Origin of the sequence: Cohnella thailandensis (assembly GCF_014212135.1) — a bacterium.
In the GTDB taxonomy this organism is placed as follows: domain Bacteria; phylum Bacillota; class Bacilli; order Paenibacillales; family Paenibacillaceae; genus Cohnella; species Cohnella thailandensis.
The window spans coordinates 228796-285252 of the sequence record NZ_JACJVQ010000003.1 but is presented as its reverse complement, the minus strand read 5'-3'; the positions used below and the strand labels follow the sequence as shown (position 1 = coordinate 285252).

Genomic DNA, 56457 nt, shown 5'->3' with positions numbered 1-56457 from the left:
TCATAGTTCTTCACCGGAGTCACGTCGTGCTTGGCCATAATGATCGACGGCGAAGCTATAGAGCACCTTAAGCATAAACAATAGACTGATAATCAGCATAAACGGCGGTATTCCCGGCAGCATAGGAATGAAGCCGAAGCCGACGGACAAGAGCAAACCCGCAACGAATGGCTGCGAATGCTTGCCGATAAGAGCATTTACGATAAATGCGCCAATTACCGTATAAGCCCAAACCCCCAACGAATTCCAAATGTCGCCGTGAAGAAGAATCGCAACAAGCACGATATGGAAATGTATCGCAATGAATACGATCCGGTTCGTTCTTCTAGCCGCATAAAAGTTGCTGGTTGAAGCCGTAAAATTCGCTATGCATCCGGAAAAAATATCGAATATCAACAATAACGCTGCGGCGCTTCGCCATACCGGCATCTGGCTCGTCATTTCGGGGAAAACCAAATATAGCGCGGAAGTCAGGATTCCGCCAAAAAGCAGGATCGCCAGAATAGACCCAGAGGTCTGTTTTTCACCAAAAACATCATGCAAAAAAGAAGGAATTCGTATTGGTTTCATCTCATTACCCTCCTCAAAAATTAACGTTTGCAATAGTCATGTAGTAAATATATAAAATTACTACAAAATTATTATAACTACATCATTTCGCAAATTCAATGTTTTATACTGATTTTATTGAAATACTCTACAACTTTGGTTACAGTACATATGAGGTGAAGAGGATGGACGGCTTCGAACGACGAAAACAGAAAAAAATAGAGCAAATACACAACGCGGCCTTTGAACTATTTTTCAAATATGGCCTTCAGAAGGTTAGCGTGAATGAGATCGCGCATAAAGCGAAGGTTTCCCCCGCTACCATATATAACTACTTTAAGACGAAAGAACAGCTCTATGCCGATACGCTAATGAACTGGATGGACAAGCGGTTGGCCGAGTGCGAGGACATACTTGATTCCGGGCTATCCTTTCCTGAGAAGACTAAGGAGATCATGCTCTTGGAGGCCAGAAACTTAAAAATGTTGGCGGATGAGTTTCAGAAAGCCCCATCCTCTGAGTTAAGTGGATTGATGCAAATGATGGAGGACTATAGCGAGCAAAAGGTCGAGCACTTTTTCAGAAGGTTTGTCGAGCTCGGGAAACAAGAGGATTATATTCGTAAAGATCAGACGGAAGAGTTGACGATGCGCTACTTCACGATGTTCAAAAATGAGCTGGGCCGGCAGTGGGAGGCTTCGAATCAAGAACGGACAACCCTAAGCATAGATCAAATGGTGGAGTTGTTCTTCTATGGGTTAGCAGGACGGGGGCAGTAGCAGGCATAGTCTTAGCCGGAGGGGCTGTAATAGGTTGCTGGCGAGCGACCTGTTCGGTCCTCTTTGGCGTGCTCGGGCAACGGGGAGCAAAGAAGAAGCCGAGCAAATTTTTTGAAGACCTCATTTCTTACCCGTATCTTTTGATGGATTTTTATCGTTAATAGGTTGAAAATCAGGTTAAGGAGAGTGTTGATCTACTATGGAAAAAATCGTCGCATTTGTATCCGCCATCTTCATTCCGGTAACCGACATTACACGTTCAGCGGAGTGGTATGTTCGAATGTTCGATCTGGAGACGATTGAGAAGACCGATTATCGGGTCGGACTCGCGTTCCCTAACGGTCAAACATTGGTCATATTATGGAAAGTGGAGAAGCCGCAGCCTGTCCAATTCGATACCGGCAAACACCCGATACCTTACTTCAATTTCACTTCGTACGATATTGACCATTCGTACAGACAGCTTAAGGCAAAGGGAGCGGAACTAAGCGAAATCCACGAAGAGGATGGGCACAGGTTTTTCCAAGCATTCGATCTGGATGGAAATCCCGTCGATATCGTGGAAGAGACGGGGCAGACGCCGTATTTTGCTCACAAGAATAAGATTCGGAAGCAACAATAGTGCCGCAAATGAAGGAGTCGATTATGAATGGCGATAACGGGTTGGGTAAATAAAATTACCGAAATTACTTTGTTTGTGGAAGACTTGCAACGGTCGAAGGCTTTCTACCAAGAGACTTTCAAACTTTCGATCCGATATGAAGACAGATCCTGCGCGGTGTTCGATTACGGTAATACATGCATTAATCTTTTAGATCTGTCGAATGCCCCGGAGCTAATTGAACCGGCGAAGGTTGGTCGAGTCGGAGATGGCGCACGTTTTCTGTTCACGATCCAAGTGCCGGACGCCGATCGGGTATGCGATGAATTGAAAGCGCGAGGCGTTAAGTTGCTGAATGGACCGATAACGCGTCCTTGGGGGCGGCGGACGGCTTGTTTTGCCGATCCGGACGGGTATTTGTGGGAGATAGCGCAGGTGATCGAGTGAAAAGGGGTTTGGTGGGGAGTGGATCGAAGTATTGAACGATTCTCACCGTCGGACGAGGGATACGAGACGTTCGCGGAGATGACGCTTCCGCTGCAGAGCGATCTGAGACGGTATTGTCTGGCTAGGACCGGCTCGGCTTGGGATGCGGACGATTTGCTGCAGGAAGCGCTTATTAAAGCCTATCGTTGGCATACCCGGTTCCCGAACAGGGAAATCACGAAGCCCTTTCTGTTTCGGATTGCCGCGAACGCTTGGGTAGATATATGCCGCAGCCGCCAACTGCAGCCGCAGGCAGGGCAGCTCGAAGAGCACCTGGTCGGTTCTTATGACGAATGGAGCAGGTGGGATGTGCGCGAGGCGCTCGAACTGTTGTCCGATCGGCTAGAACCCAAGCAAGTCGTTCTTATCTTGCTGATCGACGTCTTTCACTTTACCGCGAAGGAAACGGGAATGCTGTTCGGTCAATCCGAGGGCTCGGTGAAAGCGGCCCTGAAGCGGGCGAGGACAAGGCTGAAGACGGCGGTTGAGCGCCACCCTGAATGTTGGGACGATTCCGCGATTACAGCTCCAAGCCGCGGTCTTAGCATCGAGGTGTTCGAAGCGTTGGTCGATGGCTTTCGGCGAGCGGACCCCTATGCGATTTTCCGTTCGTATCAGACGATGATAGACGATGGTTCCGTGGTGGATCGGATCGAATTGCGCGGAAGCACGCTTTATTTTACCATCATCGACCCTGACGGCCATGTGTTGACGATAACGGAGAAGTTGAAACGGTCAGATGAACAGGAATATTCGACATTCGAGGAGTGATAACGTTGTTGGAAGTGCTGCGGCAACAATACGATTGGATCCGACTAGCTAGACAGAACATGTTCGCTTTCATGGAAGAGCTTCCTCCTCGGCTATTGCATCAAACGGTTCCCGGTTTTGGGCGCGGAACGATTATGCGAACCCAATGTCATGTCGTCGACAGTTATCGATTCTGGTTGGAATCTTATGCGTTTAAGAGGATAAACGAGCATTGGGATATTTCCGTACACGAGATCGAACGCGCCGACGTGAAGTACGCCCGCGCAAGATTCGCGGAAGCGGATGAGCTCGTACAACGGTTCTTGAACGAGTATCGAGATCGTTGGTCCGAACCTATCGAGCAAGACGAGAGCTGGCAAGGTTACCCGAAGTCGCCTACTCCTCTGCTGCTGTTTACCCATGTGGCGACGCATGAATTCCATCACAAAGGCCAAATCGTATCGATGGCGAGGCATCTGGGCTGCCCGCCTCCGGCCGACGATCGTTTAGGCGGACTGTTCACCTGATTCAACACGGCTTGACGGATTCGTTCTACTGGAATAGAATAAAAGCATCTCATTCTACTTCAATAGAACAGATGCGAGGTGCCTTCTATGAGTATTAAGCTGTTCGACAGCGAGCTTCACATTATGGAGATTTTATGGAAGGAAGGCGATACGACGGCTAAGAGGATTGCGGAGATCACGAAGGAGAAAATAGGGTGGAGCAAGACGACGACTTATACCGTCATCAAGAAGTGCCTCGATAAAGGAGCGATTGAGCGGAGAGAGCCGAACTTCGTTTGTTGCGCGCTTGTGACGCGAGAACAGGTGCAGGAGCACGAAACAACGGAATTGATCAATAAAATGTACAATGGCGCTCCCGACAGGCTGATCGCTTCTCTTCTAGGGCAGAAAAAGCTGACGTCTGAGGAGATTAGCCGCTTAAAACAATTGATCGAGAGATTGGAGTAAAGCGGGCATGTCGTTAATGGATATGAGCGTGTCGGCTTCTCTCTTCATCCTAGCGGTTGTCTGTTTTCGTTTCTTGTTATTGCATAAAGTTCCGAAAACGACCTTTATTATTCTCTGGGGAGTTGCGTTGCTGAGGCTGCTGGTCCCGATTCCCGTTCAATCGCCATTCAGCGTCTATACGGCAGTCAACGAATTAGGCAGGATGTTTACCGTACAAGAGAGCCTTCCCCTAGAGCAAAGCCCGCCCATATCAAATGGTCAAACGATTACCATGCCATTCATGACAGAATTTATGATCGAACCGGTCGTACCGCCGGAGCCGGCTTCATCCCTATCGCCCTGGGTGCTTATATGGCTTATTGGTTGCACGTTATGCGCTTTATCTTTTATAATCCCGCATTTAAGGTACCGAAACCGTTACAGCTGCTCGCTTCCGATGAATAATGAGTTCATCCGAGAGTGGCAGAAGTCGAACCCGTTAAGGCGAAAGGTACATATCCGGCAGTCGGATGCCATTTGGACTCCCCTCACCTATGGCGTTTGGCATCCCGTGGTCCTGTTGCCGAAGTATATCCACCATACCGATACCGAACAACTCGAGTTTATCCTTGCCCACGAGTACACGCACATCAAACGATTCGACACCCTCAAGAAGTGGCTGCTCGCTGCCTGCTTGTGTATCCATTGGTTCAACCCTGTCGTGTGGGTCATGTACATCCTTGCCAACCGCGACATCGAGCTCTCCTGCGATGAAACGGTCGTAAGGACATTTGGGGAGAAAAAGAAACCTGCCTATGCGATGGCGCTTGTCCGTATGGAAGAAAAGAAAAGCGGGCTGTCGGGATTGGCGAGTCATTTTGCTAAAAACCCGATCGAAGAAAGGATTGTATCGATCATGAAAACGAAAAAAATCACCATATCGACGATGCTTCTCGCTATGGCGATCGTGGCCGGAACCGTTACGGTTTTTGCTACCTCCGCCCGGGACCGAACAGAAGCGGCTCCCGAAGTCGAGAGGCCTGCGGCCGAAGCTGTACCTGCCTTGTATCAAGGCGAATCCACGACGGAATTAATGCCGATAGATTTATCCTTCAACCAATCGGACGTGCCGGAGTTGATGGATCGGCTGCGTGCTTCAGAGTATAAGGCCGTTTATACGGACAACGAGATGGCTCTGCGCATAACGCAGGACAACTCAATATGGATTCGGAAGAACAATGGGGCAGCTTGGAAAAAATACGATACAGATCGCGTTGATGCAACAGATTTTGCCGACTGGCTTCTAAGAAACGATCCGATTCCGGGCTACTCCATGAAAGAACTCCAGAGACGCTTGGCAGACGGAGCAGAAGTCAATCATATCGCACTTGGAGACGGCAAAGAAATGTATGTTATCATAGACGGCAGCGGTGTACAGATCGAGCTTGTTCAGCGAGAAAAAACAGCCTCCGTCCTGGTTGACGGACTAAGGATGATGATTACCTCCGAGAGTCACCCCTATCGTATATCGGAACAGCTGTTGCAGTCGTTTTATGACTTATTAGTCTCCAGCAATATACTGACCAAAACTCAAGCAGAACAAGATTATTCGGAGAGAATACAGTTTCTTAAAGACAACGATGATATCTTTACGTTGACGAGTTAAAGGGAACTCGCGGATTTTCGAATCGCAAAACCGTCAGCGTCCGAGAAATAAGTACTAGATGTTCCAAGAATCGAAACAGCAGCAGTCAAGGACAAGAAAATAAAGTCCTAAACTGCTGCTGTATCACTTCACTCTTTCGGAAATATTTTTACTTATTTCTTCAGGATTTTCAACACCAATGATCAACTTTGATATTTTGAACTTACCAACTTGAAAGCTATTCAAATCTAAATGAAGAGTTTCAAGCTCATTTTCAAAAAAGTGGAGTTGATAACCACCATTTGATCTAAATAACCCGCTTCTCATTCCTCCAAATGAAGCACCATATAGTTTAAAAGCATTTGGTATCGGTCTACCTGTTGTTATTCCCTTGATTGAAGAGTATGGAATTTGCAACCCTTTATCTAATTTTAAATAGGGGGTGTTTCCAAGGTCGATATTTACGTAGGTTTCCATTAGTTGAATTTTACGTTCCATATTTTAAATCCCCCATTTTCAAATAATCCAAAAACCTCTTTTATTCATAATAGTCTAAGCTCTGCCCGTTAGCATAATGAAGCATCGTCATGTCAATCCACTTTCGACAGCGCCTTGATGAACGCCTTCATCGCCGAGTATTCCGACTCCGCCGTCCAGTTCTCTATCTCCGTTTTTTCCCCGCCGAAGCAAACTCGCAGCGCCTCTTTCAGCTTCGAGAAGTAGGAATCGTCGTTCGAGTCCTGGCTTTCCTCCTTTAAACCTTGAACAAGATCGCTCCAATCCGGGTTGTTTTGGTCGTAATAGGACCGTTCCGGATACTGAAGCGCAAGCTCCTCGGCCGTATCCAAGGTGCCGGACAAATAAATGACGCTCGCGAGATAGGTGCCGATGAATCGATTCGAGGGATCGTTCTCTTGGGCTTGCCGAAGCTGCGCCGCGCCCTCTTGAACTCTCCCTTGCTTCAGCAGCAGCTTTCCGTAATAGGCTTGAGAGTAGCTTTCCACCCTTCCTTGCCGGGCTTCCTTTAGCATGCCGTAGTAATGGTCGACTTGGGACCAATCTTCGACGCTTCCATAGTATTCGATCAAGGGGAAAATGTCGTTGCCGGTATCGTCGACGCTTGCGAGCTTCTCAAGGTACGTTACGGAAGCCGCGTCAAGAGGCCGCTTAGCGTCCGTGGCGTTAATCCTCAGAAGTTTAACCATCATCCGAAGGCTATGCTCATCTTGCTCATCCCGCTCATAAGCTGCTTTGTACTCGACCAAGGCTTCGTCCATGCGACCCTCCAGAAGCAGCCGATCGGCGTCGGTAAGCGTGCGCTCCTTCAGATAGAAGAAAGGGAGGGGCCCCATGGTCTGCTCGTTCAAGTTCAAGCGGTACCCGTTGCTCCGCGTCAACAGCTTCCCGTCGGCATCGTAGGCTTCCACGTTCCAGGAGAACCGGCTGGACGGATCGGCGTACCCGAGAAGATTGGAGGGATCCGGAATGTCCTTGTCTCCGAATTTTTTATAAGAATAGCCGCTTTCAACGCTGTAGAGCGTTTCGAGGGGAATCTCGATGGAATTGCTCTCGATATGGTCCTTAATCCTGTTTCCTACCGTACCGTTTTCGATGGGAAAAGTCCCGTTCAGAGTGTAATAAGCAGCTCCTTCGACAGGCTCCCATTCGAATGTGACCGTCTTGCCGGTAATGATTTGCTGGTCCACCGGGGAGCGCAATTGTATCAGCCTTTGCAAGGTAATATCCCGGGTCAGATGTTCTCCTCCCCGAAGGTCGATCCACTCCTCGTCGTGGCTTACCGGTAGAGTCCAACCGTCGATTTGCTCGAAGCCCAGGCCGATGTAGATCACGTAACTGCCGGGGGCAACGCCTTTGAACGCAAAGTTGCCCTCCGCATCGGTCAAGGTCTGGTAAGGCTCGCTTTCGATCAGGCTATGGTAGACGTCCCTGCTGCTTCGCAAGTACACCCCGATGCCCGCCATCGGCTGGCCGTCGCTTCGTTTAATGGTTCCGGATACGCTTGATTTCGTATCGTCGCGCTGTTCCATGATCCGGGTTTGGAGCTTCGCGATATTGTCGTTAAGATACGTGCCCTTCTGGTTCGGCTTTTCGCTCAATTCGGTCAACAACCGCTCCGCCGTCTCGAATTGTTCGGCATCCGCATAAATCTTCGCCCGGGCGAATTTAAGCTCTCTTTTCTGATTATCGTAACCGCCCGTCAGCCTTTGTTCCGTCCGCTCCAGAGCCCGAATCGCGTCTTCGGTCCGGCTTAGAACGAGATATTCGAAGGCCAATTGCTTCGCCGCTCTAACCAAATAGCCATCGGCCGGACCGCCTTCGACATAGGCTTCCAAGTACTTGATTCTCTCCTCGCCCGTCCAGCGCGGCGCATCCGGATACGAGGTTGCCGTAGAAGAGTAGAACGTCCCGTCTCCCGCTATGACGTCGAATCTCGTTAGGCTCATGTCCGAGCCGTTCTCGATCATGTAACGTCGGATAAGCTCCCACTTGTCGCCCCCGGACGAGGCATCGATTACTCGAAGCAGGTCATTCTTTCCTCCGGATGTCCCTTGCTCGAAATGCTTTTTGGCCATCGCGACGTCGATCCTGGGCATCACGATCAGCTGAAGTAAGATAAACGAGGCGCATAAGGCGACGGCGAGCGCGAAGAGATGCTTAACTTTGATCTTTAATTTCAACGCCTTCCACCGCCCTCTCGTAATCGTCCTTCCAGTAGGTATTGCCTCCGGCTTCCACGAGCTGCCTTCCGGAGCGGGGCATATCCCCCGCCGTCTCCCCTTTACCAGTCTCCTCTTGCAACTGGGCAACGAGGAAAATCGCCAGCAGCACGGCGAAGCTAGCGCCTATCGGAATAAGCGGCAGTTCGAGTTCGTAATTCCACAAAGCCCGCAGCTTGGCCCGCCATGAACGGGGATGGGTGCGATCCAATACTTCCGCGCCTCTAAGAAAACGCAGGTCCCCCAGCTCTTCCTCCAACCTTCTCCTAATGAACTCTTGCTCTTGCTCCGGCTTCATTCCCATCCTCCTGTTCCTCCAGCATGAGCTTCAGCTTCGCCCTGCCTCTCGCAAGCCTGGCCTTCACCGTATTTTCGTTGCTGCCCGTTTGCTCCGCGATCTCGGCCACGGTTAATCCGTTGTAATAAAATAACGCGATAGCCTCGCGATATTTGTAATCCAGCTTAAGCAGCGCTTCGCTTAACTTCTCGTTGCGCCAGGCGTCGATCAAGAGCTCCTCCGGGCCCGGCTCTTCTTCCGCGATCATCTTTTCCACATGGGGAAGAGGCAATATTCGGGTCCAGCTCCAGGTGCGCATTTTCATCCGGCATCGGTTTACGGTAATTCGCAGGAGCCAGCCGTGAAGCCGGTCGGGATCTTGGAGCTGGTCGATCTTGCGGTAGGCCTGAATGAACGTATCCATGACCGCTTCTTCCGCGGCATGCTTGTCTTTGACCAATAAGTAGGCCGTACGCATCAGTTCGTTGCCGTACCGCTCCATTAACGCCCGAAGCGCGGCCTCGTCTTTATTCCTCAAGCCCAGAACGATATCCAGAGAGCATCCTCCTTCCCCTATGTAAGATGCTTCTCGAACGGCTTCGGTTGCGAAAATAAGGTAAATCATTAGGGCAGGTCGAAATAATAATGAAGAGAGGAGGGGAAAGGATGAGAGCAATCGTATATACCGAATACGGATCGCCCGATGTTCTTCATCTGCAAGAGGTGGAGAAACCCGTACCCAAGGACAATGAAGTGCTGGTGAGAATCTTCGCGACAACGGTAACGGCGGGGGACTGGCGCATGCGGAAGGCCGACCCGTTCCTAGCAAGATTATTCAACGGCCTCCTAAAGCCCAAAAAAGTAAAGATATTAGGCTTTGAGTTAGCCGGGGAAATCGAAGCCGTAGGCAAAGACGTAAGGAAATTTCGGATAGGCGATGAAGTTTTTGCTTTTTGCGGTTTCGGCTTCGGCGCATATGCCGAGTATAGATGTCTGCCGCAAGACGGAATAGTGGCGATCAAACCGACCAATTTGACCTATGAGGAGGCCGCCGCCGTTCCTATCGGGGGAATAACCGCGCTGAATTTGCTTAGAAAAGGTAATATCGCGAGCGGAATGAAGATTCTTGTTTACGGAGCATCCGGAAGCGTGGGGACTTATGCGGTACAGCTTGCCAAATCCTTGGGGGCCGATGTGACGGGGGTATGCAGCACCGCGAATCTTGAGATGGTGAGAGCTCTAGGAGCGGACAGGGTATTGGATTATACGAAAGAGGATTTTGCGGCGAGCGGAGCAAGGTACGATTTAATCCTGGATGCCGTCGGGAGAAAAATATCGAAAATCGCAAAGTCGGCATGCAAGATCGCGCTTCGTCCGAACGGAAAACACGTGAGCGTTGATATGTCGCAAAAACCACGCGTTGAGGATCTACTCTTCCTCAAGGAGCTTATCGAGACCGGCAAAATCAAACCGGTCATCGATAGACGATACTCGTTCGAACAGATTCCCGATGCCCATCGCTATGTCGAACAAAAGCATAAGAAAGGTAACGTAGTCGTGACGGTCAGGGAATGACGCGTGGGGCCGCAACAGGTTGGCGGTTGGCTGCCTGTTACGGCCCGTCTTGGTGTTCTAGTTCGCCGACTTGCTACTCTACTCAACGGCTTACTGCAGGTTGCCTTGAATTCTCTGCATGAACTCCTCCGCGGCGCTGTACCCAAGCTGCTTCAGATACCAATTGTTCGCCGCCGCTTCGATCAGTCCGGCGACGTCGCGCCCGGGCTGCAGGGGAATCTCGATATGCGGGATCTTCACGCCCAGGTATTCGGTGAATCGGGGCTCCAGCTCCAGCGCGTTGCTGAGTTCCCCCTCTCGCCAGGTCGTCAGCTCGATGTCGAGCACGATGCGCGTCTCGTCCTGGAACGCGCGGCGCCCGTACTGGCGCACGACGTTGATCAGGCCGACGCTTCGCAGCGCGAGGAATTCGCGGGTCGTCTCGTTGTGCGTCCCGAGCAGCAGCGCCGGGCCGAGCTTCTTCAGCACGACGATATCGTCCGCCACGAACCGGTGGCCGCGGCGAATGAGGGTGTGCGCCGTCTCGCTTTTGCCGATGCCGGACTTGCCCCGGAGCAGGACACCGATGCCCGATACGTTTACGCAGACGCCGTGAATCGACTGCTCCGGGGCCAGCGCCTTCACCAGGAATCCGTCCAGCTTCGCGATAAATTCCGTCGTCGATTCGTTCGTCCGCAGCAGCGGGATGCCTTCCTCGTCGCAGAATTTCTTCAGATAGGGCAGCTCCTGTTGGCCCGCCGTCACGATGAAGCAGGGCGGGTGGTACTTGACGATGTTGCCGATATGAAGAAGTCGCTCCTCGACGCTTTGCTGCAGCAGATACGTGATCTCCTTGCGGCCGAGCACCTGCACCCGTTCCATGGGGAAATATTCGAAGTAGCCGACGAATTCCAAGCCTGGGCGATGCGCGCGAGGGCGCGTGATCTTCCGGTCCAGGCGTCCGGCGCCGGCCAGCACCTCCAGCTTGAATTGATCCGCGAGACTCTGTACGGTGATGGACTTCACGCGGGCAACCTCCTTTGACGGCGTCATATCCGTTCCGTATTATTCTACTTACCCGATTTATTCTACGGCAAGAAGGCTTATTCCTGCGCAAGACCGCCGACGGGCAAATATGAAAAATACACCGTCCTATAACCCTAAGGCATAGGCGGTGTATTTGGGCGTCCAAAAGTCGACCCGGAGTCCGCATCAAGCTCAATCGATCCATCCGACCAACTGAAGCACCGTTATCGCAAGCTCGCTCACGATCAGAAGGACGATGACCCATTCGACGAACAAGCCGCGAGTCGAGTGGCTGATCGTCGAGAAACCGTCCATAATCCGGTAGAGCACCTCGGTCTTGCTCTTGATGATCGCGTACCGGTCGTTCATCTCGAAGAACTCCATCATGCGGTCGTAGAACTCGCCCGCGCTGCTGCTGGCCCACGTAATGTCCGGCTTATCGAGGATCATGATATAAGAGATCGTATTGTACTCATGCCGCATGATCGCGGCCGTCGTGCGCGCCAGTTCCTTCTTGCCGAGCCGCAGATTGCTCTTGTCAAGGCGGTCGATCATGTTCTCCAGCTTGTCGTGGATCTTGCCGAGCTGCTCCTCGATCTTCTCCAACGCGGCCGACTTCGCCAGCACCGTCGCGATCAGCTCCTGATGGAAGGGTTCGATCTCGTTGACGACGACGTATTCGTCGGTCAGCTCCGTTACGCCTCCGGCATCCACGCGAAGACGGTAATCGTCCGTATAGCGGTCCGCATCGCCCTCGTCGATGTTCGGCTCGATCGTCCGCAGATAACGAACGAAAGGCAGAAACCCTTCTTTAGCTTCGTCGTTCACGAAGACGACGCTGCCGAACGAGAAGACGAGTACCTGCTGCGATTCGTCGACTTTCCTCTGCAGGATTTTCTCCAGCGCCCCGCCCTGCAAGATGAGCGGCTCCTCCCACGTGAACTTCTTCGGGATTCCGCAATGAATGGCGATTTTATTCAGATCGATTTCGTTTGTGATGGCATAAGCCTTGAACGTAATGTCCTTCATTTTGTTCACTCTCTCCGATTCGTATGGATTATTTTAGCATACCATTTCCCTGCAAATGTATGATAATTGTTTACTTAACGTATTTTTACCCTCGCTTAACGCAATTCCACACGTCCGTTTACGATCAAGGCTGCTTGACTAATCCAAGTAGAAAGCTATTATAGTTAACTCTAACTATAGGAGGAAAAACAACATGTACACCATTAAAGAAGTTTCGGAGGATACCGGAATTAGCTCTTACACTCTCCGTTATTATGAACGGGAAGGAATCCTGCCGTACGTCAAGCGCGACTCGAGCGGCAATCGGTTGTATGACGAGGAGAGTATGGAGTGGTTAAATTTTATTTTGGCGCTGCGATCGACAGGCATGCCGCTTGCCGAGATCAAGCATTATGTAGATTTATACCAGGAAGGCGAAAGTACGCTCAATATGCGTAAACAAATGATGCTCAAGCATAAGGAAAAAATAGAGAAGAATCTCTCGGATACTTTGAAGTATTTGGAACAAATCAATTACAAGCTGGCGATTTACGATATGCAAGAAAAAGGGTTGGCCAAGATGCTGCCCTAAGTCGGGTGCAACGTTCCGTAAGCCAAGAGCGGCCCCCAAACTCGTTTTTTGGTTAGAGTATACTGAAAGATTATTTGCCTTGTGTTTGCCGAATTCTATCGTTGATTGTTCTTCAAATTTCTCAAAATAGGCCTGGATCCAAGGTTTTTTCCCCTTAAACCATTTCTTTTGCCGATGCTTGACTTACAGTTAACTCCACTTGTTAACCTAAAATCATGCCAACGGTAACTGGCTAAAAACGAACAAAGGGGAAATACGCATGAATTCGAAAGTAGCAATCGTCACAGGCGCCAGCAGCGGAATGGGGGCGGCTACGGCCAAGCTTCTCGCCCAACATGACATTAAAGTCATGCTTGCCGCTCGCCGGGAAGAACGTTTGCAGCAACTGCAAGAAGAAATTCGGAGAGCGGGAGGCGAAGCCAGCTACAAAGTGACCGACGTCACCTCGTATTCCGATGTGAAATCGTTGGTCGATGAAACCGTTAAATCCTACGGACAAATAGATATCTTGATCAATAATGCCGGAATCATGCCGCTTTCATTCTTCAAGAATTTAAAGGTCGATGAATGGGAGCGAATGATCGATGTGAACATTAAAGGCGTTCTCTATGGGATGGCAGCGGTATATAGGCATATGGAACAACGCAACGAAGGGCACATCATTAATTTCTCGTCCATTGCGGGGCATATCCTCTTCCCTTCGAGCTCTATTTATAGCGCAACCAAGCATGCGGTACGGATTTTAACGGAAGGCATGCGCACTGAATTGGGAGCGAACCAGAACATTCGGACCACTCTCATCTCCCCCGGCGCCGTAGAAACCGAGCTGTACGATACCATTACCGACAACTCGATTTATCCGGCATTGGAGAAATTGGGCAGCCGGGATTGGAACCAGCTTGACCCCGGCGACATTGCCAGAACCGTACTGTTTGCGATTCAACAGCCCGCTCACGTGACGATTAACGAACTGATCGTTCGCCCCACGTCGCAAAGCTTGTAAAACAAAACGATCGCCGCCCAATTTCCGGAACGGAACCGTTGGGCGGCGACACCTTAACCTCTTATTTCCATTGGACTTCGAATCCCCGCCATGGGTTCTCCTAAGATGAAGTCGTCGATGTTTTTGCGTTGCTTTTCCTTAAAGAGAAGACGGCCGATAGGATAGCCAGAATAACGATCAGCCCGCCTACCCAAGTATTCGTCGTGACCGAATAATGATTGACGATCAGCCCCCCGACGATAGAACCTGCCGCGACTCCTATGTGCAACGACGATGTATTGAAGCTTAACTGGATATCCGAAGATTCCGGAGCCGTTTGGATCAGGTAGCTTTGAATGGCGGGACTTGGAGCCATGTTGAATGCGCACCAGACTACGACTACGATAAGCAATAGAAAGATAGAACTCGTCGAATACGGCAATAAGAAGATAGCCAGCGCATGCAGCAGGAGAGTGACGATAATCGTCCTGCCGTTCCCGAGTTTGTCCGAGGACCATCCTCCAATCCAACCTCCGGCTATCCCCGCTAATCCATATACGAACAGAACAAGACTGATCATGTTAGTGGACAGACCCATCGTCTCTTGCAAAAAGGGCGTGACGTAGGCGTAGATGGTGAATTGGCCGGTCATCTGCAGGATCGAGATGGAATGCGCGGATAAGATTTTGGAGTTCTTCAGCGTTCGAAGCTGATCTCGCAACGGGATACCCGGACGCGGAGCAACCTGCGGAAGATATCTTCGGACGGCCCAGGCAACGATCAAAGTAAGGCCTCCGACTAAAACAAACGTGGAGCGCCATCCCCACAGTTCCCCGATGAACGTACCGATAGGGACGCCGAGGACAAGAGACGCGCTTATTCCCATAAAGATAATTCCGATCGCACGACCTCTTGATTCGGGCGCAACGATACTTGAAGCCATAACAATGGAAAGAACAACGACAATCGAGCAGCTTGCCGCAAGGATAATCCGCGAGATAAGAAGTACCGTAAAGTTAGGACTGAGGATAGATATCAGATTCCCCGCGAAAAAGACAAGCATGGCGGCGGTCAATAATTTTCGGCGCTCAACCTTAGAAGTTAGGGTGATGAGGATGGGGGAACCAAAAGCAAATACTAAAGAATAAACCGTGATCAGTTGGCCTGCGGTTCCTACGGAAACGTTCAGATCTTGTGCGATCATATCGATTATTCCGGCAATGACGAGCTCGACCGTGCCTACTACAAAGGAGGCGATTGCTAAAATCCAAATCCGTTTATCCATTTCAAACTCCTTGTCTACTGGGATGCCTTTATTTTCACACCGTTTCCTTGCATGCCAGTAGACGAATTGTTGCGCGTTATTGCCTAATCCTATCAATCGGATTGATTTCTAACCCGAAGAGTGATTATGATAAAATCCGTAGAAGGCTTGGCGGAAGCGGGAGGAGGGTCGAAGTGAACAGTCACGAGGAATTGTCTAAATTAATTGGGAAATTCGCAGCCGACGACGGGGTTCATTCCACGGTAATCCCCTCGCTTGAACTGATTCGCAGTTCCACGACCACATTGCCCGTACTCAGGGTTCATGAACCGGCTCTTTGCATCGTCGCTCAGGGCTCTAAGGTCGTTATGCTTGAACAAGATCGTTTCTCCTATGGACCTTCCAATTATTTGGTCGTATCGATGGACTTGCCGATCTCTGCCCAAATTACGGAAGCTTCCCTTGATAATCCGTATTTGTGCATACGCCTTAAGCTTGATCCCTTGCAGATTCTTGATATTTTGAGGGAATCTTCTGCTCCGTCCATCAAGAAGAAGGGGATGCGAAGGGGCATATTCGTATCCGAAACGAACCCATCTCTCCTGGATGCCGCGATAAGGCTCGTCCGTCTTCTGGAGACGCCCGAGGACGTCCCTATTCTTGAACCGTTAATCCTTCGCGAACTTTATTATCGAATTCTGAAGGGAGAGCAAGGGGAGTATCTCAAGCAGATTGCGCGGGACGGGAGCAGCATGCAGCGTATCGTAACGGTCATTCGTCGGATCAAAAACAACTATGCGGAGCCTTTGCATACCGAGGAATTAGCGAATTCCGTCCATATGAGCCCCGCATCGCTATTCCGCCATTTCAAAGAAGCGACGGCCATGAGTCCGCTTCAATATCAGAAGAAGATCCGTCTTCTGGAAGCAAGGCGCCTATTGTTATCGGAAGCCGTAGATGCAGCCGAGGCAGGATTCCGAGTGGGCTATGAAAGCCCATCCCAGTTCAGCCGCGAATACCGAAGAATGTTCGGAATGCCTCCCATTAGCGATATGAAACAATTGCAATCTCCCTTAAAGATCAAATATTGACGGATGAGATAAACATGATAGAATGAAACGGGTCCAATTCGGATCGGAAAAGAATGCGGGAGGCTTTAGCAGGTTCGATGAACATCAAGACGATAGCGATTTGCTTCTACATCATGGTTATTTACTGGTTTTCGCTTCATATCTCGTTTCTGGATACGTTGTTTTTCCCGACGCTTGGCGCCTTCGGCTTCTTGTTCCTGTCTCGTTCCTTCCAGCACAAGGAGCTTGTCCGAATTACGATAGGGGCCTTCGTGTCCGCCGTCATCGGAACCTTGCTGGTTTACGTTTATCCGAGCTCCATTTCGGTCTTTATCAATGTCCTGATCACCATGCTGCTGATCAATAAATTCAAATGGAATGCGCCTCCGATCGTGGCCATTTCCCTGATTCCGTTCTTCTCGCATTCGACCCATCGATGGGTGATTCCGCTCTCCGCCTGCGCCGTGCTGGTCGGCCTTATGCTGACGCTGTTCGTCGCGGAGCGCGTCGACAACAAGTTCGGACACTTGATCGCTTTTCCGAACAAAAAAAGACTGCGAGCCGACTCCGACTCGCTCGATCTATCGGCGTAAGCCGATTTTTTTTATGCTTCGACGGCCTGCGTCTGCATTAACTCGTATATTTTGCGGGCCGTGTTGACGTTGCGGACGGTGACTTGCCGATAGAGCTTCGTGCCGATGATCTTGCTCATGCCGCTCTTGGAGGCATTGATTTTATCGTACGACCATAGAATCGCCCCCGGAGCATAAAGGACCCGATCGATCCCCGGTTTGATGTGCAGCTCCTCCAGTACGGACTCCCGGTCGTATTCCTCCCACAGATAAAGAACGTCGCTCTTCATGTTCGCGTCGTTCGTCCAGTCTTCGGGAAGCTTGTCCATGATATTTCGGATTTGGTCCAAGGTTCGTATCATCACTCGGATGCTAAGCCCGAAATCCGCGAGAATGGCATCCTCCAGCTTGGAGGCCAATTCCTCCGAAGAGCGAAGCTCGTCCGAGAAAACGATGTTGCCCGAGTTGATATACGTAACGACTTGAGAGAGTCCCAGCCCTTCGAACGTGCGTTTGAGCCGCTTCATATCGACCTTATTGTTGCCGCCTACGTTGATTCCCCGCAGCAAGGCCACGAATACCATCGTTGTTCCTCCAATTCATACCCTCATTTAGTTAAAGTATACAATTATTATAGGGGGAAGAAACAGGAAGAAACAATGAAACGGAGAGCATGGCCCAGGCGTAATAAGTAAAGCGTGTATTGCGTGCTGCAATAAGGCAATACTTGCAAATAACGGCTCCATTTATTCGCGGAAAGGTGTTGGGGATGGCACAAACCGAAGAGCATAAGAGCAAGAATTGGCGAAGGGATATTATTCTCTTCATGAGCAGTCAAACCATATCGTTGTTCGGATCCGCGTTAGTCCAGTATGCGATCATGTGGTACGTGACGCTCACGACCGAATCCGGCCTTATGATGACGCTATTTATCCTTTGCGGGTTCATCCCGACCTTCGTGTTATCGCCGTTCGCGGGGGTATGGGCGGACCGGTTCAACCGCAAGAATCTGATCATGTTGGCCGATGCTATGATTGCCTCCGTAACTCTGATTCTAGCGATCACCTTTCTGCTAGGTTACGATGAGGCTTGGCTGCTGTTCGTCATTGCGGCCGTCCGCGCGCTCGGCACGGGAATTCAGACGCCGGCGGTAGGGGCGATCCTGCCTCAGATCGTGCCGGAGGATAAGCTGACGAAGGTCAACGGAATCAACGGAACCCTTCAGGCGCTTATGATGTTCGTCGCTCCGATTGTCAGCGCCACGCTGCTTACGGCGGCTACGATCGAGGTCATCTTCTTTATCGACGTGATTACCGCGGCGATCGCGATTTTCTCTTTATTGTTCTTCTTGAAAATTCCGCTGCACCAAAAGGCAACGGATGCGCAAACGACCAGCTATCGGGAGGACTTTAAGCTTGGCCTGACCTACATTAAGAACCATAGCTTTCTCAAATCCTTCTTTATCTTTTTCGCGATTTTCTTTGTTCTGATGGCTCCGGCCGCGTTTCTGACGCCGTTGCAGGTGACGCGCAGCTTCGGAGACGATTATTGGCGACTCACGGCCATCGAGATCGCTTTCTCGGTCGGGATGATGGCCGGCGGAGCCCTCATCGCCTCGTGGGGCGGCTTCCGCAACAAAATCCATACGATGACTCTCGGCAACCTGGTGATGGCCGCATGTACGGTCCTGTTGGGCTTGATCCCCAACTTCTGGATTTATTTGATCCCGATGGCCGTATTCGGCTTGGCCATGCCTATGTTAAACACTCCGACGACCGTCATGCTGCAGGAAAAGGTGGACCCGAATTACATGGGGCGCATCTTCGGCGTCTTCGGCATGATCTCGACGTCCATGATGCCGATCGGGATGCTGATCTTCGGACCTATAGCGGATGCGGTCGATATCGAATGGCTTCTGGTCGGAACCGGATTGCTTATGGCCGTCCTGACCTTATTCTTCGTTAAGAACAAACAGCTGGTCGAGGCCGGAAGGCCGGCCGTGCAGGAAGCGGCGCAGGGGTAGGGGAAGCAAGCGACGGGCCGGAGTCAATCGCCTAATGAGCGATTGACCCCGGCCCGTATTGCGATTACAGAGGCTTAATGAACCAACGCTGATTATTGCCTTCGTGCGGATTAAACAGTATCAGTCGCGTTCCGGCCGTGTAATTCCCGTCGGAAATATCGATGACCTTGCCGCTGAGAGGGTGACGGAACGTAAAGGATTTATCCGTCTTGTTGTAGAGCAGCGACCAGTGCTGACTTGGCGCTTGGTCCAGCCAAGCCGTGAGCAGCTTCGTTCTGTCCGTTATCGCTCTGTTCATCGTATCCACCACCGTTGCCCCCGACTGAATGTAGCCAAGGCTATCCTGAATATTGACGAGCCGGAAGGTTCCGTCCGCGTTGTTCAGCGTTCTCCATAAAGAACCGGTCATGTAGGGCGTGGAGAGCGCCAACTCGGCATTCGCGTAGCCCGATCCGGAGGCCAAGCCCATGGTTAGATTAAGATTCTGCGTCTCGTAGAACATGTACGTCTCAACGGGTACGAGCCGCCATCGTTGATTATATCCGCCGTTGCTCTCCCAGATTTGCACCTTGGTGCCGTTCGCGGTATTGCCGTTGTAGACGTCGAGCACCTTGCCGCTGGCGGCATGCTGGATCTTGTACGTGCCGTCGCCATAATCTTGCAGCCGCCATCGTTGGGCAGGGGTAGAATTGGTCTCCCATAGGTTGATCTTCGTGCCGTTCGTGCTGTCGTTATTAAATAAATCGAGCGATTTATTCGTCAGAGGATTGACGAACCGAACCGTGCCGTCTCCGTTCTGCTGGATTCTCCATAGCTGGTTGTCCAGCTTCTGGGTGGTCCAAATGGAGATTGCGGTTCCATTCTCCGACGATCCGTAAGAGACATCGAGCGCTTTGCCGCTTTCGAGGCTGACGATGGCGTATTCGGTGTTCGTGTTGAAGTCGGTCACGTCCGAGATGGCTAGCTGCGCCGCTTGTCTCGTGAACATCTCGGAATTCAGCACGTAGAGCGGATCCTCGATGGTAAGCGCCCCGGCCCATTTCTTCGTGTCCTCGTAGCTGCGGGAAGATTCCTTGTATACGGGATAGGCTCCCGTTCCGTCGTCCTTCCAGTTGAAGCCGATGAGCGTGCGTCCATTGACGGCCAACGGGGCTTCGACGTTGACGTCCGGCGGTCTCCACGATTGCATGTTGGTGACGGAACCGGCGAACTGGTTGTAGGCGTCCTTGAAGGATTGAATGCTGAAATCTCCTACCCCGATCTCGAACGTCACGACCGAGCTGCCGAGCCCGCGGGCCCAGTCCCGCAAATACTGGGTGACGTTGGCCATGATCTGAGAGGTGTCCGGACCGGGGGAGCCGGGGATGATGGACGGATCGCCCTTTGCGTTGGGCGGTACGAGGCGGTTGGACACGACAGGGATCCATTTATACTTCGTATAGGAGGAGCCGATCAGAGCCGCTACCGACTCCGGATGAGGCTGGGAGGAACCAGGGTTCTCCGCATTGAACCATCCGCCCTTGAAGACGTTGGCGAATGGCTTGAGGATAACCCAATCCTTAGCGGGCCGCCCCGTGCAATCGGTGACATTGTCGATCGCTTGAATAGCCGCCTTCACTTCGTCCAGATGACGCAGGTCGATGACGACGGTCATCCCCGGATATCGGGTTCCGATATGGTTCAGGGCAGCCTCCAGCATCGGAACCTGGCCGTAATGGCCAGGCACCCATTGCCCGATCGCGTCCGCTCCGTCCAGCGTTCCCAAGTAGCCGGAATTTTTGTCGAACAGAATAAGGTCCGTCTTGGAGACGACCTCGCTGGACAGCTGCTTGACCAGCGGGTTGTACTGGTTCATCGTTCCCCAGTCTCCGTAATCCTGAGGGCGGTAGCCGTCATGCGTCTCCCCGAAGAACGGATTCCAGGAGCCGAACCCCATGCTCTCGGAATAGTCGGTGACTCTTCCCGCCGTATAATCATGCAGCAAGGCCAGCTTGCCGTCGGAGGTCAGCTTGACGTCCAGCTCGACCATCTCGAAGCGGAGCGCGGCGGCGTTGTCGATCGCCGTCAACGAATTCTCGGGCGCCGGCTGCGGAAGGTCCGCATCGGTTCCCCAAGCCCCCCGGTGGGCCGACAGGAACGGCCCGACCTCGGCCGTTCGCGGCTGGCCCAACGCTTTCATCAGTTTCTGGGGGTTATAAGCGGCTCCGGCCCATGGCCCGTAAGGCTCGCATGCGGCCACCGCAGCTTCGGCGGAGACATCGACTTCGCTAGCAAGACTCGTCCCGCCGGGCACGAGCACCAGAGCGGACATCAACAGAAGGATATACGATTTCCATTTTCCCATCGGGTTTTACGCCTCCTTTATCCGTTGCGAATAAACTCTTTGACGGCAAACACGTCCCGAAAATCGTTCATATGATAGTGATGCTGATAGACCAGCTCCGCTACCTCCAGCTCGATGGTCAGCTCCAGCTCCCGGTTTATCCGCCTCAGCGTATCGTACAGGCCGCGCACTTCTTCCGGGCTGTGCTCCCGAATCTGGTGGTAGCCGAGCGACACGTGCGGGACGTAACGCTCGCCGAGCGGATAAACGGCCTCCATCCTCTCGAATAAGTCGGTCAGAAGGAGCGAATCCTCCTCCGAGCAGGGCACGAACTTCAGTCCGATAATGTCCTTGCCTCCCGTGCTTACGCCGAGCGCCCGCATGCGGATCGTGCGGCCTTGGTATCGTTCGGCTATGCGGCGGAACTCCGCTTCGACCTTCGGCTCGGTGTCCTGAATGCTCCGCTTGATGAGCTCGTTGTCGTTGGCCACGTTGTACACGTTGCTAAGGGCGTGAATGGTCAGGTGGTACGTGTCGGGGTCCAGCGCGACGAGAAGGTCGCCGTGCTCTCCGAAGAGGCGATCCCGGACGGCGAGGCAGGCCTCGTTGTCCTTCCGGGACAGCATGATGACCGTCGTTGCTCCATAGAACGGCTTCATTTCTCCGGACGGCGTGATTTTCTCCAGCAGCTTCTCGGAGACGGCCCATGGGCTGGGCGGCTCGTCCATTTGCCGATCGAACAGCTCGACCAGCTTTTCCGTAAATTCCGGGTGCGTCATCTTCTGCAATGCCATTCCTCCTGCATCCTGGGGGATCGTTATTTGATGGCTCCATCCGTCAGTCCCGACACGAAATACTTCTGCAAGGCGAGGAACAGGACGGTGACGGGAACGACCGCGAGCACCGCGGCGGCGGACGCCGAGCCGAAATCGAACGAGGTGTCCGAGAAAAAGCGGGAAATCGCGAGCGTAATCGTCTGGTTGCGCGGCTTCTGCAAGAAATAGAGCGGGAACTCGTAGTCGTTCCAAACCTTGAGCCCCTTCAGAATCAGAACGGCGGCGGTAACGGGAGCAAGCTGAGGCAGGACGATCCGGTAGAACAGTCCGAAATGTCCGCAGCCGTCGACCTTCGCGGCCTCGTCCAGCTCCCTCGGAATCGTGCGGATAAAGTTGGCGTACAGGAAAATGCTCAGAGGCAGGTTGTACGTCGTCAAGATCAGTACGATACCCCAATACGTATTGATCGCGTTCAGCCGATTCATCATCGAGTACAGCGGGACGATAATGCTGAGCGTCGGCACCATCATCACGCCGAGAATGACGTTCATCCAGACGCGGTTCAGGCGGGATCGAATACGGGCCAGAGGGTAAGCCGTCATGGATCCGATCGCCACCAGGAGAATCGCCGTCGAAACCGTCAGGACAAGCGTGTTGCCGAACGCTCGAAGCAGCTCGCCGTCGATGAACGCATTCTTGAAATGCTCGAAATAAAGGTAATTCGGAAACTGCCAGCGGCTCGTCAGGTCGGTAGGACGCTTGAGGGCGACGGACAGCGCGACGTAGATCGGCAGCAGGTGGATGACGGCAAGCAGCGCTCCGACAAGCGGGAGCATGATTTTCCAAGTGCGGCTCATCTCAATACTCCACTTCTTTTCTGTAGAGATACCGGTTGACGACGACCGTGATCGTCATGATGGACAGGAACAGCGCGATGCCGAGCGTGGCGGAGTAGCCCGCGTTCTGGCTGACGAAGTACAAGTAATTGATCATCGTCGAGAACGAATGGGTGCTGAAGCCCGGGCCTCCGGCGGTCAACGCCATGACCAGGTCGAACAGCTGCAGGCCGCCGATCAGCTTCAGCGTCACGTTGGTGATGATGGCCGGCGCCAGGAGCGGGAGCGTTATGCGGCGGAACCGGCTCCACGCCCGGACGCCGTCCATCTCGGCGGCCTCGTAGTACATCCGCGGGATCGTCTGCAGCCCGGCCAAGTAAATGACCATCGCCTGTCCGACATACTGGATCGAGGTGATGAACAGGATCAGGCTGACCGCCCGCCGCTGATCGGCAAGCCAATCGACCGGAGCGAGCCCGAACGCGGCCATCGCATCGTTAAGCGCTCCTCCGCTGTACTGCAGCATGAAGTACCAGATGTACCCCATGATCAGGCCCGAGATCATGACCGGCAGATAGACGGCTGCCCTTGCGACCGTTCTCCCCGCGAATTTCCGGTTAAACAGCATCGCGTAAGCGAGCCCCCACGCGTTCTGAACGATAGTGGACCCGATCCCGTAGATGAGCGTGTTCACGAAGGCGGTGCGGATGTTCGGATCCCGGAATAGCTTGCGGTAATGGTCGAGCCCGATATAGGAATAGTGCTGGGAGTACCCGTTCCAGTCCGTGAACGAGATCCGAACCCCGCTAAGCAGCGGGTAGAAGACGAAGGCGCCGAACAGAAGCATGGCGGGCGCGTACATCGCCGCGAGCTGCAGGCGGGAGACCAGCCGGCTTCGGTTCAGGACCGCTCGGCGGCCGGAGCGCGCGTCACTTGGCATTGGTCAAGCGGGTATAATCCTCGCTCATCGCGGAGAAGACTTGTCCGGCGTCCATCGTTCCGGACAGCAAGCCGGAGCCGACGGTCCCGAGCGTGGTGAACATGCCGTTAGGCAAGTACTGCCTATCGAAGTGGTTCGATACGGCCGCGCCTTCGTACTGGTTGAATGTCTCCTGCAGCGCTCCGAGGTTCGCCTCGACCCCGCTCAGCCCCGCCGGAAGCGAGTAAGCCTCCGCGATCTTGCGCACGTTGTCCGGCTGAGCCAAGTAATCCAGGAACAGAAGCGCTTCTTCCTTGTGCTTCGTGTCCTTCCAGACGCCGACGGAGTCGCGTTCGCCGCTGATGAGGAACGGCTCGGAGCTCTCGCCGTTTACCGGAATGCGCATCATGGACACCCGGGAGTCGGGGTTCAGCTTCATGATTTCGGCGATCGTCTGATTCGACTGGAACGCGAAGGCCGCTTTGTTCTTGGCGAATTCGGAATAGATCGTGGCCTTGTCCGCCGTCAAATAATCCGCGTTCAGATAGCCCTTCGATTTGAGATTCGACACGAAATCCGTCACGGCGGCGAATTGGTTCCAATCGAACGAGCCTTGCTCGAAAGCGGCTTTGTAATCGGGATTGCTCTGAACGAGCAAGGACAGGGACACCCGGCTCATCAGTCCGGCGATGTCGGAGGACTCCTTGCCGGCGACCGCTACGGGCGTGTACCCGGCCTTCTTGATCGCCTCGCAGGCGGCCAGGAACTGTTCCCACGTCTCGGGAACGGACAGGCCCAGCTCTTGCAGGATCGATGGATTGTAGACCATCCCGCTGATGTCGATATCCATCGGCAGGGCCAGCAGGTTGCCGCCGGCATCGGTTACGACCGGCTTAATCTCCTCCGCCACTTGACTTGCCCACGCCCGGTCGTTCAGCGGCAGCAGGTATTCGCCGAATCGGCGCACGGACCAGCCCGCTGTCGAGAAGAGGTCCGGCATGTCGTTGCTGGCCATCTTCGCGGTCATGAGCGTATTGAAGTCCTTGCCCAGCTCGGCGACCTCGACGGTAATGCCCTCGTGCTCCTCGTTGAATCGTTCGGCGATGTCCTTGAACGCGTCCAGCGTGCCGCCCGAAGCGTTCGTCGAGAAGTCGAGCGTGACCGGCGATTTCGCGGAAGGCGAAGGCGGCTGGGAAGAGCTCTCGTACGGGGCAGCGTTGCCGGACGGACTGGATGCGGAATCGGCGGAATTGTTGCCGTTCCCGCAAGCGGAGACGAACATAGCGAGCAGCAGCAGAACGATCGGCGTCTTACGGTTGATTTTTCTCATCATCACCATTCCATTTCCGTGTTTTATAGGCCAAGCATATTGAATCCGGCTCTGAAATGACACCGGTGTCAATCTTTGATTTCGGAAGCCGCGATAAGCGTTATCCCGGTATGGCGTTAACGGACGCTGTCTCGGACGATTAGACGGGGCTCTACCTGGACGGAAGCGATGTCGGTCTCGCCTTCGACCAGCTTCTCGATCACTCCGAACATCTCGAAGGCGAGGCGTTCGAAATCCTGGCCCATCGTCGTTAACGGCGGACAATAATATTGCGAGATGGGAATGTTGTCGAATCCGATGACCGATACGTCCTTCGGAATGGAGAGGCCGTGGGCGTGCAGGGAGCTGTACACCGCGATCGCCTTCTCGTCGCCGGATACGAAGAACACTTCCGGCAGCTTTCCTTGCTCGATCCTTCCGTCGACGAAGCTGCGGATCGCCTCCAGGTTGTTCATGCCGTAGACGATCTCCAGACGCTCGGACGGAACGTTTCTCCGGGAATAAACCTCGCGGATCGCGTCGGCCCTCTCCCGGTTAACATCGATTTCCGCTCCCAGAAGCAGGCAGATGGACGTCAGGCCCCTCCCGAACAGAAACTCCGCCGCTTCGTACATTCCCGCTTTGTTGTCATTGGAGATCGATAGAGGGGCGAGCGGGTTTTTCTCGAAGGAGATGAACGGAATGTTGCTTCGGTCGGCCAGTTCGATGCGCTTGTCGTTCTCGCTCAAGTAGAACAGGACGAGGACGTCGATATAGCCTCCGGACTTCTCCAGCATGGAGTGGCGAAGGTCCGAGTCGTCGTAGATCACCTCCTGAATGACCGTGAAGCCTCTGGCGTTCGCTTGCTTGGTCATAAAGGACATCAGGTAGTCGAACCATTGCGTCGTATTCTGGCCGTGCGTCTTGCGGATGGACACCAGCACGTTCTTGTTCGTTTTACTGCTCAAATTCCTCGCGTAGATGTTAGGCTTGTAATTGGTGTCGGCTATGACTTGCAGAATCTTGTCCCGCGTGCTCGGCTTGACGTTCTTGTCCTCGTTCAGTACGCGAGATACCGTCTTGAACGAGAACCCCGACAGTTTGGCGATATCCCGGATCGTGTATTTCGGTTGCATGCGATGCGATCTCCTTCATTTGTTGTGTTCTTTAACAGTGCGATGACACCGGTGTCTAATTGGATGAAAAATCGGGATCCGGGCCTGTCCTACTCCAAGGATAATCCCGGTATGTTAGGGTAGTATTATCGAGTTGTAAATCTTGTCAATCATTTGTTCGAATGGTATCGTATGAAAAAAACAAGAAACGGGATTGAGGATATGGTGGTTAAAGCAGTTGACGTGCCCTCCTAAAATACAACCATTTTTAGGAGGGCTAAGAAAATGAACTTCATTCCGATCGACATGGAAGACTGGCCGCGCAAGCCTTATTTCGAGCATTATTTAAACCGGGTGAGATGCACCTTCAGCATGACCGCCGATATCGATATCACCCTGCTGCGGGCCGAACTGAGAAGCAAGGGGGTCAAGCTATACCCCGCCCTGATTTATATGATTACGACGGCGGTGAACCGCCATCCGGAATTCCGAACCTGCTTCGATTCGGAGGGCCGATTGGGCTATTGGGATCGCATGTCTCCCGGCTTCACTATTTTCCACGAGGAGGATAAAACCTTCTCCAGCATCTGGGCTCCGTTCCGCGAGGAGTTTGCAGCGTTCTATGAGGGATACCTTCAAGCGACGAAGACCTACAAGAACGCGAAGTCGTTATTCCCGGACCCGGGCGAACCGCCGAACACGTTCCCGGTCTCCAGCATTCCGTGGGTCGGCTTTACGGGATTCAACTTGAGTGTTTATAACGAGGGGACTTACTTGCTGCCTATATTCACCATGGGCAAATACAAGGAACAGGACGGCAAGATCCTTCTTCCGTTATCGGCGCAGCTACACCACGCCGTTTGCGACGGCTACCACGCCGGCGTGTTGTTCCATGAGCTTCAAGAGCTGGCGGCGGATGGCGAGAGTTGGCTGGCAAGGATGTGATCTACTCGGTCCGAACAACAGGCTGCGACAGAAATGTCGCGGCCTGTTGTCGTTCCGCGGGCTGCTGCATAATTAATCGCGCTTGCTCCCCAGCGCCCTCCTGACCGACGCTTCGATCCACCGCCAAGGAAGCAGTCCGGAGCCGAGTTGAAGCAGCCGAGCGCCCCGGCCGACGGGATAGCGAAGGCGGGAGAGCTTGCGGCGATCGGCGAGCCGGGCCACCAGATCGGCGACCTCTTGCGGATCGGGAGCCGTGGCTGCCGTTCGCTTGGTGTAGGCGAGCAGAGCGTTCAGCTCTTCGCGGTAGGGGGAATCGGGCCGCGTATGCATTCCGGCGAGTCCCTTGCTCCAGATCGCCGTGCGGAACGAGCCGGGTTCGACGAGGGCGACTTGGACGCCGTGCTTGGCCGTCTCGTGGCGCAAGCTCTCGCTGAAGCCCTCGACCGCGAACTTGGAGGCGGCGTACGGCCCGAAGCCGGGGAAGCCGGCTCTCCCGCTTACGCTGCTGATCTGAATGATCTTGCCTCCGCCTTGCTCCCGCATGGCGGGCAAGAAAGCCCGCGTAACGGCGACGAGTCCGAAGAAGTTCGTCTCCAATTGGGCTCGCCAAGCCTCCATCGGGACCTCCTCGACGAAGCCGCCGACGGCCATGCCGGCGTTGTTGACCAGCACGTCGAGCCGCCCGTAACGGGCAAGCGTGTCCGCCGCGGCCGCTTCGATCGAGGCGGCATCCGTCACGTCGAGCCGCACCGTCTCGATCCGCCGGCGAATGCCGGCTTGCTCCGCGGCGTGAATCAGCTCCTCGCTCCGCGTGAGATCTCTCATCGCCGCGGCGACCCGATAGCCCCTCCTCGCCAGCTCGAGCGCGATCAACAGCCCGAAGCCGCTGGATGCTCCCGTGACCAGCGCGGTTCTTGCCTCGCTCCCCTGATCTCTTCCGATCACTTGCTTCCCTCCTCGAGAATAGAAAAAGCGCAAATCTATTTACTGAATTATACTAGGGAATCCAAGCTTTCGGCGCATTTCTTCATTCCTTCATCCCGGGCTAGGGGGATAGGATAGGGAGAAAAAGAGGAGAAACGCCTATGGAATTCCGTTCGAATCTCACGCTAGGTAACCCCAGAGCCACGCTTGTCCCTTTGCAGTCCGAACATGTAAACGACCTGGCACCGCTTCTTAGCGATCCGAGAATTTGGGAATATACTTGGAGGAAAAACAACACGGAAGAAGCGGTTAGGCAAGCCCTGGATTTAGCTTTGCGCAACAAGGAGGCCGGCACGCAGCTTCCTTTTGCCGTTTTCGACGCGACTTCGGGGCTTATGGCCGGAACGACTCGGCTAGGCGACCTGGATAAGCCGAATCGCAGCGTCGAGATCGGCTGGACCTGGCTCTCTCCGGAATTTTGGGGAACAGGGATGAACCTGGCTTGCAAATATCTTCTATTGCGGTATTGCTTCGAAGAGCTTGGGGTCATCCGCGTCCAATTCTCCGCCAGCGGCAAGAATATACGATCCCAAAGGGCGCTGGAGAAAATCGGGGCCGTCAGGTAAGGCGTCCTCCGCCGGCATAGAATCGACGCGACGGACGGAGGCACCGTTCACGATAATGTTTTCTACAGCATTCTGGACAGCGAATGGCCTCTGGTTAAGTCTCGGCTTGGCGGACTCAAATAACCGCCGTCAGCCTCGTCTTCCCCGCCACGAAGTCGCGGAACATGCGCGCTGCCGGGGACAAGTAACGCTTCTCCTTCCACTCCACGCCGACCTCGAACAAGTTATTCTCGAAGTCGACTTTTAGCCACGACAGTCCGTCCAAGGTCAACCCTTCCGTCCGAGGCAGAAGAGACACGCCCAGCCCGGCGGAGACGAATCCCGCCACCGTCGGGAGGTCCTCCGCGACGTATTGGACGTTCGGCGTTACCCCGGCATCCGTAAACAGACGGTCGATGGAGGACTTGAGGCCGCATTCGTTGCGAAGGCCGATATACGGTTCATCCGCAAGCTCGGCTAGCTCCGCTTTTTTTCTTCCGCTCCAGGAATGCTGCTTCGGGACGACCAAGTCGAGCCGGAACTCGAGGAACGGCTGCCACAGGGAGCCGGACTCGCCGGAGCAGGACGACGTAATGACCAGATCGCAGGCCCCCGACTCCAACTGACTCTGCAGATAAGCTCCCGTTCCTTGCTGCAGCTCGAAGCGGACGTTCGGATGCAGCTGCTTGAACTGCTTGATCAGGCTCGGAATCAGCCGGGTGCCGAGAACGTTCAGGAACGCCAGCGTAATCACTCCCGTGTCCGGGTTCGTCAGCTCCGCGATCTCCCTGCGTCCTTTCTCGATCTCCTGCACGGCGCCTTCCACCCTTCGCGCGAACAGCTCTCCGTACCGGTTAAGCCGGATGTTGCGTCCGCTGCGCTCGAACAGCTGCACGCCCAACTCCTCTTCTAGTTTGGCGAGCGAGTGGCTCAGCGCCGGCTGAGTAATGGACAATTGCTCGGCCGCCCGGGTCACATGCTGCAATCTGGCGACCGTCAGGAAGTATTCCAGCTGGTTGAGCTCCATGGCACGCCCTCCGATTCATTATTTCTGTGCATGATATTAATGAAAATAATAAGTTAGACGTAATATGTTGTCAAATTTTACAATAACGCCATCGGCTTCATACAACCCGCGCTCCGTCGCGCAAGAAGAGGTGGTAATGGAATGAAGGCTTCATTTTCTCATTCGGCTGCAGGCAGGCCCGGTCTCACGCTGCTGCTGATCGTATTCGGCGTCTTCCTCGTTAACCTGGACGGCACGATCGTCAACGTCGCGCTGCCCGATATCCAAGCGAGCTTCGGCGTAGGACTTCGCGACCTCCAATGGATAACCGACGCTTATCTGCTCACCTTCGGCTGTCTCCAGCTCGCCGCCGGCACGATCGGCGATTCGATCGGCCATCGCCGAATGTTTATCTGGGGGGTGATCGGGTTTACGCTGTTCTCCTTCGCTTGCGCCGTATCCGGCGAGATCGGCTGGCTGCTGGCGGCAAGGGCTTTGCAAGGAATGTTCGGCGCCATTCTTATACCCGTGTCGCTGGCCATGATCCGGTCCCTGTACGAGGATCCGGGACGCAGGGCCAAGGCGATCGGCCTATGGGCCGGGGTCGGAGGCGTGGCGTTGGCCGCGGGTCCCGTGCTCGGGGGCTGGCTGGTCGAAGCCTACGGCTGGGAGAGCATCTTCTGGATCAACCTGCCGATCGGCGCGGTCATCGCCGTCGCGCTGCTCGCGACCAAGAGCGGCGATCGGCCTCCGGCGCAGCGACGCAGGCTGGATATCGGCGGCCAACTCGGATTCGTGGCCTTTATCGCCTTCCTGGCTTACGGCCTGATCGAAGGCAACGCCCGAGGCTGGGACTCCGCTCTCATCATCGGAGCGTTCGCCGCTTCCGCCGTGTCGCTGATCGCGTTCATCGTCTGGGAGCTGCGCGCCCGCGAGCCGATGTTCCCGCTGCGGCTGTTCCGCAATCCCGTCATGACCGCCGCCGCGCTCGTCAATTTTCTCGGCTTCTTCGGGCTTTATGCGGCCATCTTCCTGCTGACCCTATTCTGGCAGCAAGCGGAAGGGCTGTCGCCGATCCAGACCGGCGTCCGTTTCTTGTCCCTGACCGTCAGCATCATGGTCTTCTCCTACCTCGGAAGCGCTTGGGCCCCCAAGTTCGCTCCGCGCCTTGCCATTCCGCTTGGCTCGTTCGTTATCGCCGCCGCTTTGGGCGGGCTGATGCTGCTTCATGCCGACGACTCTTACGTATCCTACGCTTGGGCGCTGGCGCTGCTTGGCTTCGGCGTCTCCATCGTCGGCACGTCGGCGACCGTCGCCGTCATGGGCGCCGTGACGCCCGAACGCGCCGGCGCGGCCTCCGGCATCGTCAGCACCTCGCGCCAGACGAGCGCCATCTTCGGCGTCGCGTTGGCAGGAGCCATTCTGGCGAGCCATATCGACGCGTCGGTTCCGGGACTGTCGATCGAAGACAGCCGGCTTCTCTTCGAGGAGGGCATGCACCGTACGTTGGCCGTGTCGGCCGCGGCTAGCGCCGCAGGCGGAGCGATCATCGCTCTTCTTCTCCAGCTCGTGGCGAGAAGGAAGAAGGCCGCCGCAACGGAAGACGCGTCATTGTCCGGCGCCGATCCGATGACGCGACCTTCCGCTCCGAATTAAGCGGACTGTCACGATGTTCTACCTTCACGGTCGCGAAATAGGACACAGGATGACCTATTTATAGGGCTATACTAAGAGGTAGATCAGCGAGAGGAGGATGAAGGATGAGACCTCTAGAAGGAAAAGTGGCTTTGGTGGCGGGAGCGACACGCGGCGCCGGCAGAGGGATCGCCATCGAGTTGGGAGCGGCCGGGGCTACCGTCTATGTGACGGGGCGCACGACGAGAGCGCAGCGCTCCGAATACAATCGTCCGGAGACGATAGAAGAAACCGCGGAACTTGTCGATCAGGCGGGAGGACATGGAATAGCGGTTCAGGTGGATCATCTGGATCGGGATCAGGTTCGGAATCTGATCGCCCGCATCGAGAGGGAACAGGGAAGACTGGACATCCTGGTCAACGACGTGTGGGGCGGCGAAAACTTGATGCAGTGGAAGGTGCCCGTCTGGGAGCACTCCCTTGAACGGGGATTTCGGATGCTTCGGCTTGCGGTCGACACGCATATCCTGACAAGCCACTATGCCCTGCAGTTGCTCATCCGGAACAAGAACGGGCTGGTCATCGAGATGACGGACGGGACGGCGGAATACAACGAGAAGAACTACCGAGTATCGCTCTTTTACGATTTAGCCAAGTCATCGGTCATCTCCATGGCTCGGTCCCTGGCTCATGAGCTTGCCCCGCACGGATGCGCTGCGATAGCCTTGACTCCGGGCTGGATGCGTTCGGAGATCATGCTGGACCACTTTGGCGTGACGGAGGAGAACTGGCGGGACGCCGCTTCGAAGGAGCCTCATTTCATCATCTCGGAAACTCCCCGGTTTGTCGGACGCGCCGTTGCCGCCCTTGCCGGCGACTCGGAAGTCGCCCGTTGGAACGGTCATTCCTTGTCGAGCGGGGAGCTCGCGCGGCAATACGGTTTCTATGATCTCGACGGCTCGCAGCCGGACTGCTGGAGGTACATCGTGGAGGTGCAGGATGCCGGCAAGCCGGCGGATGCTTCCGGTTACCGTTAGACAGAGGAAGGCCGGAGCTCCTTCTCATGGAGAATCCGGCCTTTTAATGCTTTTACGCTTATTCCCCATCTCCCTCGGCATGTTCCCCATAATAAAAGACCTCTTCGAGCGGCAGGCCGAACGCGTGCGCGATGCGAAAAGCCAGCTCCAACGACGGGGAGTAATTGCCCTTCTCCAGCGCCACGATCGTTTGCCGGGTGACGCCCACCTTGTCAGCCAACTGCTGCTGCGTCATCTCGTTATGGTTAAACCGTAGCCTGCGGATATGATTGCCGACAAGATTTTTGCCCATCTTAGACTCCTTTCCGATAATGATACAGCTTCGCCACGTTGCCGGAGACGTCCGAGAGGAAGCCCGCGAAGATCAGAATCACGAACATCGTGCGGACCGGCTGCTCGATGACGAGCGATCCCATGGCGAGCAGGAACCCGAGGATAAACAAGAAAAATCCGATCCGGTACGACTTCAGCTCGATCAGCTTGTCGAGTTCGTCCGCGAACGCGGGCTCCTTCTCCCCGGTCGTGATCCGAAACACGATGTTGAAAATAATGCCGATGACGATGTGCGCGATGATGGAGACGAGAGTAAGAACGAGTACGTAGGAGCCCCAGTAGCGCAAGACTTCCGTCGATTCCGATCCCGCATCCGGGTAACTCTGGTACTTGTAGGCGCCGTAGATAACGAAAATAAGAATGCTGCTGATCAACGATACAATGCTCTTCTTCTCCTGATAAGTCATGCCCGACACCTCGGAATGGTTATTTTTGTTAAGTAAAGTTCCTTAAACATAATGTAAATAAAACTATTCAATATGTCAAGTTTGTTTTACATATGCTATATTGACGAAGGAAGGAAATGCCTATACACTAGGGTCAAGTTTAAAACCGACTAATATCATTGGAATAATTATATTGAGTTCTGCCGAAGGAGGAAGGAGCTTTTGAAAATTTGCGTCGCGGACGATGAAAGCGAAGTGCGCCTAAGCATCATCCAAAAGATCCGAAGCGTCGCGCCGGAAGCGGAGGTCTATGACGTCGGTTTCGGGCTCTCGGCTCTCAAGGGAATCAACGCGGTCGTTCCGGACGTCGCGTTTCTGGACATTCGCATGCCGGAGATGAACGGGTTGGAGCTTCTGGCCGAGGTTCGCCGAAACCATCCGCAAGTCAAGCTGGTCATGCTCACGGGTTATCAGGAATTCGAATACGCTTGGCAAGCCCTTCAACTCGGGGCTTCGGACTTCCTTCTTAAGCCCGCGGACCGCGACCATCTGAAGCGGATCGTTCGCGAGGCCTCGGCTGATCTGCATCAATCGTTCCTGAAGGATATGGCGGCTTGCCGGCCATGGCTGGATGCGTCGTTCCTCGCGATGGAAGGCTTAGAGTGCCGCCGGGCCGATTGCTGGTTCGATTCATCGGTCATGAAGCGGATTCGTTTCTGGCAGAGAGAAGCCGAGTCGCTGTCCCGGGAAGAAGCCGAAGAAGCGATATGCATCTTCAACGTCCGTTCGGATACCGCCGCCGCCGTTCTTATTGCCAAGAGCTCCATCCCCGGGACGTTCGCGGAGAGGGGGGAATTCCGGGAAGCCTTCTTGCGGGAGTGGGACAAATGGGAGTCCGCCCGGTTCTTCGGCGATACGCCCTCTCGTCCGCGGCTTCCTTCGGCAGCGGCTTCTCTCGCGCTTCAGCAAATTCGAACCGAGTTGCTGGCTCTTTCCAGAGCCTTCGATTTGGGAAGGCTGGAAGTTAAATTATCCGATTGGGCGGCAATCGTAGCTCAGCTTGAGTTGAAGCTCCTGCGTAAAGAATGCGCTCTTCTGTTGGGCCTGCTTGAAGAGGGCTTCATTCATTCGGACACCGTACTCATGCTGGAGGAAGACAAGATCCAATATTGGTTGAGTTGGGTGCGCCGGTTTCGAACATGGACCGATCTGCTTGCCCGGATTCGAGGGCTGATTGTCGAGGCAACCCGGGCTTTGAAAGAACTCAAGGAGGAAGCGGCTTCGGACGGAGGACTCGTCGAGCAGGCGATGGCTCATATTCGGCAATCGTCCTATTCCGACATGAGCTTGGAGAAGGTTGCGACGGCTATAGGGGTTCATCCGGTTACTCTAAGCCGAATGTTCAAACTGAGGGTCGGGGTGAACTTCGTGCAGTACCTGACACGTCAGCGCCTGGAGCAAGCCCGGCTGATGCTGGTCTCCAGCAATAAGACGGTCAGGGAGATCGCCGGAGAGATCGGATATTCCGATTACCGCTATTTCTGTTCGTTATTCAAGAAAGAATACGGTTTCCTTCCGCGGGAGTACCGGAACCTCGAATAGACTCCTTGCGGATAGTCCATCGTACCGTCGTGCCGTGCGGGAGGTTCGGCTTCATCTCGAAGCGAACGCGATCTCCGTACGCGAGGAAAAATCTCCGGTAGATGTTTTGGATGCCGGTGTGAGATTGAAAGTAAGGATCCTCCGATATGCCGAGCCGCTCCTCCATCCGTTCGATTTTATCGCGGATCTCCATGGGCGTTCCCTCCCCCGTATCCGTAACTTGAAATTCCAAGCCCTCGGCGGTGAAGCCTGCCCTAATCCGGATTCGGAACCGATCGGGTCCCAGGTTCGGATTCCAGCCGTATTTCAGCGCGTTCTCGACGAATGGCTGCACGCTCAGCTTCATGACGGGCTCCTCCAGGCAGAGAGGATCGATATCCCATTCGACCGCCGCCTCCGCGCCGGAGCGAAAGGCATGAATGCGCAAGTAATCCCGGATATAGTCCAGTTCCTCCCTAAGCGCGGCCCACCCGCCGTCTTTGCGGATATTGTAACGCATGATGCGCGAGACGCTTTGAACCATGGATCCCACCGCGTCGGGTTCGCTGCGGTAAGCATAGGACTCGATCGTCTCCAGCGTATTGAACAGGAAGTGCGGATTGATCTGCGCTTGGAGCTGAAGAAGCTCGCGCTCCTTCTCCTTGTTCCTCGAATCGCCGACCTCCTTTTCCAGCTGTTTCAAGTCGACCAGCATCTTGTTGAAGGTTTGAACCAGGAAACCGATCTCGTCGTTCTGATGGCGGACCGTAACCGGCAGGAAGACGCCCCGGCTTAAATTCCGGATGCTCATCTTCAGGTGCGTAAGCGGCCGGAAGACGATCTTCATCACGGGGAAGGCGATGAACGAGGCAGCCAGAACGGACAGCGAGGCGACCAAGATCATGACGCGCAGCGAATGCTTGACGCCGCTGGTCAACGTTTCGAGGGAAGCGAACCAAACGAGCTTCCAATCCCCGTAAGAGATCGAGCGGTAAGCCGCCTCGTAGTTCGTTCTCCCGGCTTGGAATAAGATGGCTTCCCCTTCGGCAGGGTCGGAAGCGAGCGAAGTTCGCAACTGCTCGGACAGAGCGGGGTCCTGACCGGAATTGGCGATAAGTTCGCCTGTCCCGCTATTGAACAGAAGGAGATTGGAACCCGAATCCGCGGCATTCTCGTTCAGCTTGCCGCGGAGGAAGCCGGACTCGATCTCGAGAACGAGCCAGGCCGAGTAGTCGCCCGTTCGGAAATCGGCGATCGGAATGACGAGCGACACGACCTCTAACGGCGACCCTAAGACATACGAAGCGGAGTGGATCGACGACAAGGTTACGGACTCGGTTCCGGGTATCGTTCCGTAGTAGGGATCGTCGGCGAAGGAATAGTCGAAGTTCAGGCTATGGTCGTAAGATTCATATAACGTTTTGTTCGATCGGTCCAGATACAGGACGCCGGTAAGATGTTGGTTCCGGGACTGAAGAATATGGTCGATCAGCGGCCGAAATCGAGCGGAGAGCCGAGCTTGAGCCGAGTAATCGTCCCGCGCCGCCTGCAAGAATTGTTGAAAATCGTAATCCACGATGAGCGGATCGAAGGAGCGGGTCAGATTTTGCAAGTAGGTAACGATGTCCGAAGACACCGTCCGCAAATATTGGTTCGAGATGGAAATCGAATATTGCGTGTTCGAACGGAACATGTAGTGCTGGGAGGAGGTAAAGACGACGACGCTCGGCAGGACGGATATCGCGATCAGCAAAAGAAACAGCTTGGATTTTAAAGACAGGGTCCCGCGCCTTCCGTTTATCCATTGCCTCAAATGGCTCATCCTCTTCGTTCCCGTCCTTTATGCCAGCCTAAACAACCCTATATTAAAGTAATCTAATGGGTTTTATCAATTATAATTAAAAATTTCACGTGCGACGCTAAATAATTCCGCTGTTATGTCGGTCGCGGTCTTCGTATACTCGGTATCAGAGTTTCGTTTAGAATTCCGAGTGGCCTAATGAAGATTGGGGGTCCGGCCATGAATTTTATCTTTTTCTTTCCTGACGAGATGCGCGCCGAGAGCCTGGGGTGTTACGGTCATCCCGTCGTCCGAACTCCTCATCTGGACAAGCTTGCGTCCGAAGGAGTGCTTTTCGAGCAGTGCCACGTGCAGAACCCGGTTTGCAGTCCATCGCGCTGCAGCCTTATGACGGGACTGTACCCGCATAACGCGGGGCACCGAACGCTGTGGCATCTGCTTCGTCCGCACGAGCCAAGCTTATTCCGTTATTTGAAGGAAGCCGGCTACCGGATTAAATGGTATGGCAAGAACCATCTCTACTCCGAATCCTATCTGCGGGAAATCATGGAGGAGGAGGCGGAGCAGGAACAGGAGGAGCTTGTTAAAACCTTCGCGGGTACCTTTCGCAAGAAAAATCCCTACGGCAAGGACGACCCGAGGTTCTACAGTTTCTTGATGGAGCCTGAGGAGGATCAAGGACGCGAAAGCACGGAGACGGCCATCGCCATCGAACGGGCGGCCGAATTCCTTCGCTCGGAAGAGGCGCGCGAGAAGCCGTTCATGCTCTATCTTCCGACGCTTCTCCCTCACGCTCCATATGTCGTACCGGAGCCTTACCAAAGCATGTATCGGGGCGCCGAGCTTCCGGAGCCGAGGCCGGCCGGGCTGCCGGGCAAGCCCTCGTATCACGAGCTCATACGCCGATACCGAAGGTTGGATCGGATCGAGGACGATACGCTCAGCAAGGTCCAGGAGGTTTACCTTGGGATGATAAGCCATGTAGACGACGAGTTCGGCCGACTGATGCAGGCGCTGGAGGATAGCGGGCTGAAGGAGAACACCACGGTCATCGTCGCCTCCGATCACGGCGATTACGCAGGCGATTACGGATTGGTGGAGAAATGGCCGAACGGCATGGAGGACGTGCTGACTCGGGTGCCCCTCATTATCCGCTCGCCGGGCAATCGGGCCGGCCACGCCGTCGCCGAACCGGTCGAGCTGTTCGACATCATGGCGACGGTGCTGGATCTCGCGAACATCGAAGCTGCGCACGATCACTTCGCGCGAACGCTGGTGCCACAGCTTGGCGGAGCAAGCGGCGATCCGCAGCGCGCCGTCTATGCGGATGGCGGGTACGATCCAAGGGAGCCCCATTGTTTCGAAGGAGACCCCGTCCGGGACGCTTGGTTCGCCAATAATCCGGAGAGCATCTATTGGCCGAAAGCCAGGCAGCAGCAAGAGCATCCGGACAGCGTCGGCCGAACGACGATGCTTCGTACCGGGGACTATAAGCTGATTCGACGGACGGCAGATCGAAGCGAGCTCTACGATTTGAAGAAGGATCCGCGGGAGCTGAACAACGTGTACGAAGATCCTTCCTACGCCAGCATAAGGTCGGAGCTGGAGTCGCGGCTTCTGGACTGGTACCTGCACACCTCGGATGTCGTTCCGAGAGACAGCGACCCGGGAATCTTCGCAATCAAGGGGACCCGACAAGCGTCCTTGTTCCCCAAACTATAAAAGGCTGGTGCCATCATACATGAATAGGCAAAAAATCGTTCTGCTTCCTCTTCTTCTCGCCCTTGCGTTAACTACCGCGCTCTCGGGCTGCAGCGGTTCGAATTCGAACGCGAATAAGCACGGGAACGCAAGCGGCAAGGGCGAAGCCGCGGCCGCGACGGGAGCCGATTCCGGCAAGGACCCCGTTACCCTGGAGGTATGGGGCCGATGGGAAGAAATGACGAGCCAGATCAACGAGACCATCTCCGAATTCCAGCAGCAATATCCTTACATCACGGTCAAATATGCCACGGTGCCGGCGGCCCAATACGTTGCGCAGGTTCAAGCCGCCATCTCTGGCAACACGCTTCCCGATCTGTTCGGCTATAACCCGGCTATTCCCACGACGCAGTTGAGCAACCTGGGCGTCATCCAGCCGATCAACGACGTGCTTACCGAGGAAGAGAAGGCGGAATATTACGAAGGCACTTGGTCTCAGGGGTATACGGTCGTCAACGAGGACACGTACGCCTTCCCGCTGTTCAATCCGATGCGTCCTTCCATGGTGATGTACTACAATAAAGCCGCCTTGAAGGAAGCGGGCCTGACGGAAGCGGACATTCCGAAGACTTGGGAAGGGCTGTACGAATTCTCCAAGAAGGTCAAGGAGAACACCGGAGGCAAGATTTACGGGCTTGTCGTCGGCATTAAGCCCCAGAGCTTCCTAAGCGGCGTCATCATGCAGATGGCTACCGCGGTTAAGCCCGAAGTGTCCCCGGCGGATTCGTTCAATTACAAGACGGGCAAATACGAGTTTAACTCGCCGGGGATCGTCCAAGGCCTCGAGCTGTTCAAGAAGCTGCAGGACGAGAAGCTTCTGCACCCCAACAGCCTGCTGATGTCCTACCGGGAGGGCACGTCCATGATGGAAGCCGGACAGGCGGTGTTGACCATGGACGGTTCCTTTCTCGGCTCCCAGCTAAGCAAGGACAAGCTGGACAACTACGGCGCGGCGCCTCTGCCGACGCTGGACGGCAAGCCGCAGTATGCCGCCTTCCAAGGCGAGTCGAGAGTGTCCCTGTACGTGGCGAAGTCGACGAAGCATGCCGAAGAGGCGAAGCTGTTCCTTCGGTTCCTGAAAGAGCATCTCTATCCGAAGCTGGTAAGGGACGGAATCGAATATTCCCCGATCCCGGCCGTCAACGAGGCGACGAAGGTGGAGAATCCGATCGCCGAGCAGGCGCTCAAGATTCAAAGCGAGACGTTTAAGCTCATTCCGCGACCGTTCGAGAGGAACCAAGAGACGCTGAAGGTCGTCGTCGAGACAAGCGGCAAAATGCCCAAGCAGACGCTGTCCGACGTCATTGAGGGTTACCTGACCGGACAAATCCAAGACGTGAACCAGGTATTGACGCAGCTGACCGAAGAATCGAACAAAGTGTTCGAGAGCGCGATCGAGAAAGTGCGTTCCGAAGGCGGCAATGTCAGCCCGTCGGACTATGCGTTCGAGGATTGGCATCCGTTTACTCCGTACCATCCATAAATCCGAGTATTTCGGAGGCCTGCCAAGTCCGGGGGCCTCTTCCCTCGCAAAGGCAGGCGATCCGCATGAGTTTCCGTAGAAAACGCAAAATCGCGTGGACCTATTTGTTTCTTGCCCCGCAGTTCGTTCTGTTGGCCGCCTTCACGGTCTATCCGATCCTTATGAGCTACGTCTACTCCTTGTACGATTGGAGCGGGATCGGGCCGCTGAACGACTTCGTGGGGCTTTCGAACTTCCGGGCGGTTCTTGAGGATTCTTCCTTCTGGAACGCTTTTCGCAACAATATGATCTACATGTTCTTTCTGACCGTGCTTTCTCTTCCGACTACGTTCGTCGCGGCCTTAGTCCTGAATTTGAAGTTTCTTCGGGGACGCACGGCGTACCGGACGCTGCTGTTCCTGCCCGTGGTGACGACCGCCGCGATTATCGGTATCGTGTTGAAGTTTATCTTCGGCAATGACAACGCCCTGTTCAACAATGTCCTCATCTCCCTCGGCATTCTGAAGGAGCCGGTCGGCTGGCTGGCCGACCCGACGAAAGCGATGATCGTTCTGATCGCGGTGGGGGTGTGGAAATTATTCGGCATGATCATGATTTACTGGTTGGCCGGCTTGCAGTCGCTTCCGTCCGAGGTATTCGACGCGGCCAAGATGGACGGCGCGGGATACCTGGCGACGGTCCGTTATTTGACGGTTCCGCTGCTGCTTCCGGTCGCGACCGTTATTCTGCTGCTGACGGCGCTTAACGGGATGCACGTCTTCGACATGGTCACGACGCTTACGGGAGGGGGACCTTACTTCGCGACGGACATGGTCGATCTGTACATCTACCGATATGTATTTGCCAGCGGAGGTTTCCCGCAGATGGGGTACGCCTCTGCCGCGGGCATTATTTTCGGCCTCTCGATTTTTGCCCTGTCCGTTCTCTTAGGCGGTTTGGTCCGAGTATCGGGCGGCAAAAAAGCAAAATCCGACGCGGGTTGGGGAGGCTGAGCTCGATGCGACTACGCAAAAAAGCAAGGCAGCCTCTGCTTCACCTGCTGCTGATTCCGATCTGTCTCGTTTGGATTTATCCGTTCGTCTGGATGCTCTTCTCTTCCTTGAAGACGAACGTGGAATATGTCGGGGCGGGCTTACGGCTTCTGCCCGAGAGCTTTCAATGGGAGAATTACAGCCGGGCCTGGACCGTCGCCCGCTTCTCGGACTATTTCCAGAACTCGGTCGTGATTACCGTCAGCTCCGTGCTGATCGTGTTGGTGGTGAGCGCCTTGGCCGGCTACTCGCTGGGAAGGGGGGAGCTCCCGGGCAAACGGTGGATTCTGCTCGGAATGGCAGCGTTGATGTTCATTCCCAAAGGCTACACGATCATTCCGGTGTTCCAAATCATCAAGCACTTGGGGCTGCTGAACACGATTCCCGGGGTCATCCTGGCGGAGTCCTCCGGCGCCCATGTCATCTTCATCTTGCTGTTCATGGCGTTTTATCGGGATCTTCCGAAGGAGCTGGAGGAGGCGGCCGAGATCGACGGAGCCGGCTTTATCCGCACGTTCGGCCAAGTGATGCTGCCCTTGTCGAAGCCCGTGTTGACGACGGCGGGCATCATGCAGTTTATTTTCACCTGGAACTCCTTCTTCGTTCCGTTGGTATTCACCCTGAACAAGCCGGAGCTGCGCACCTTGGCGGTCGGCATGTACTCCTTCGCGGGGGAAAATTCCGTCGATTACACGGGGATGGCGGCGGGCGCGGCGATCGCCTTGGTTCCTGTCGTGTGCGTGTTCGTGTTGTTCCAACGTTATTTCGTGGATGGAATCGCGGGTTCGGTCAAAGGATAGCCCGACCGGCTCGCTCTTACGCTCTTGGCGGTTTGTAGAGAATTCCGAATAAAGGGCCGGATTTTCGAATAGTCTCCTGTGATGGAGCCGACATCGCATAGGAGGCGATTCCATGAATCCGGCCGTCTCATTCCCGGCGAATGCCTATTCTTATACGATCGCCACATTTCGCGCGCTGGCCGAGGCGATCGTTCCGTTTACGCCTTCCATGGCCGAATACGGCGCGGAGCAGACCGCAGGCGCCGTTCAACTGCACGTGCACGAATATATAATCTGGGAATTGGATCACAGCCTTACGCTCGCGGTAGGGTTTTATCCGGAAGTCGTGCCGTTGGCCTACTCGACCGCGGCCTTGCTCAATTCGGGCGCGAGTCAGATGGTTGCCTCCGTCAATGCCCAATTCGCGCCCTCGAACGGAACCGTTCCCCATGTGCCGTTCGCCGCGCTCTCTCCGGCCGATCGGGTTCGGACCCTATCTCGCTTGGAGAGATTGGAGGTCGATCTGAGAGCGCTTCCTCCCCCTTTTCGGAACGACGGCGGTCTCGTCAAGTTCATCGTCGACTACCTGAACCGCGCCGTCATGTTCGGCAACTATTCGGAGTGGCCCGCCTATGGAACGACCCGCTTGGAGACGCCGACCCGAAGAAGGCTGGAGGGTTTCCCCGTCGGCTGGAAGCAGGCCGGGTATCCCGGCGTCTCGCTCGGATATCGGGCGCTGAGAGGTTATCCGCTTACCATCATTCGGGAAGATGGGGGGTATACCATTGTATGACGCGGATGTCATTGTGATCGGTTCGGGGGGCGGGGGCGCCGTAGCGGCCAAAGAGCTTGGCGAGCTGGGTTTGAAGGTGCTCGTGCTGGAGGCCGGCCCTTTCTACGGCAACTCGAAGTGGCGGAACCCGAACGCGGAACGGGGTAGCGAATGGAGCTCCAGCTTCGACGATTTGGACATCGGAACCTACAAGAAGATTTACAGCCGTTACGAGAACGACATGAACGACGTGGTGTCGGGCGCGTTCCGGTTCGGGCCGGCCGACCGCAGCCGGACTCCCTGGCACCGGGTAATGCGGCAAAAAGGGGATATCTGGCAGCTTGCTGGAGTCGGCGGTACGACGCAGCATTATTGGGCGCAGTCCCCGCGGGCGTTCCCTTCGGCCGTGGACGGAGTGTGGCCGATCTCTTATTCGGAGCTCATCCCCTATTACGAGAAAGCCGAGGCGACCTTGCCCGTCCAATTCGCGCCGACGACTCCGAAGGAGGAGCTGTTCTATTACGGCGCCAAGAAGGCCGGTTGGTCTCTCCTGCCTACGCTTGACGTCACGACTCCCGGCTACCGTCCGAACCCGAACGCGATCCTGCGCACGAACGAGCGCCTGATGGATCCGAACTACTCCATGGAGCAGTTAAACAACATGGAAGGGTGCACGCTTCAGGGGCACTGCGTCAACGGCTGCACGAGCGGCCCTTCCGTAGACAAGATTGCCAAGCGGGGCACTCTGGTCAGCTATATCCCGTTGGCGCTCAAGACGGGCAACGTGGCGATCCGGCCCAACTCGTTCACGATCAAAATAATAACCGATCGCGATCCGAAGGAGGGGCTGCGCGCCGCGGGGGTTCGGTTCCGGGACACGTGGACCGGCGAAGTCGGCGAGCTGACGGCCAGAGCGGTCGTGATGGCGGCCGGATGCATCGAGTCCCCCCGGCTCTGGTTCAATTCCGAGCTTCCTTATAATTATTGGGTTGGGAGAGGACTGACCAACCACTGTTTCGATTGGGTCGGGGGCGTCTTCGACGAGAAGGATTTGATGAGCATTATGGGCTTGCCCGCCGTCTATCCTTACATGGGCCATACGTCCGGAGCGAGGGTAGACATCCCGGGGATCGGGATTTTCCAGGTCTCGTGCTTAAGCCCGGGATTAATGTCCTTCTTGACTTACGGCTTCAGCGAAGCCGGCTACGATGCCCTAAACCCGCCCGAACCGGGAGCGCCGTGGAACGTTCGCGGAAGAACGGTCGGACCCGCCCTCAAGGAACTGATGATGAATTACTCCAGAACGATGACTTACTTGCTGCTGACGGACGATGAGACGCTGGCCCGAAACCGGGTTGAAGTCGATCCGATTCTGAAGGACGAGAACGGTCCGATTCCTGTCGTTCATTACATGCCTAGCGCGAAAACGTTGCAAAGGCGCGACCGGCTCGCCAGGTATGCCTGCGAGACGCTGAAGCTGGCGGGCGCCAAGACCATCATCCGCTCGGATACGCCGTTCAGCTTTATGCTTCATCTGGAGAGCACGATGCGAATGGGGCACGTCGTGGATACGAATTGCGAAGCTTATCAGGTCAAGCGCCTATTCATCGCTGACAACAGCGTGCATTACAACGGAATCGGCGGACCGAATCCGACGTTGACGACCCAGGCTCTCGCTACCCGAACCTCCGAGAAGCTTGCGCAGCGCTATTTCTCTTAACCCATGGATACGACCGTATACAATACGGCTCCCGATAGAGCGATGATAAGCGCGAGGCCTAGCGCTTTCCACAAATATCCGATGGGGGATCCCTCCTTTCACGTTCAGTTTGTTCTCCAATCCATTACGTTAGACCCGATTCTTGAAATAGAGACCAACAAGGCCGGCCGAGATGGCTGGCTTTCTTGCGGACAGGGCATGCATAAATAAGGGAGGTTTGGGGATAGTATCCTGGAGTCTTTTCTCTCAACTATCCAGCAAAGCCGTGGTGATTCGATGAGAAGAAAGACAGGAACTTCCCGATTCGCCGACAAGCCCTTCGAGGATCTCGGGCACATCGCCGAACGGAACGTCTCGGACAAGCTCGAGGACAACGAGCGTCATATTCGAACCGTGTTCGACAAATGCGCCGATTTGGTTGTCCGAAGGTTGGACTTGCCCGGCTCGGTTCCTTGCCTGGCCGTTTATTTGAATATGCTGATCGACGACACCGTCTGGGAAGAAGGAGTTCTAAAGCCTCTATTGAACCTGGACGCCGAACCGCAGAACGCGGATCGCTTTCTCGAGGATATGGTCATCAAGCTCGGGTCCTCGATGAAACCCCAGATTGCCGACAACATGCCGGACATCGTCCGGAACATCGTCCATGGCAGCGTTGCCTTGTTTATCGAAGGCCAGAAGCGCGCGCTCCGGTTTATTGCCAACACCAAGCTTCATCGCCAACTCGACGAGCCGGTCACCGAAGCGATCATCCGCGGTCCGCGCATCGGGTTCATCGAGAATATCGACGTCAACATGTCGCTTCTTCGCCAATACATCCGCAGTCCTCTGCTTAAGATGGAACGAATGTCCGCCGGGAGCGTCAGTCAGACCGAGGTGACGATCGCCTATCTCGAGACTTATGCTCCGCAGAGCGTTATCGACGAGATTTATAAGCGCCTTGAGCGACTCCATTTGGAGAGCATTATCTCATCGGGATACGTCGAGGAATTGATCAGCGACCATCCCAATTCGCCGTTCCCGACCATTCAGGCGACCGAGCGTCCCGATACGGTGGCGGCCTCTCTTATCGAAGGCAAGGCGGCTCTTCTCGTTAGCGGAACGCCGATGGTGCTGGTCATGCCGATCACGTTCTGGTTCGGCTTCCAATCCGTCGAGGACTACTTTATGAGCTTTATCTTCGCGACGATGCTAAGGTGGCTTCGGTTTACGTTCGCTTTCATGGCCATGGCGCTTCCTGCCTTATTCGTGGCGATAACGACCTTTCACCAAGAGATGATCCCGACCAGCCTCGCCTTGAGCCTGGCCGCCGCAAGGGAGGTCGTGCCGTTTCCGGCGATGATCGAGACGCTGATCATGGAGACGACCTTCGAAGCGCTTCGCGAAGCGGGAGTCCGTCTGCCCCGTCCGGTCGGCCAGACGATCAGCATCGTCGGAGCCCTTGTCATCGGCCAAGCGGCCGTCCAAGCGGGAATCATCTCGGCTCCGATTATCATTGTCGTCTCCATGACGGGGATCGCTTCTTTTCTTCTGCCCCATTACGGAATGAGTCAAGCGATCAGCCTCCTGAGATTCGGCATGGTATTCCTTGGGGGAATGTTCGGTTTGTATGGCGTCGTTGCAGGGATGATCGCCCTGCTGATCCATCTCTCGAATCTCCAATCGTTCGGGGTACCGTACTTATGGCCGATTGCGCCGTTTAACCGGCTAGGGCTGATGGACGTATTCATCCGGGTGCCATGGCAATATATGAAGAAGCGAAAATGGCACAAGGAACAGCAACTGGAGCTGGATAAATCATGAAGAGAAGCCAATCGTTCATTCGCTGGTTCTTTCTCCTGATACCTTGCTTGGCTCTATCGGGATGCTGGGATCGAAGGGAATTAGACGAGATCGCGATCGTGATGGGGAGCGGCGTCGATCTGACGGACGACGGACAGATCGAATTGTCCCTTCAAATCGCGCTCCCTATGGGGATTCAAGGAAATATGCAAATGGCGGGCAAAAAAAAGCCGGTTATGCTGGTCTCCTCCAAAGGAACCGTGTCGCAAGACCAGATCGGTCAGATCCAGCAACAGCTCTCGAGGCGAATTTTTTTCGGACATCGGGCCGTCTTCATAATTGGAGAGAACTTTGCCCGGCATGGCGTCGACCAGACGTTGGATACGATGCTCCGGTTCCCGGACAGCCGATACAATTGCTTTATTCTGACTTCGAAAGGGGCAACGGCAAAGGAAGTTCTAAGCTCGCCATATCCATTGGAGGTTATTCCCTCGATCGGGATGAAAAACATGCAGGTCGGCAAATACACGTTCGCGGAGAGAATCGACAAATTTCTGGACTCGTTTGCCGCCAAGGGCTTCATGCCGGCAACGGGCGCTATCCGGCTCATCAAGAACGGTCAGGAATCAAGCTTCGTCATCGACGGAGAAGCCGTCTACAGGGAGAACAAGCTGGTCGGTTACCTATCCGGAACCCATTCCAAAGCTTTTAAGCTAATGCGAGACCAGGGATCAGGGATGAAGATTCCGGTTCGAATCGAGCCTGCGGGCAAGCTCTCGACGGGAATGATCACCGCGGATTTGCTGACTACGCGGAGGGAGGTCCGAACATTCGTGAGTCAAGGTCCGCCGAAGATAGAGGTCGAGTTCCGCGCGAAGGGACGAATCATCGCCAACGACACGACGCTTGATTTAAGCAAACCGGCCAATTTGTCCCGCGCCGAGCAGATGCTCTCGAACGAACTGCAGAAGATGATCTCCGGGTTGATCGAACAGACTCAGAAGGAATTCCAATCGGACGTGCTCGGGTTCGGCGACATTCTGCACATTCAGCATCCCTATGCATGGAAGAAGCTTCAAACCGAATGGTTGGACACGTATCCCGAGGTTCCCGTCAAGGTTCTAGCGTCCGTAATCCTCGAGAGGATCGGAAGAACGCAGAAGCCGGGGCACTTGCCTAAATAATGGAGGAGAGGAGGGCGTCGACGATGAAGGTAACCGGTCTGCAAGTGTTCTGGATGATTCTGATCATGGAAGTCGGCATGACGTTGGTCATGACGCTGACGCCCGGCGTTCAGGCCGCGAAGCAGGACTTGTGGATAGCCATTCTGGTTGCCGGGCTCATCACCCTTCTCATTACCTTTCTGGTCACGAATGTAACCTTGCTCTATCCGGGACAGAATTTGATCGAGCTAAGTCAGACGATATTGGGCAAATGGTTAGGCAAGGCCGTTATCGTCATCTACCTGGTGCAGTGGTACACGATCATCCCGATCGTACTCAGGCAGTTCGCCGACGTCATCAACATCATGATCATGCCGGAGACGCCGAAGTGGGCGATCATGCTAATCATGATCCTGCTGTTCTCGTACGCGGCGTATTCGAACGGAATCGTGACGATATCCCGCTGCAGCGAAATTCTCGGCCCGATCATCATCCTCATGGTGATCCTAGTCCTGCTATCCAGCGTTAATAATATTCGGCTGACAAACCTGTTGCCGGTTTATGCGGACTCCGGGGCGCTGAACATAATCCGGGGCTCGCTGCCTTCCGCTTCTTATCTCGGCCATTCCGTCGAGTATCTCATGCTCGCCGCCTTCTTGTACCAACCCCGCAAGGGCACGCCTTATGCGTATTGGGCGACCATCGGCTCCATCTTGGTCGTGACAGTCGCACTCGCCATGGCGATCGCCACGATAGGGATCAATCTGACGCCGACGCTGTGGTACCCGTTCTTCGAGATGACCCGCAAAATCTCGCTGTTCGGATTCGTCGAGAACCTTGATCCGTTAACGATCGTTACCTGGGTGGCAAGCGTATTTATCAAATTGGCGGTCTATATGTTTATTACCGCCTATGGAACGGCACAATTTCTCGGGATACGCAAATGGCGGCCTCTGGTCATTATTCTCGCCCCGATCATGCTATGGTTCGCCTTAATTCCGAGAAACGTAACCGAGGCGACTACGAATTACTTGATGAATTATTGGGTTCCCTTCGTTCTTCCCGTCAACATGATCGGACTTCCCTTGTTGCTTCTGATCGTCGGAAAGCTCAGGCTGCGCGCGCAAGCATGAGACAATGTCGGGATGAATTATTAATTCCGGATACACTTTCCGGCAATTCGTTCCTTCGAGAAATTCATCAAAGCCAGAGCGGCCGGCGTAAGCGTAGAAGCGGAACGGGTGACCATCCCGATGGAGCGGTTAAATGCGGGAGCGAGCGGCCGAGCGACAATGCCCGTCGCCTCTTCGGGGATGGCAAGCGAAGGGAGGAGCGTCACTCCGAGTCCCGCCCGGACGATCGCGAGAATCGAATATGTATTGCTCAAATGGTATTTTACATTTAAACGGATGGACGTGTTTTGCAGGATCAAGTCGAGCAATTGCTCGTACCCGCCAACGTTAATATAAGGCTCTTCGGCGATGCCATCGACGGCGATCGTCGGACGGTCCTTAAGCGGATGGCTATCGCTCATGACCACGAGCATCGAATCGTCGAATAGCGGGTCGAACGATAATTCGCTTCGCGGATCGATGGAGAATCCGATATCGACGACGCCGGTTTTCACCCAATTGGCAATGTCGTAGTAATCCCCTTCCATCACGATACATTCGATGTTAGGGTATTTGGTTTGAAAGCCAACCAACAGCTCCGGAAGCAAATTCGCGGCGAAGCTAGGGAAGCATCCGAGCTTAACGGTACCCGACTCCAGTTGGGTAAGGCTCAAAGCCTTCTGCTCGATGATTCGCGTTTGATTCAAGGCTTCTCTGGTGTGGGGGAGAAAGGCAGCTCCTGCCTCCGTCATCCGAATCTCCCTTTTGCTGCGATCGAATAACGCGATACCAAGCTCTCCTTCGAGCGTTTGAAGGGAGTGGCTCACCGCGGATTGGGACAGGTTCAGGCTCTCCGCCGCCTTCGTGAAGCTGCCCGTGTCGTGGATCGCGATAAAAATCTCCAGCTGCAACAACGTCATGAACCTCTTGCACCCCCTTCTATGAATTTTATTTATATCAATTAATGATATTATTCATTTGTTCGATCGATCAAACCTTACTATACTAAATGGGAATCAACCGAACAACTTCAGAAGGGTGTTGCAGAATCATGATTCGAGAGATGACCGTCAACGACTATGATCAGATGATTGAACTATGGAGCCGCATCGAAGGGCTGGCGATCAGCAACGCCGATTCCAAATCCAATATCGAGAAATATTTGAACCGGAACAAAGGGCTTAGCTGCGTTTATGAGGAGGAGGGCCGCATCGCGGGCACGATTCTTTGCGGACACGACGGACGAAGGGGATTTATTTATCACGTGGCGGTGGATCCGGAATTCCGGCAGCGGAAAATCGGACAGCGAATGGTCGATCTATGCCTCGGTAAGCTGAAGGAAGAAGGGATAGACAAGTGCCATATCTTCGTTCTGGACGATAACGAGGTCGGCAACCGATTCTGGAGCCGAACGGGCTGGGACAGGAGAAGCGGCTTCTCCGTGTATTCGAGAGATACCGATTGATCGACAAAGGGCACTCTAGGAGTGCCCGAGTTCTATTCCAAGGTCGGACCGCTTCGAACTCCACCCGGTCTCTCACGGCAACAAAGCCAGGAAAGCCTTCGTCGCGGAGGACAAAGGAACCCCTCGAAGCGTCGCGATTCCGATTCTCCGTTCGGGCAACGGGGGATTCAGCGGAATTTCCACGAGCTGACCCGTCCGCAGCTCCTCTTGCACGTAATTCCGAATCACGAAAGCCAGGCCGAACCCGCTCTGCGCGAATCGGACGAGAAGATCGACGCTCCCGAGCTCGAATTCGGGCTCTAGCGTCACCCCGTGCCCGGCCGCGAACTCGTCCAAGTATCGCCTGGTGCTGCCCCCTTCGAGGATGAGCAGGGGATGAGCGTTCAAGGACTCTACGGGCAGCGCGTTGCCGTCCGCGAGCTCCCGATAGTTCGCTCCGCCGACCAGACAATCCTGAATAGGCGCGCTCTCGCGGAATTCGACCTGCTTGTCGGATGCGGGCAAGCCGACGATGCCGAAGTCGATTTTCCCCTCCTTCAATAAAGCGATCGTCTCGGGCGTCGTCCGATTCGTGACCCGGATCCGGACTCCGGGGTGCCGGGCGTGGAACTGCTCCAGATAAGGCAGCAAGAAGTGCTTGCATAACGTGTCGCTGGCGCCGATCGCGATCTCTCCGCTGTTTAGACTGTTCATCTCCGCAATCGCTTTTTCCCCGATGTCGACGAAATTGAAGGCTTGCTCCAAGTAATGGAACAGCACTTCGCCTTCCTTGGTGAGAGTCACTCCTTTGGTCGTACGGAAGAATAGCTGGCCGCCGAGGGCGCTTTCGAGCTGCTTGATGGTATGGCTGACGGCCGGCTGCGTGATGTGAAGGCGCTCCGCGGCCCGCGATAAACTGCCCGTTCTCGCAATCCAATAGAAAACGCGGTACCATTCCAAATTGACTTCCACAGCCATTACTCCTTTTTATATCGACTATTACTAATATCAATTATTCTAATACACTTCGCTGCCTTTATCATTAGCTCTGTAAGCTAATTAGGCGGGGAGGCCAATGTATATGGCGGTAACGGCAATCGTGGGCGCGAATTGGGGAGACGAGGGCAAGGGGAAAATGACGGACGCGTTGGCGGCGCGATCGTCCTATGTGGTTCGGTATCAAGGCGGCAGCAACGCGGGGCATACGATCATCAACCCGCTCGGCAAGTTCGCCCTGCGCATGCTTCCTTCCGGAGTGTTCTACCCGAACGTCGTGAACGTGATCGGTCCGGGGGTGGCGCTGGATATGGAGGTTTTGCTGGAGGAATGGCAGGCTTTACTGTCTCGGGGAGTTCCAAGTCCGGCTTTGAAAATATCGGAGCGGGCGCAAGTCGTGCTGCCGGCGCACCGGTTGTTCGACGAGCTGGAGGAGGAGAGATTGGGAGCGCGGAGCTTCGGTTCGACCAAACGCGGGATTGCGCCTTTCTATGCCGATAAGCATGCGAAGCTCGGGATTCCGATCGCGGAATTGTTCGATGCGGCCCGTCTGCGCGATCGGCTGGAGCGTCTGCTTGAGAGCAAGAACGTTCTGTTACGGCATCTTTATGGACGGACTCCGGTACAGGCGGGGGAATGGATCGAGAAGCTGCGGAGGCAGGCCGAGTCTCTAGCTCCTTATATCGGCGATACGACGACTCTCTTGAATAAAGCCTACAGAAGCGGAGATGAGATCCTGCTCGAGGGACAGCTCGGGGCTCTCCGGGATCCGGATCACGGGATCTATCCGTTCACCACGTCGTCTTCCACGCTTGCGGGTCACGCATCGGTCGGGGCCGGGCTTCCGCCGTATGCGATCTCCCAAGTCATCGCGGTAACGAAAGCTTATTCCAGCTGCGTCGGCGCCGGACCTTTCGTAACGGAGCTTGAGGGCGCGGAGGCCGATGAGCTTCGGCGCCGCGGGGGAGATGCCGGCGAATTCGGGGTGGTGACCGGAAGGCCGAGGCGGGTCGGATGGTTCGACGCGGTCGCGACGCGTTACGGCTGCCGAATCCAAGGCGCCACCGCCGTCGCGCTGACGAATCTGGACGTGCTTGGCTACTTGGAGGAAATTCCGGTGTGCGTGGGATACGAGACGGAGGAAGGCTACGCGGAAGAGTTCCCCATTCCTTCCCGATTGGTCTCGGCGCGGCCCGTCTACAAGAAGCTTCCGGGCTGGCAATGCGATCTCTCGCAGGCGACCAGGCTGGATGAATTGCCTGAAGCGGCCAGGAATTATATCGATTTTCTCGAATCGGAGATCGGAGTGAGCATTACGACGGTATCCGTCGGTCCAAGGCGGGAGCAGCTCATCGAACGGTAGGATAAGCGCCTGGGTTCGCGGCACCGGGACCGCCCTCGCGGGCGGTCCATTCCCGATGATTACCCGATGATTACCCGATGATTACCCGATGGCTACCAGAAGGCTCGTCAGAAGCAACAGAATGGACACGGGCGCCCAAATCCTTCTTTCCCGCTTGCTTCTCGTAATAAGGTTCAGTACCGTTGCCGCCGCCGAGAAAACCACGACGAACCAGACGGCCGAATCGGCGAACGACTGCCAGCCCGGCCAAGCGGAACCCGACTTGCTTAGCACGATCATGGCCAGCGCCGCCAGAATAACGACCTGAACCAAACAGGCGAATCGCATGGCCGGCGGATATCGGCCCGGAAACTTCCCTCCCATCGCATAACTTCCCCACGGCATTCCCGCTGCCAAGGAAAGCTGAAACAGGATCACGATTCCGATGAGAACGGAAAATACGATAGCCGATATTTGAATATACATAACCAAGCCCCCCGACTACATAAAGTATCCAATATTCGCCATTCACTTGGCAAGCCGAAGATCATTCATATAATGTATAGATACCTACACATTAGACTAGGATGATTGTCCATGCTTAAACTACTAGGGCGGAGCATACGCGAATTCCGCGCTTTTTCCGCCAAGCTGCTGTTGTTCGAGCTTATGTATATGCTCGTTACGAGCGCCGTTATTATTCCGATTATTACGTTCTTATTCAACCGAATACTTCGGGTCGTCGGCTCCGGATCGCTGCTTAACGGCGAGGTGTACCGGATCGGGGAAACCTACGAGGGCTTGACCGGCCTCCTTCTCATTGGGCTGGTTGCTTCCTTCGCGGTGCTGATCGAATTGTTCGTGCTCATTATCCTTGTCCAGCAACGCTACTTCGGCAAGGAGATCGCGATCGCGGATGCGGTGCTGACGGCGCTGCGCAAGCTGCCGAGGCTGCTCGGCTTCGGCGTGTTCCAGCTCGTCGTGCTGGTGCTTCTCTTGATCCCTTTTATCGACTCGCCTCTGTCGGCTTCGTTCTATGCGCTGTTTAACGTGCCGATCTTCGTGAACAACCATGTTTTGGACGCTTCCTATACGGTAACCATCGCGTACGTACTGATTATCTTGCTCGCGCTGTATACGCTGCTGCGATGGATTTTCGCGCTTCACTTTATCGTGCTGGAGGACTTGAAGCTGGGGCAGGCGATCCGCCGTAGCATGCTCCTGACGAAGGGGCGCTGGCTGCAGCTGTTCGGTTCGCTGGTCCTGATGAATATCGCCATTCTTGCGGCAACCTCCGCCGGAATTTCGTTGATCGGCTATATTCCTTCTTGGTTGAACATGGACGTGCTGGCGCTCGTGTCGCAGCATTACTCCTTGACGCTGTCCACGATGCTGACTTATATGCTGACGCTGCTGCTCCTGCCGATCAACATGTTCGTGCTGACGCGTCTCTATTACGGGCTCGGTTGGAAAAAGGGGATGAAGGCGAGGGATCGGTTGAACGTGAGCCGAAGCGGGCTCGGCCGATTCGAGAGCCGCATCGGCAGCTGGTGGAGAGGACTCCGGCGCAAGCGCGTGGTCTTCGCGGCGCTCGCGGTCTGCTACATCGGCTTGTCCGTCTTTATCGGCTTGCGAGCGAACGATAGCCTCGTTTACGCCAAGTGGAGCGTGCTCATCGCCGCGCACCGAAGCGACACCTCGGTTGCGCCCGAGAATTCCCTTCCGTCCGTCGTCTCGGCGATCGATAAGGGCATGCAGGTCGCGGAGCTGGATGTCCAGCTGACCAAGGACGGAGTCGCGGTGCTTAACCACGACTCCGATCTTAGGCGCATGGCCGGCGCGCGGTTAACCGTGCACGAGCTGACCTTCGCGGAGCTCCGCAAGCTGTCCATCGGCGAGGATGAGGAAGGCCATCTCATCCGCATTCCGTCGCTTGGCGAAGTGCTTGCCGAGACCCAGGGCCGCATCAAGCTGCTGCTCGATCTGAAGCCGTACGGCGGCGTGAGCGAAGAGCTGGCGGACGAAGTCGTTCGCCTGGTCAAGGAGGCCGGCATCGAGCAGGAGGTTCGCATTCAGTCGTTCGATAGCGCTTCGCTTGCGCGGATCCGGGAGATCGCGCCCGAGATCAAGATCGGGAGAATTCTGTACTTCGCGCTCGGCGATCTGTCGGAGCTGGACGTCGACTTCTATACGATCGAGCAAGTGATGCTGACCGATCCCTTCGTGAACAGGGCGCATGCCGACGGACGCGAGGTGTGGGTCTGGACCGTCAACGACAGACGCAACATGAAGGAAGTGCTTAAATTCCAGATCGACGGCATGATTACCGATTATCCGGAGAGAGCCATGTCGATGATCGACGTGGACCTGTGGGCCGACGGCGAAGACAAGGGAGACGAGTCGGTGCTGCGCCCCTCCGAAGAATAACCCGTACCGGATGCCGTTGCTCTGCCATCCGTGCCCCGCTTAGCGAAGCGGGGCTCTTTGGCATGTTGGCGGCGATTTAAGCGGAAACGCGTTTCCAGCGAGTGGCGAAAATTCGTTCCGTCTTGGCCAGATGGCTCTGGCGCTGCTCCAAGCTGCGATTCTCCATGCCGGAGTAGTTGTACCATTTGAGATTGCCCACGCCCATCTTGCGGAAGGTACCCCGGAATACCATCTTCGCGATCGGATTGCCGAAGAACAATCGGTAGGCGAAGGTAGGCGTGGCCATGACCGTCAGCATGGATACTCCTTGCAGGCGAGGCAGCAAGCACTTGAAGGGGCGTCCCGGCTTGGTTTCCGCATAGATAACGCCTTTCACGAACACCTTGTCGAAGAAGCCCTTCAGGAGAGCCGGCATCCCTTCCCACCAGATCGGGAAGATCAGAATGATGTGATCCGCGGCCATGAGCCGCCGCTGATAGTCGGCCGCGAGAGGATCGTTCGTCCGCTTCTGGCGCCAAGAGGCAAGATCCGAGGCGGACGTAACGGGATTGAAGCCGTCCGCATGCAGGTCTATCAGGTCGACTTGGTGGCCGCCCGAGAGCAACCCTCTCGTCACGGCGGCTAATAGGGCGGCGGAATAGCTTCTCCGGTGCGGGACGTTCTCGGAGGCTGCGGACCCGTACGGATGGTCGAACACGATAACGAAGTTCATGATAAGCACCTCAATCGATTCTATTTTGTTAATCGTGATTCAAAATTGGTTCCTATGAAACAATAGTATGATTTTGTTTTTACGTTGTCAATAATGTTTCCGAGAAATATTTCCTTTTGTCGGCCCGGTTGCTATACTGAAGACAAGAAAACACACGGAAGAGGGGAAGGATTGGTGGTCCGAGCGTCTGCTAAGAGCGTCGAACAAGAGCTTCTGGTTACGGAGCTGATCAGTCAGATTGCCGCCATGCAGAAACGGTTCCAAGCGGAAGGCGAAGACGAAGAGAGACTCTGGATGATGGCGAACGCCCCGAATGACGAAGTGATCTCCTTTCTGAAGGAAGCCACCGTCATGATGCTTCACATGGTGGATGCGATCGGGGAGTCGGAGCCTATCAACGGAATCACGATCTCCAAGCGGTTCGGCGTCCCGAGGGGCAGCGTGTCCAAGATGACGCGGAGACTGGCGGAGCTGGGCGTCATTCAAGCCGAATCGCTTCCCGACAACAGGAAAGAAGTGCTGTTCCGATTGACTTCCTTGGGCAGACAGATCTTCGAGATTCACCAGAGGCTGCATGTCCATATGAACCGCAACGTGCGCGAATTTCTAAGCCGGTACGATCTCGATCAGCTGCGGTTTCTCGTGCAATGCATGAAGGATACGGTAGAGACGTCGTGGGTACGGTTGGAGAAGGGCGAGGAAGAAGAGGAAGAGGACGTGGCAAGTCCGGCTTCAACGGGATCGGGAGTCCCGAGCGAACCTTCCCGGACGGACGAGGCAAGCGAGATCATGGCCTTGCTGCGGCAATTGGACGCGAGAAAGCTGAAGAAGGCGAAGGAGCTGCTACGGATCGCCTTTACGGACGATTGAAGACAAAGCGATGGAGGAATGACCATGAGCGCCAAATGGACGGATCCGATTTTGTTGCCGATTCCCGAGAGCTTCGAGAGCCAACGTCTGATCATACGAGCTCCCCAATGGGATGACGGCATAAAGGTCAACGAAGCCATCCGCGAAAGCATAGAGGAGCTGCGTCCTTGGATGCCTTGGGCGCAGCAGGTACCTACGGCGGAGGAATCCGAAGTCGTCTCCAGGCAGGGAAGAGTTCATTTCCTGGAGCGTTCGGACATGATGCTATATCTCCTTCATAAAACAACGGGGCGATTCATCGGAAGCAGCGGCCTTCACCGAATAGACTGGCAGGCTAGAAAATTCGAGATCGGCTACTGGATTCGCACTTCCTCCAGCGGACAAGGGTATATGACGGAGGCGGTCGACCGTATTACGAATTTCGCGATCAACGTCCTGCAAGCGAACCGAATCGAAATCCGGTGCGACTCCAGGAACGCGAAGAGCGCCCGGGTGGCGGAGCGGCTCGGCTTCGCCAAGGAAGCCTTGCTTCGGAGCGAGAAGCAAGGCGTGGACGGCAGCTTAAGGGATACCCTCGTATTCGCCAAGGTTAGAGGCGCGGAGTTCTAAGTCGATTCTGAGAACCCGCGATCTCTCTCAATCCAGAATCGTTTCCTTAGCCGG

Annotated in this window: 57 protein-coding genes (1 of these 57 only partly in view); 32 read left to right on the top strand and 25 right to left on the bottom strand. The window is 54.9% G+C overall.

Translation table 11 applies throughout. From position 1 onward, the window contains the following. Positions 1–570, bottom strand: coding sequence for a hypothetical protein (locus tag H7B67_RS03635; RefSeq protein ID WP_185118432.1), 570 nt, complete (start codon positions 568–570; stop codon positions 1–3). Between the two features lie 164 nt (positions 571–734). Here H7B67_RS03635 and H7B67_RS03630 point away from each other — a divergent pair, with 164 nt between their 5' ends. The 7 genes from H7B67_RS03630 to H7B67_RS03600 all read left to right on the top strand — a co-directional run bounded on the left by H7B67_RS03630 (position 735) and on the right by H7B67_RS03600 (position 5784). Next, entirely contained in the window at positions 735–1328 is a 594-nt protein-coding gene (locus H7B67_RS03630) for a TetR/AcrR family transcriptional regulator (RefSeq protein ID WP_185118431.1), read from the top strand. Between the two features lie 199 nt (positions 1329–1527). Then, positions 1528–1950 (top strand): VOC family protein, encoded by a 423-nt coding sequence (locus tag H7B67_RS03625; RefSeq protein ID WP_185118430.1) that lies wholly within the window; start codon positions 1528–1530, stop codon positions 1948–1950. A gap of 27 nt (positions 1951–1977) precedes the next feature. After that, positions 1978–2376 carry a VOC family protein gene (locus H7B67_RS03620; protein WP_185118429.1) on the top strand — a complete coding sequence of 133 codons (399 nt, stop codon included), beginning with the start codon at positions 1978–1980 and terminating at the stop codon, positions 2374–2376. Between the two features lie 18 nt (positions 2377–2394). Beyond that, complete coding sequence (locus tag H7B67_RS03615; RefSeq protein ID WP_185118428.1) at positions 2395–3186, top strand: sigma-70 family RNA polymerase sigma factor; 792 nt, start codon at positions 2395–2397, stop codon at positions 3184–3186. Between the two features lie 5 nt (positions 3187–3191). Next, the gene (locus tag H7B67_RS03610; protein ID WP_185118427.1) at positions 3192–3692 is read left to right on the top strand and encodes a DinB family protein; all 501 of its coding nucleotides are present in this window, start codon (positions 3192–3194) and stop codon (positions 3690–3692) included. An 87-nt stretch (positions 3693–3779) separates the two neighbouring features. Continuing rightward, on the top strand, positions 3780–4139 hold the full coding sequence (locus H7B67_RS03605) for a BlaI/MecI/CopY family transcriptional regulator (protein WP_185118426.1): 360 nt from the start codon (positions 3780–3782) through the stop codon (positions 4137–4139). A gap of 7 nt (positions 4140–4146) precedes the next feature. Next, complete coding sequence (locus tag H7B67_RS03600; protein ID WP_185118425.1) at positions 4147–5784, top strand: M56 family metallopeptidase; 1638 nt, start codon at positions 4147–4149, stop codon at positions 5782–5784. 123 nt (positions 5785–5907) lie between these two features. On the opposite strand, the gene H7B67_RS03595 is transcribed toward H7B67_RS03600, so the two are convergent. From H7B67_RS03595 to H7B67_RS03580, 4 genes are all read right to left on the bottom strand, one after another. Further along, positions 5908–6261 carry a hypothetical protein gene (locus H7B67_RS03595; RefSeq protein WP_185118424.1) on the bottom strand — a complete coding sequence of 118 codons (354 nt, stop codon included), beginning with the start codon at positions 6259–6261 and terminating at the stop codon, positions 5908–5910. A 92-nt stretch (positions 6262–6353) separates the two neighbouring features. Further along, the gene (locus H7B67_RS03590; RefSeq protein ID WP_185118423.1) at positions 6354–8462 is read right to left on the bottom strand and encodes a carboxypeptidase-like regulatory domain-containing protein; all 2109 of its coding nucleotides are present in this window, start codon (positions 8460–8462) and stop codon (positions 6354–6356) included. Further along, positions 8440–8799, bottom strand: a complete 360-nt coding sequence (locus H7B67_RS03585) for a hypothetical protein (RefSeq protein ID WP_185118422.1) — start codon at positions 8797–8799, stop codon at positions 8440–8442. Before H7B67_RS03585 ends, H7B67_RS03590 begins: the two co-directional genes overlap by 23 nt. Continuing rightward, positions 8768–9316, bottom strand: a complete 549-nt coding sequence (locus H7B67_RS03580; protein WP_245363690.1) for a sigma-70 family RNA polymerase sigma factor — start codon at positions 9314–9316, stop codon at positions 8768–8770. Before H7B67_RS03580 ends, H7B67_RS03585 begins: the two co-directional genes overlap by 32 nt. A gap of 128 nt (positions 9317–9444) precedes the next feature. Here H7B67_RS03580 and H7B67_RS03575 point away from each other — a divergent pair, with 128 nt between their 5' ends. Beyond that, on the top strand, positions 9445–10353 hold the full coding sequence (locus H7B67_RS03575) for an NAD(P)-dependent alcohol dehydrogenase (RefSeq protein ID WP_185118420.1): 909 nt from the start codon (positions 9445–9447) through the stop codon (positions 10351–10353). Between the two features lie 90 nt (positions 10354–10443). Here H7B67_RS03575 and hprK read toward each other — a convergent pair whose 3' ends face one another. Both hprK and H7B67_RS03565 read right to left on the bottom strand, forming a co-directional pair. Continuing rightward, positions 10444–11358, bottom strand: a complete 915-nt coding sequence (gene hprK, locus H7B67_RS03570; RefSeq protein WP_185118419.1) for an HPr(Ser) kinase/phosphatase — start codon at positions 11356–11358, stop codon at positions 10444–10446. A gap of 192 nt (positions 11359–11550) precedes the next feature. After that, positions 11551–12387: an RMD1 family protein gene (locus H7B67_RS03565; RefSeq protein WP_185118418.1), complete on the bottom strand. Its 837-nt coding sequence runs from the start codon at positions 12385–12387 to the stop codon at positions 11551–11553. A gap of 193 nt (positions 12388–12580) precedes the next feature. Between H7B67_RS03565 and H7B67_RS03560 the strand changes: the two genes are divergently transcribed. Both H7B67_RS03560 and H7B67_RS03555 read left to right on the top strand, forming a co-directional pair. Further along, a complete protein-coding gene (locus H7B67_RS03560) occupies positions 12581–12958 on the top strand; it encodes a MerR family transcriptional regulator (protein WP_185118417.1) in 378 nt (125 codons plus the stop codon). 259 nt (positions 12959–13217) lie between these two features. Continuing rightward, the gene (locus H7B67_RS03555) at positions 13218–13961 is read left to right on the top strand and encodes an SDR family oxidoreductase (RefSeq protein WP_185118416.1); all 744 of its coding nucleotides are present in this window, start codon (positions 13218–13220) and stop codon (positions 13959–13961) included. A 100-nt stretch (positions 13962–14061) separates the two neighbouring features. Here H7B67_RS03555 and H7B67_RS03550 read toward each other — a convergent pair whose 3' ends face one another. Continuing rightward, positions 14062–15225, bottom strand: coding sequence for an MFS transporter (locus H7B67_RS03550; RefSeq protein WP_185118415.1), 1164 nt, complete (start codon positions 15223–15225; stop codon positions 14062–14064). Between the two features lie 173 nt (positions 15226–15398). Here H7B67_RS03550 and H7B67_RS03545 point away from each other — a divergent pair, with 173 nt between their 5' ends. Further along, a complete protein-coding gene (locus tag H7B67_RS03545; protein WP_185118524.1) occupies positions 15399–16295 on the top strand; it encodes an AraC family transcriptional regulator N-terminal domain-containing protein in 897 nt (298 codons plus the stop codon). Positions 16296–16372: 77 nt separating this feature from the next. Continuing rightward, positions 16373–16867: an HPP family protein gene (locus H7B67_RS03540; RefSeq protein ID WP_185118414.1), complete on the top strand. Its 495-nt coding sequence runs from the start codon at positions 16373–16375 to the stop codon at positions 16865–16867. 11 nt (positions 16868–16878) lie between these two features. Here H7B67_RS03540 and H7B67_RS03535 read toward each other — a convergent pair whose 3' ends face one another. Next, the gene (locus tag H7B67_RS03535) at positions 16879–17430 is read right to left on the bottom strand and encodes a DUF1697 domain-containing protein (RefSeq protein ID WP_185118413.1); all 552 of its coding nucleotides are present in this window, start codon (positions 17428–17430) and stop codon (positions 16879–16881) included. 185 nt (positions 17431–17615) lie between these two features. On the opposite strand from H7B67_RS03535, the gene H7B67_RS03530 reads away from it, so the two are divergent. Then, the gene (locus tag H7B67_RS03530; RefSeq protein ID WP_185118412.1) at positions 17616–18869 is read left to right on the top strand and encodes an MFS transporter; all 1254 of its coding nucleotides are present in this window, start codon (positions 17616–17618) and stop codon (positions 18867–18869) included. Positions 18870–18933: 64 nt separating this feature from the next. On the opposite strand, the gene H7B67_RS03525 is transcribed toward H7B67_RS03530, so the two are convergent. From H7B67_RS03525 to H7B67_RS03500, 6 genes are all read right to left on the bottom strand, one after another. Then, on the bottom strand, positions 18934–21213 hold the full coding sequence (locus tag H7B67_RS03525; protein WP_185118411.1) for an RICIN domain-containing protein: 2280 nt from the start codon (positions 21211–21213) through the stop codon (positions 18934–18936). Positions 21214–21230: 17 nt separating this feature from the next. Continuing rightward, complete coding sequence (locus H7B67_RS03520) at positions 21231–21986, bottom strand: hypothetical protein (protein ID WP_185118410.1); 756 nt, start codon at positions 21984–21986, stop codon at positions 21231–21233. A 23-nt stretch (positions 21987–22009) separates the two neighbouring features. Further along, positions 22010–22825: a carbohydrate ABC transporter permease gene (locus tag H7B67_RS03515; RefSeq protein ID WP_185118409.1), complete on the bottom strand. Its 816-nt coding sequence runs from the start codon at positions 22823–22825 to the stop codon at positions 22010–22012. Between the two features lies 1 nt (position 22826). Then, a complete protein-coding gene (locus tag H7B67_RS03510; RefSeq protein WP_245363692.1) occupies positions 22827–23744 on the bottom strand; it encodes a carbohydrate ABC transporter permease in 918 nt (305 codons plus the stop codon). Beyond that, positions 23734–25053, bottom strand: coding sequence for an ABC transporter substrate-binding protein (locus tag H7B67_RS03505; RefSeq protein ID WP_185118408.1), 1320 nt, complete (start codon positions 25051–25053; stop codon positions 23734–23736). The genes H7B67_RS03510 and H7B67_RS03505 overlap by 11 nt, the downstream gene beginning before the upstream one ends. Positions 25054–25169: 116 nt before the next feature. Next, positions 25170–26168 (bottom strand): LacI family DNA-binding transcriptional regulator, encoded by a 999-nt coding sequence (locus tag H7B67_RS03500; RefSeq protein ID WP_185118407.1) that lies wholly within the window; start codon positions 26166–26168, stop codon positions 25170–25172. Positions 26169–26432: 264 nt separating this feature from the next. Between H7B67_RS03500 and catA the strand changes: the two genes are divergently transcribed. Further along, a complete protein-coding gene (gene catA / locus H7B67_RS03495; protein ID WP_185118406.1) occupies positions 26433–27092 on the top strand; it encodes a type A chloramphenicol O-acetyltransferase in 660 nt (219 codons plus the stop codon). A 72-nt stretch (positions 27093–27164) separates the two neighbouring features. On the opposite strand, the gene H7B67_RS03490 is transcribed toward catA, so the two are convergent. Continuing rightward, positions 27165–28034: an SDR family oxidoreductase gene (locus H7B67_RS03490; RefSeq protein WP_185118522.1), complete on the bottom strand. Its 870-nt coding sequence runs from the start codon at positions 28032–28034 to the stop codon at positions 27165–27167. A 143-nt stretch (positions 28035–28177) separates the two neighbouring features. Between H7B67_RS03490 and H7B67_RS03485 the strand changes: the two genes are divergently transcribed. Then, the gene (locus H7B67_RS03485; RefSeq protein WP_245363694.1) at positions 28178–28642 is read left to right on the top strand and encodes a GNAT family N-acetyltransferase; all 465 of its coding nucleotides are present in this window, start codon (positions 28178–28180) and stop codon (positions 28640–28642) included. Between the two features lie 115 nt (positions 28643–28757). Here the strand turns inward: H7B67_RS03485 and H7B67_RS03480 are convergent, their stop codons facing one another. After that, a complete protein-coding gene (locus H7B67_RS03480) occupies positions 28758–29648 on the bottom strand; it encodes a LysR family transcriptional regulator (RefSeq protein WP_185118405.1) in 891 nt (296 codons plus the stop codon). Positions 29649–29789: 141 nt separating this feature from the next. On the opposite strand from H7B67_RS03480, the gene H7B67_RS03475 reads away from it, so the two are divergent. After that, positions 29790–31283 carry an MFS transporter gene (locus tag H7B67_RS03475; RefSeq protein ID WP_185118404.1) on the top strand — a complete coding sequence of 498 codons (1494 nt, stop codon included), beginning with the start codon at positions 29790–29792 and terminating at the stop codon, positions 31281–31283. Positions 31284–31387: 104 nt separating this feature from the next. Next, positions 31388–32299: an SDR family oxidoreductase gene (locus tag H7B67_RS03470; RefSeq protein WP_185118403.1), complete on the top strand. Its 912-nt coding sequence runs from the start codon at positions 31388–31390 to the stop codon at positions 32297–32299. 58 nt (positions 32300–32357) lie between these two features. Here H7B67_RS03470 and H7B67_RS03465 read toward each other — a convergent pair whose 3' ends face one another. Together H7B67_RS03465 and H7B67_RS03460 are read right to left on the bottom strand one after the other, a co-directional pair. Then, positions 32358–32591, bottom strand: a complete 234-nt coding sequence (locus H7B67_RS03465; RefSeq protein ID WP_185118402.1) for a helix-turn-helix transcriptional regulator — start codon at positions 32589–32591, stop codon at positions 32358–32360. Position 32592: 1 nt separating this feature from the next. Then, positions 32593–33039 (bottom strand): hypothetical protein, encoded by a 447-nt coding sequence (locus H7B67_RS03460; protein WP_185118401.1) that lies wholly within the window; start codon positions 33037–33039, stop codon positions 32593–32595. Positions 33040–33240: 201 nt separating this feature from the next. Here H7B67_RS03460 and H7B67_RS03455 point away from each other — a divergent pair, with 201 nt between their 5' ends. Continuing rightward, the gene (locus H7B67_RS03455) at positions 33241–34620 is read left to right on the top strand and encodes a response regulator (protein ID WP_185118400.1); all 1380 of its coding nucleotides are present in this window, start codon (positions 33241–33243) and stop codon (positions 34618–34620) included. Here the strand turns inward: H7B67_RS03455 and H7B67_RS03450 are convergent. Continuing rightward, positions 34571–36412, bottom strand: coding sequence for a sensor histidine kinase (locus H7B67_RS03450; RefSeq protein WP_185118399.1), 1842 nt, complete (start codon positions 36410–36412; stop codon positions 34571–34573). The genes H7B67_RS03455 and H7B67_RS03450 overlap by 50 nt on opposite strands. Before the next feature lie 207 nt (positions 36413–36619). Between H7B67_RS03450 and H7B67_RS03445 the strand changes: the two genes are divergently transcribed. From H7B67_RS03445 to H7B67_RS03405, 9 genes are all read left to right on the top strand, one after another. Next, positions 36620–38122 (top strand): sulfatase family protein, encoded by a 1503-nt coding sequence (locus H7B67_RS03445; protein WP_185118398.1) that lies wholly within the window; start codon positions 36620–36622, stop codon positions 38120–38122. A 19-nt stretch (positions 38123–38141) separates the two neighbouring features. Beyond that, entirely contained in the window at positions 38142–39644 is a 1503-nt protein-coding gene (locus tag H7B67_RS03440) for an ABC transporter substrate-binding protein (RefSeq protein ID WP_185118397.1), read from the top strand. Positions 39645–39709: 65 nt separating this feature from the next. Further along, the gene (locus tag H7B67_RS03435) at positions 39710–40636 is read left to right on the top strand and encodes a carbohydrate ABC transporter permease (RefSeq protein WP_185118396.1); all 927 of its coding nucleotides are present in this window, start codon (positions 39710–39712) and stop codon (positions 40634–40636) included. A 5-nt stretch (positions 40637–40641) separates the two neighbouring features. After that, the gene (locus H7B67_RS03430; RefSeq protein WP_185118395.1) at positions 40642–41475 is read left to right on the top strand and encodes a carbohydrate ABC transporter permease; all 834 of its coding nucleotides are present in this window, start codon (positions 40642–40644) and stop codon (positions 41473–41475) included. Positions 41476–41587: 112 nt separating this feature from the next. Continuing rightward, positions 41588–42247: a hypothetical protein gene (locus H7B67_RS03425; protein ID WP_185118394.1), complete on the top strand. Its 660-nt coding sequence runs from the start codon at positions 41588–41590 to the stop codon at positions 42245–42247. Then, the gene (locus H7B67_RS03420; protein WP_185118393.1) at positions 42225–43946 is read left to right on the top strand and encodes a GMC family oxidoreductase N-terminal domain-containing protein; all 1722 of its coding nucleotides are present in this window, start codon (positions 42225–42227) and stop codon (positions 43944–43946) included. The genes H7B67_RS03425 and H7B67_RS03420 overlap by 23 nt, the downstream gene beginning before the upstream one ends. 276 nt (positions 43947–44222) lie before the next feature. Continuing rightward, positions 44223–45749: a spore germination protein gene (locus tag H7B67_RS03415; RefSeq protein ID WP_185118392.1), complete on the top strand. Its 1527-nt coding sequence runs from the start codon at positions 44223–44225 to the stop codon at positions 45747–45749. Further along, positions 45746–46912, top strand: coding sequence for a Ger(x)C family spore germination protein (locus H7B67_RS03410; RefSeq protein WP_185118391.1), 1167 nt, complete (start codon positions 45746–45748; stop codon positions 46910–46912). Before H7B67_RS03415 ends, H7B67_RS03410 begins: the two co-directional genes overlap by 4 nt. Positions 46913–46935: 23 nt before the next feature. Beyond that, the gene (locus tag H7B67_RS03405; protein WP_185118390.1) at positions 46936–48024 is read left to right on the top strand and encodes a GerAB/ArcD/ProY family transporter; all 1089 of its coding nucleotides are present in this window, start codon (positions 46936–46938) and stop codon (positions 48022–48024) included. 20 nt (positions 48025–48044) lie between these two features. Here the strand turns inward: H7B67_RS03405 and H7B67_RS03400 are convergent, their stop codons facing one another. Continuing rightward, entirely contained in the window at positions 48045–48923 is an 879-nt protein-coding gene (locus H7B67_RS03400; RefSeq protein WP_185118389.1) for a LysR family transcriptional regulator, read from the bottom strand. A gap of 131 nt (positions 48924–49054) precedes the next feature. Between H7B67_RS03400 and H7B67_RS03395 the strand changes: the two genes are divergently transcribed. Further along, entirely contained in the window at positions 49055–49468 is a 414-nt protein-coding gene (locus tag H7B67_RS03395) for a GNAT family N-acetyltransferase (RefSeq protein WP_209649195.1), read from the top strand. 72 nt (positions 49469–49540) lie between these two features. On the opposite strand, the gene H7B67_RS03390 is transcribed toward H7B67_RS03395, so the two are convergent. Further along, positions 49541–50419, bottom strand: a complete 879-nt coding sequence (locus H7B67_RS03390; protein WP_185118387.1) for a LysR substrate-binding domain-containing protein — start codon at positions 50417–50419, stop codon at positions 49541–49543. 109 nt (positions 50420–50528) lie between these two features. Between H7B67_RS03390 and H7B67_RS03385 the strand changes: the two genes are divergently transcribed. Beyond that, a complete protein-coding gene (locus tag H7B67_RS03385) occupies positions 50529–51806 on the top strand; it encodes an adenylosuccinate synthase (protein WP_185118386.1) in 1278 nt (425 codons plus the stop codon). Between the two features lie 81 nt (positions 51807–51887). On the opposite strand, the gene H7B67_RS03380 is transcribed toward H7B67_RS03385, so the two are convergent. Beyond that, on the bottom strand, positions 51888–52271 hold the full coding sequence (locus H7B67_RS03380) for a hypothetical protein (protein WP_185118385.1): 384 nt from the start codon (positions 52269–52271) through the stop codon (positions 51888–51890). Between the two features lie 111 nt (positions 52272–52382). Between H7B67_RS03380 and H7B67_RS03375 the strand changes: the two genes are divergently transcribed. Continuing rightward, complete coding sequence (locus H7B67_RS03375) at positions 52383–54212, top strand: glycerophosphodiester phosphodiesterase (protein ID WP_185118384.1); 1830 nt, start codon at positions 52383–52385, stop codon at positions 54210–54212. Positions 54213–54288: 76 nt separating this feature from the next. Here H7B67_RS03375 and H7B67_RS03370 read toward each other — a convergent pair whose 3' ends face one another. Beyond that, the gene (locus tag H7B67_RS03370) at positions 54289–54924 is read right to left on the bottom strand and encodes an NAD(P)H-dependent oxidoreductase (RefSeq protein WP_185118383.1); all 636 of its coding nucleotides are present in this window, start codon (positions 54922–54924) and stop codon (positions 54289–54291) included. A gap of 174 nt (positions 54925–55098) precedes the next feature. Here H7B67_RS03370 and H7B67_RS03365 point away from each other — a divergent pair, with 174 nt between their 5' ends. Next, the gene (locus tag H7B67_RS03365) at positions 55099–55794 is read left to right on the top strand and encodes a winged helix DNA-binding protein (protein ID WP_342592533.1); all 696 of its coding nucleotides are present in this window, start codon (positions 55099–55101) and stop codon (positions 55792–55794) included. A gap of 24 nt (positions 55795–55818) precedes the next feature. Then, a complete protein-coding gene (locus tag H7B67_RS03360; protein WP_185118381.1) occupies positions 55819–56403 on the top strand; it encodes a GNAT family N-acetyltransferase in 585 nt (194 codons plus the stop codon). Between the two features lie 27 nt (positions 56404–56430). Here the strand turns inward: H7B67_RS03360 and H7B67_RS03355 are convergent, their stop codons facing one another. Further along, positions 56431–56457 carry the 3' end of an NUDIX hydrolase gene (locus H7B67_RS03355; protein WP_185118380.1) on the bottom strand. Its footprint extends 591 nt past the window's final position, so only the last 27 of its 618 coding nucleotides appear in the window; its start codon lies beyond the right edge, outside the window — the gene reads right to left on this strand; the stop codon is at positions 56431–56433.

What these genes read in the sequence shown, in the direction of transcription:
- H7B67_RS03440 (WP_185118397.1), top strand. Translation starts at nt 38,142, where the DNA reads ATGAATAGGCAAAAAATCGTTCTGCTTCCTCTTCTTCTCGCCCTTGCG.
- H7B67_RS03425 (WP_185118394.1), top strand. Translation starts at nt 41,588, where the DNA reads ATGAATCCGGCCGTCTCATTCCCGGCGAATGCCTATTCTTATACGATC.
- H7B67_RS03435 (WP_185118396.1), top strand. Translation starts at nt 39,710, where the DNA reads ATGAGTTTCCGTAGAAAACGCAAAATCGCGTGGACCTATTTGTTTCTT.
- H7B67_RS03410 (WP_185118391.1), top strand. Translation starts at nt 45,746, where the DNA reads ATGAAGAGAAGCCAATCGTTCATTCGCTGGTTCTTTCTCCTGATACCT.
- H7B67_RS03520 (WP_185118410.1), bottom strand. Translation starts at nt 21,986, where the DNA reads ATGGCATTGCAGAAGATGACGCACCCGGAATTTACGGAAAAGCTGGTC.
- H7B67_RS03480 (WP_185118405.1), bottom strand. Translation starts at nt 29,648, where the DNA reads ATGGAGCTCAACCAGCTGGAATACTTCCTGACGGTCGCCAGATTGCAG.
- H7B67_RS03400 (WP_185118389.1), bottom strand. Translation starts at nt 48,923, where the DNA reads ATGACGTTGTTGCAGCTGGAGATTTTTATCGCGATCCACGACACGGGC.
- H7B67_RS03535 (WP_185118413.1), bottom strand. Translation starts at nt 17,430, where the DNA reads ATGGTATTCGTGGCCTTGCTGCGGGGAATCAACGTAGGCGGCAACAAT.
- H7B67_RS03515 (WP_185118409.1), bottom strand. Translation starts at nt 22,825, where the DNA reads ATGAGCCGCACTTGGAAAATCATGCTCCCGCTTGTCGGAGCGCTGCTT.
- H7B67_RS03395 (WP_209649195.1), top strand. Translation starts at nt 49,055, where the DNA reads ATGATTCGAGAGATGACCGTCAACGACTATGATCAGATGATTGAACTA.
- H7B67_RS03560 (WP_185118417.1), top strand. Translation starts at nt 12,581, where the DNA reads ATGTACACCATTAAAGAAGTTTCGGAGGATACCGGAATTAGCTCTTAC.
- H7B67_RS03475 (WP_185118404.1), top strand. Translation starts at nt 29,790, where the DNA reads ATGAAGGCTTCATTTTCTCATTCGGCTGCAGGCAGGCCCGGTCTCACG.
- H7B67_RS03385 (WP_185118386.1), top strand. Translation starts at nt 50,529, where the DNA reads ATGGCGGTAACGGCAATCGTGGGCGCGAATTGGGGAGACGAGGGCAAG.
- H7B67_RS03510 (WP_245363692.1), bottom strand. Translation starts at nt 23,744, where the DNA reads ATGCCAAGTGACGCGCGCTCCGGCCGCCGAGCGGTCCTGAACCGAAGC.
- H7B67_RS03380 (WP_185118385.1), bottom strand. Translation starts at nt 52,271, where the DNA reads ATGTATATTCAAATATCGGCTATCGTATTTTCCGTTCTCATCGGAATC.
- H7B67_RS03465 (WP_185118402.1), bottom strand. Translation starts at nt 32,591, where the DNA reads ATGGGCAAAAATCTTGTCGGCAATCATATCCGCAGGCTACGGTTTAAC.
- H7B67_RS03375 (WP_185118384.1), top strand. Translation starts at nt 52,383, where the DNA reads ATGCTTAAACTACTAGGGCGGAGCATACGCGAATTCCGCGCTTTTTCC.
- H7B67_RS03575 (WP_185118420.1), top strand. Translation starts at nt 9,445, where the DNA reads ATGAGAGCAATCGTATATACCGAATACGGATCGCCCGATGTTCTTCAT.
- H7B67_RS03630 (WP_185118431.1), top strand. Translation starts at nt 735, where the DNA reads ATGGACGGCTTCGAACGACGAAAACAGAAAAAAATAGAGCAAATACAC.
- H7B67_RS03625 (WP_185118430.1), top strand. Translation starts at nt 1,528, where the DNA reads ATGGAAAAAATCGTCGCATTTGTATCCGCCATCTTCATTCCGGTAACC.
- H7B67_RS03405 (WP_185118390.1), top strand. Translation starts at nt 46,936, where the DNA reads ATGAAGGTAACCGGTCTGCAAGTGTTCTGGATGATTCTGATCATGGAA.
- H7B67_RS03635 (WP_185118432.1), bottom strand. Translation starts at nt 570, where the DNA reads ATGAAACCAATACGAATTCCTTCTTTTTTGCATGATGTTTTTGGTGAA.
- H7B67_RS03430 (WP_185118395.1), top strand. Translation starts at nt 40,642, where the DNA reads ATGCGACTACGCAAAAAAGCAAGGCAGCCTCTGCTTCACCTGCTGCTG.
- H7B67_RS03550 (WP_185118415.1), bottom strand. Translation starts at nt 15,225, where the DNA reads ATGGATAAACGGATTTGGATTTTAGCAATCGCCTCCTTTGTAGTAGGC.
- H7B67_RS03415 (WP_185118392.1), top strand. Translation starts at nt 44,223, where the DNA reads ATGAGAAGAAAGACAGGAACTTCCCGATTCGCCGACAAGCCCTTCGAG.
- H7B67_RS03565 (WP_185118418.1), bottom strand. Translation starts at nt 12,387, where the DNA reads ATGAAGGACATTACGTTCAAGGCTTATGCCATCACAAACGAAATCGAT.
- H7B67_RS03485 (WP_245363694.1), top strand. Translation starts at nt 28,178, where the DNA reads ATGGAATTCCGTTCGAATCTCACGCTAGGTAACCCCAGAGCCACGCTT.
- H7B67_RS03460 (WP_185118401.1), bottom strand. Translation starts at nt 33,039, where the DNA reads ATGACTTATCAGGAGAAGAAGAGCATTGTATCGTTGATCAGCAGCATT.
- H7B67_RS03620 (WP_185118429.1), top strand. Translation starts at nt 1,978, where the DNA reads ATGGCGATAACGGGTTGGGTAAATAAAATTACCGAAATTACTTTGTTT.
- H7B67_RS03420 (WP_185118393.1), top strand. Translation starts at nt 42,225, where the DNA reads ATGGGGGGTATACCATTGTATGACGCGGATGTCATTGTGATCGGTTCG.
- H7B67_RS03530 (WP_185118412.1), top strand. Translation starts at nt 17,616, where the DNA reads ATGGCACAAACCGAAGAGCATAAGAGCAAGAATTGGCGAAGGGATATT.
- H7B67_RS03370 (WP_185118383.1), bottom strand. Translation starts at nt 54,924, where the DNA reads ATGAACTTCGTTATCGTGTTCGACCATCCGTACGGGTCCGCAGCCTCC.
- catA (WP_185118406.1), top strand. Translation starts at nt 26,433, where the DNA reads ATGAACTTCATTCCGATCGACATGGAAGACTGGCCGCGCAAGCCTTAT.
- H7B67_RS03470 (WP_185118403.1), top strand. Translation starts at nt 31,388, where the DNA reads ATGAGACCTCTAGAAGGAAAAGTGGCTTTGGTGGCGGGAGCGACACGC.
- H7B67_RS03360 (WP_185118381.1), top strand. Translation starts at nt 55,819, where the DNA reads ATGAGCGCCAAATGGACGGATCCGATTTTGTTGCCGATTCCCGAGAGC.
- H7B67_RS03555 (WP_185118416.1), top strand. Translation starts at nt 13,218, where the DNA reads ATGAATTCGAAAGTAGCAATCGTCACAGGCGCCAGCAGCGGAATGGGG.
- H7B67_RS03595 (WP_185118424.1), bottom strand. Translation starts at nt 6,261, where the DNA reads ATGGAACGTAAAATTCAACTAATGGAAACCTACGTAAATATCGACCTT.
- H7B67_RS03605 (WP_185118426.1), top strand. Translation starts at nt 3,780, where the DNA reads ATGAGTATTAAGCTGTTCGACAGCGAGCTTCACATTATGGAGATTTTA.
- H7B67_RS03500 (WP_185118407.1), bottom strand. Translation starts at nt 26,168, where the DNA reads ATGCAACCGAAATACACGATCCGGGATATCGCCAAACTGTCGGGGTTC.
- H7B67_RS03600 (WP_185118425.1), top strand. Translation starts at nt 4,147, where the DNA reads ATGTCGTTAATGGATATGAGCGTGTCGGCTTCTCTCTTCATCCTAGCG.
- H7B67_RS03525 (WP_185118411.1), bottom strand. Translation starts at nt 21,213, where the DNA reads ATGGGAAAATGGAAATCGTATATCCTTCTGTTGATGTCCGCTCTGGTG.
- H7B67_RS03585 (WP_185118422.1), bottom strand. Translation starts at nt 8,799, where the DNA reads ATGAAGCCGGAGCAAGAGCAAGAGTTCATTAGGAGAAGGTTGGAGGAA.
- H7B67_RS03540 (WP_185118414.1), top strand. Translation starts at nt 16,373, where the DNA reads ATGAACATCAAGACGATAGCGATTTGCTTCTACATCATGGTTATTTAC.
- H7B67_RS03445 (WP_185118398.1), top strand. Translation starts at nt 36,620, where the DNA reads ATGAATTTTATCTTTTTCTTTCCTGACGAGATGCGCGCCGAGAGCCTG.
- H7B67_RS03505 (WP_185118408.1), bottom strand. Translation starts at nt 25,053, where the DNA reads ATGAGAAAAATCAACCGTAAGACGCCGATCGTTCTGCTGCTGCTCGCT.